Here is a 56,901-nt window from a genome sequence, read left to right on the forward strand (position 1 = left end):
GGCGCCCGCCGCCCACACGCCGGCGCGCTGCCAGAAGCCGTCGCCCGTGTACCAGTACAGCAGGTCGCAGCCGAGCGTGGCGAACACCAGCGCGATCGGAAAGTGCACCAGCATGGTGTGCAGCGGGTGGCCGATGATGGCGACGGTGGAGCTGGTGTCCAGCGCCAGCACGTCCCGGATGATGCGCGGGTGGCGGCTGGCGGCGGATTCGGACGAGGTTTCGAGGCGGGCCATGGCGTAGCGTGCGGTGGTCGGAGGCGGTGGACCATGGTAGCGCCTGGCGCCGTGCTGGGAGGTCTGGTCGGATGCCAGGGCCACCTGTCGGCGCTGGCGCCCGCCGCCGCGCCGGCGCAGGCGGTGTCGGGCCTGTGGTGGGCCATGCTGGCCGGCAGCGGCGTGCTGTTCGCGCTGGTGCTGGCCCTGTTCGTGTGGGCGGCGCGGCCCAGCGAGCGCCCGCGCAGTGCCCACGGGCGGCGCTGGATCTTCTGGGGCGCGGTGGTGCTGCCGGCGCTGGTGCTGCCGCCGCTGGTGGCCTGGGGCCTGTGGGTGGGCGAGCAGCGCGCCACGCCGCGCGCCGACGCGCTGGTGGTGCGCGTGACGGCGCGCCAGTGGCACTGGGAATTCGCCTACCCGCAGCTGCAGCCGGGCCGCGCGCACCGCGTGCTGCACCTGCCGGCCGGGCGCCCGGTGCGGCTGGAAATCACGAGCGCCGACGTGATCCATTCCTTCTGGGTGCCGCGGCTGGCGGGCAAGCTCGATGCGCTGCCCGGCCACGTGAACGTGATGCACCTCGACCGGCTGCCCGCCGGCCGCTTCAGCGGCCAGTGCGCAGAGTTCTGCGGCACCGACCACACCACCATGCGCTTCGACACCGTGGTGCATGCGCCGGCCGCGTTCGAGGCCGCGCTGGCGGCGGAGGTCGCGCCATGAACCCGCGCCACGACGCGCTGCCCTACGACGACGATGCCCGCGCCGTCAGCCCGCTGCGGCGCCACGCGGCGCTGTCGCGCGTGTGGGCCACCGGGCGCGGCTGGCGCACGCTGGCCTCGGTCAACCACAACCAGCTCGGCATCCGCTTCCTGGTGGCGTCGTTCGTGTTCTTCGCCATCGGCGGGCTGCTGGCGATGCTGATCCGCGCGCAACTGGCCACGCCGGGCGCGGCCTTCCTGGGGCCGGACATCTACAACCAGGTGTTCACCATGCACGGCACGGTGATGATGTTCCTGTTCTCCATTCCGGTGCTGGAGGGGCTGGCCATCTACCTGCTGCCCAAGCTGCTGGGCGCGCGCGACATGGCGTTTCCGCGCCTGACGGCGTTCGGCTTCTGGTGCTACATCCTGGGCGGCACCATCATCGTCGGCTCGATGCTGTTCGCCGCCGCGCCGGACAGCGGCTGGTTCATGTACACGCCGCTGTCGTCCAACGCGCATTCGCCCGGCATCCACTCCGACGTGTGGCTGCTCGGCGTGACCTTCGTCGAGATCTCGGCCGTGAGCTTCGCGGTGGAGACGCTGACCTCGATCCTCAAGCTGCGCGCGCCCGGCATGTCGCTGGAGCGCATGCCGATCCTGGCCTGGTACATCCTGGGCGCGGCGGCGATGATGCTGGTGGGCTTTCCGCCGCTGATCCTGGGCTCGATCCTGCTGGAGCTGGAGCGCGCCGCCGGCCTGCCCTTCTTCGATCCGGCGCGCGGCGGCGACGCGCTGCTGTGGCAGCACCTGTTCTGGCTGTTCGGCCACCCCGAGGTCTACATCATCCTGCTGCCGGCGGCGGGCTGCCTGTCGACCATCATCCCGGTGTTCGCGCGGCGGCCGCTGGTGGGCTACGTGGCGGTGATCGTGGCCATCGTCGGCATGGTGTTCCTCAGCATGGGCATCTGGGTGCACCACATGTTCACGGTGGGCATTCCGCACCTGGCGCTGGCGTTCTTCTCGCTGGCCAGCGTGGCGGTGGCGGTGCCCACGGCGGTGCAGGTGTTCGCCTGGCTGGGCACGCTGGCCAGCGGCACGCCGCGCTGGCGGCTGCCGATGCTGTTCGTCAGCGGCTTCTTCATCGTCTTCGTGTGTGGCGGCCTCACCGGCGTGATGCTGGCCATCGTGCCCTTCAACACGCAGGCGCACGACAGCTACTTCGTGGTGGCACACCTGCACTACGTGCTGACGGGCGGGCTGATCTTTCCGCTGCTGGCCGGCATCTACTACTGGCTGCCGCACCGCACCGGGCGCCTGCCGGGCCAGGGGCTGGCGGTGGCCGGGTTCTGGACGCTGGTGACGGGTTTCACCGCCACCTTCTTCCTCATGCACCTCACCGGGCTGCTGGGCATGCCGAGGCGCATCTACACCTACCGCGACGGCGACGGCTGGACGGCGCTGAACCTGCTGTCGTCGGTGGGCGGCTTCGTGCTCACCATCGGCTTCGCCATCATCGCCATCGACATCATCCTGCAGCTGCGCGGCGGCCGCCGCTACCGGCGCGACCCATGGGACGCCGGCACGCTGGAATGGGCCACGCCCACGCCGCCGCCGCTGTACACCTTCGGTTCTCTGCCGCAGGTGGACCGCCGCGCCGACCAGCTTCAGCCCGCCACGCTGGGGCCGCAACTGGCGGCCGGCCAGGGCTACCTGGGCGGCACGCGCCACGGCTGGCAGGAAACGCTGGGCGTGGAGATGGCGTCCGGCCGCATCGACCAGTTCATCGTGCTGCCGCGCAGCACCTGGGTGCCGCTGTGGCAGGCGCTGCTGGTGTGCGCGGTGGTGCTGTGCCTGCTGTTCAAGCTGTATGCGGCGGCCGGTGTCCTGGCCCTGGCGGCGGCGGCCGGCTTCGTGTGGGGCGCGCGCGACGCCGGCCTGCCGCACGACCACGGCGCGCTGCCCATCGGCCGCGGGCAGCACGCGCTGCCGCACACCGAGGCCGCGCAGCCGCCGCCGCAACGCCGCCGCCGACCAGTACGGCGGCGACCGCACGGCGGCCGAGGACGCCTTCACCTCGGCCGTGGTGGCGCTCGACATGCACACCGGCAACACGCGCTGGCACGTCAACACCGTGCACCACGACCTGTGGGACTACGACCTGGGCGCGCAGCCCTGGTGACCGACATCGACGTCGACGGCACGCCACGCCGCGTGGTGGTGCAGGGCACCAAGACCGGCTCGGTGTTCGTGCTGGACGCGCGCACCGGCGAGGCCGTCAAGCCGGTGCAGGAGCGCCCGGTGCCCGCCGGCACGCTGCCGGGCGAGCGCTACGCGCCGACGCAGCCGCAATCGGTCGGCATGCCCAACTTCGCCGGCATGCCCGGCCCCGAGCCCGAGGTGCTGACCGAGGCCAACAGCTTCGGCCTGACGCCCATCGACGCCGCGCTGTGCCGCATCGCCTTCCGCCAGATGGAGTACGAGGGCATGTACACGCCGCCGAGCGAGAACCCGGGCGGCATCCTGCTGTTTCCCGGCATCGTGGGCGGCATGAACTGGGGCGGGCTGGCGGTCGATCCCCAGGCGCAGCTGCTCATCACCAACCACAGCCGCCTGCCGAACCGCATCACGCTGACGCCGCGCGCGGGTGGAGGACCGGGCGCTGGGCGACGGCGGCGCGCGCGCCGACCAGCGCATTGCGCCGCAGGCCGGCACGCCCTATGGCGTGGCGCGGCCCAACTGGATGTCGCCGCTGCAGGTGCCCTGCATCGACCGGCCCTGGGGCTTTCTGTCGGCCACCGACGTGCGCAGCGGCCGGCTGCTGTGGTCGCGCCCCTGGGCACCGGCTTCGACACCGGGCCGCTGGGCATCCCGACGCGGCTGAAGATCAGCATCGGCACGCCCAACCTCGGCGGCGCGGTGGTGACGCGCTCGGGCCTCACCTTCATCGCCGCCGCGCAGGACAACTACCTGCGCGCCTTCGACACCCGAAGCGGCGAGCTGCTGTGGGAAGGGCGCCTGCCCGCCGGCGCCCAGGCATCGGCCATGACCTACATGCACCAGGGGCGGCAGTACGTGGCCATTGCCGCCGGCGGCCACGCGCGCTTTGAAACCAAGCTGGGCGACAGCCTGGTGGTGTTCGCCCTGCCCCAAGGCGGCCGCTGACGCCTACCGCTACAGCTGGCCCAGCGCCGCCTTCACGTCGGCCACGCTGAGGATTTCGCTCAGCACGATGGGCGGCTTGCCGGGCGCCTGCAGCACGTACACCGGCACGCCGCTGCGGCCGAGCTTGTTCAGTTCGGCGGTGATGGTGGCGTCGCGCCGCGTCCAGTCGGCGCGGAAGGTCTGCACCTTGGCAGCGTCGAACGCGTTCAGCACCTCGTCGTTGGCCAGCGTGGTCTTCTTGTTGTACTGGCAGGTCACGCACCAGGCGGCGGTGAAGTCGACGAACACCGGCTGGCCGGTGCCCAGCACGGCCTGCACGCGCTCGCGCGACCAGGGTTGCCAGCGCTCGCCCGCCGCCGCTGCGGCCTGCGCTGCGGGCAGCGCCGTGTGGATGACGTTCGGGCCGATGGTGGCCAGCAGGAAAGCGCCGAACGCTACCGAAAGCGAAGCAATCAGCAGGCGCGTGCGGCCCTGCAGGCCGAACGCCCACAGCACCAGCGCCAGCGTCACCAGCAGCGCCAGCAGCGCGCCCGCGCCGTCGATGCCGGTCTGCTGGCCCAGCACCCACAGCAGCCACACCGCGGTGCCGAACATCGGGAAGGCCATGAACTTCTTGAACGTGTCCATCCACGCGCCGGGCCGCGGCAGCAGGCGCGCCACCGCCGGCCACCAGCTGGCCGCCAGGTAAGGCAAGGCCATGCCGAAACCGAGCGCGGCGAACACCGCCAGCGCCTGCCACGCCGGCAGCGCCACCGCCAGCCCCAGCGAGGCGCCCATGAACGGCGCCGTACAGGGCGAGGCCACGGCCACCGCCAGCACGCCGGAAAGCAGCGAATCGGCCACCGGGTGCCGCGCCTGCAGCGAGGCCACGCTGCTGGGCAGGAAGTGGCCGAACTCGAACACGCCCGCCAGGTTCAGCCCGATCACGGTGAACAGCACGGTGAGGCCCGCCACCACGCCCGGCGACTGCAACTGGAAGCCCCAGCCCAGCTGCTGCCCGGCCGCGCGCAGCGCCAGCATCAGCGCCCCCAGCGCCAGGAACGACAGCACCACGCCCGCCGTGTAGGCCAGCCCGCTGATGCGGTGGGCACGCCGGTCGTCGGCATGGCGGGTGAAGCCAAGCACCTTGATCGCCAGCACCGGGAACACGCAGGGCATCAGGTTCAGCACCATGCCGCCGATGACGGCGCCCAGGAGCGCGAGCAGGAAGGTGACCGTGGGCACCGACGTGTTGGCAGCAGACGCAGGCACCGCGGCTGTGCCCGCGGCGCTGGCATTGGCATTGGCATTGGCATTGGCCGCCAGCGCGGCCTCCAGCGCGGGCGACACCACCGCCACCGGCGCCACGGCGGGCCAGGCGCCCTTGACCGGCGCGTCGGCGCGCCAGCCCTGCGCCTGGTCGGCCGTCACCAGCACCAGCGGCATGGTCTCGGGCGCATCGGCGCGGTCGGGCGATACCGGAATGTCGGCCGTCCACACCGCGCCGTCCCAGTGCTGGCTCCACGTCCTGGGGCCGACCGGCTCGCCCGGCCTGGCGGGCGTGGCGGCCGTGACCACGATGTTGGGCGTCTCCGGGAAGAACTCCAGCGTCTGCCCCTGCACGCTGGCGGGCAGGCCGGCCACGCGCACCGCCAGGCGCTGGCCGCCGTCGGTCAGCTCGATCTGGTGCTCACCGGTCACGCTGGTCGGCTGGGCCTTCAGCGCCGCGTCGAATGCCGCGCCGTGCAGCGCGGTGGAACTGCGCAGCGGCAGCTGCAGCGCGAATTCGCCGTCCTGCGGAATGCACTCCTGCCGGCACACCAGCCAGCTGGCCTTCAGCTTGACTTCCAGCGCGTCGGCCAGCGGCGAGGGCTTGTATTCGGGCGTGATGATCAGCGGCACCGGCAGCAGCACCGTGCCGTCGTAGCCGTAGTTGGCCAGGTGGCCGATGGGGAACTTGGCCGGCAGCGGCCAGGCCACATCGCCCGCCATCACGCCGGGCGGCAGCGTCCAGTGCAGCTCGGTCGGCATGCCGGAATCGCCGGCGTTCTTCCAGTAGGTGTGCCAGTCCTTGGCGTGCGTCAGCTGCAGGCCCACCCACACCGGCTGGCCGGCGGCCGCCTCGGGCGTCTGGCCGATGGGCACGCCCTGCGGCGCATGGGCCAGCAGCGTGGCCACCACCTGGTCGGTGCGCACCTCGGATTTGGGAAGATTCTGGGCCTGAGCCGGCGCCCACAGGGCGCCAACAGCTATCAATAAGGAAGCATAGAAGCGGGAGACCAGAGCGCGCATCGAATTCATCAGGGCAAACACAGGCAACAGGTTGGGAGCCGCCACGGGGCCGGAAGTTCCGCCGTCCGACAACCGGAGCGGGCGATGTCCTACAGGCCCGGGGCAGCGCGAACGCCGCCGATGTGGTATTTTGCGGTTTCACCGAAGTTCTGGTTCGACCATCACGGCAGCCCGCAGGCGGTGCTGCCGCACCGCCTGGAAGGAGACGCCAGCGATGCGATTGTCCACCACACCCCTGGACGCCGCCCTGTCCCCCTGGGCCGAGCGCCTGCGCCAGCGCCTGAACCTGCCGCTGCTGGTGCGCTGGAGCGGCGGCAGCGGCTTGCGCCTGGGCGATTTCGAGCAGCCGCGTGTCGTCGTGGACGTGCGCGACGCGGCCGGCGCGGCGGCGCTGCTCACCCCTCGCTCGACCACCTGGGCCGCGCCTACGTCGAAGGCCACATCGACGTGAGCGGCACCGCGCACGACATCATGGACATGGCGCACCGCTTGGCCGTGGCTGGCAGCAGTGCCGACGGCCAGCCCGGCTGGGTGCAGCGCATTGCCCACCGCGTGGCCGACGCCGTGAGCCACACGCGCGCCGAAGACCGCGCCGCCATCCAGTACCACTACGACGTCTCCAACGCCTTCTACGCCGAGTGGCTGGACCCGGCGATGGTGTATTCCTGCGCCTACTTCGAGCGGGGCGACGAGACGCTGGCCGCCGCGCAGCAGCAGAAGATCGACCACATCCTGACCAAGCTGCGCCTGCAGCCGGGCCAGACGCTGCTGGACATCGGCTGCGGCTGGGGTGCGCTGGTGCTGCGGGCGGCTCAAGCGTTCGGCGCGCGCTGCGTCGGCATCACGCTGTCGCAGAACCAGTTCGAGCTGGCCACCGAGCGCGTGCGCGCCGCCGGACTGGGCGACCGCATCGACATCCGCCTGCAGGACTACCGCGACGTGCGCGGCCCGTTCGACCGCATCAGCAGCGTCGGCATGTTCGAGCACGTGGGGCTGAAGAACCTGGCCAGCTACTTCCGCATCGTCCGCAACCTGCTGGCACCCGACGGCTGGGCGCTGAACCACGGCATCACCTCCAGCGACGCGCACAACGGCGAGACCCGCTACGGCGGTGGCCAGTTCATCGGCCGCTACGTGTTCCCGCAGGGCGAGCTGCCGCACATCGGCACCGTGATGACGGCGCTGCAGGAAGGCGGGCTGGAGCCGTTCGACGCCGAAAGCCTGCGCCGCCACTACGCGCGCACCCTGCAGTGCTGGAGCGAGGCCTTCGAAGCGAAAACCGAGCGCCTGAAAGCCCTGGTGCCCGAGAAGACCTGGCGCATCTGGCGCATGTACCTGGTGGGCTGCCAGTGGGCTTTCGAACACGACGAGCTGTCGCTGTTCCAGGTGCTGTGCCGGCGCGCCGGTCAGCCGGCGGCCACGCTGCCCTGGTCGCGGCGCTGGGTGTACGGCGGCGCGCGCTGACCGCCCCACCAACGACAAGGCGGCCCGCGGGCCGCCTTGTCGCCGAGCGCATCGATCGACTCAATCCAGCGTGATCTTCAGGTCCTTGATCAGCTTGTGCCAGCGCGTGACTTCGGACTTCAGCAGCGCGCCATATTCGGCCGGCGTGCTGCCCACGGGCTCGACGCCGAACTCGATCAGCTTCTGCTTCACGGCCGGCTGGTCGATGGCCGCCTTGACCTGCTTCTGCAGCGCACTCACCACGTCGGCCGGCACGCCCGCGGGCGCCACCAGGCCGACCAGCGCGGCGGCCTCAACGCCCTTGAAGCCCAGCTCGGCAAACGTCGGCACGTCGGGCAGCTGCGGCAGGCGCTTGTCGTTGGCCACGGCCAGCGCGCGCACCTTGCCGGACTTGATGAAGCCCGCACCGGCAGCCAGGTCGACCATCATGGCCGGGATCTGCCCGCCCGCCAGATCGCCCAGCGCCGGCGCGGCGCCGCGGTAGGGGATGTGCACCATGTGCAGCCCGGCCTGCGTCTTGAGCAGTTCCATGGCCAGGTGGTGCGGGCTGCCGGCGCCGGCCGAGCCGTAGCTGAGCTTGCCGGGCGCCGCCTTGGCCTTGGCGATGAAGTCCTTGGCGTCCCTGGCGTCCGAGTTGGGGCCGACCACCAGGATCATCGGAAAGCGGCCCATCAGCGTGACGGGGGTCAGGTCCTTGTCGGGGTTGTAGGTGAGCTTGCTGTACAGCGCCGAGTTGAACACCATGGTGCCGTTGTCGGCCGACAGCACGGTGTAGCCGTCGGGCGCCGCGCGCGCCACGTCGGACGCGGCGATGGCCGTGTTGCCGCCCGGCTTGTTCTCGATGGTGACGGGCTGGCCGATGTGGGTGGACAGCTGCTGGCCGATGGTGCGGGCCAGGAAGTCGGAGCCGCCGCCGGCCGGATACGGCACCAGCCAGCGGATGGGCTTGGACGGATAGGTCTGCGCGGCAGCGGTGGTGGCACCCAGTGCCAGGGGCAGCGCGACGAGGGCGGCGGAGAGCAAAGACTTCATGGTGAAAGGTTGATGCGGATCAAAACGCGTAATACTACTTCCCATTGCGCAATCGCTTCTCCGGATTTCTACCGATACGCTCCACCCCATGACGACCGCCCGAAAACGCCCCGCCCCGCCCCCGCCGAACCGCGCCGCCGCCGCGTGCAGTCTGCCGAGATGGGCATGAGCATCCTGAAGGCGCTGGCCCGGCTGGGCGGCGCGGCCAGCCTGACGGCCGTGGCGCAGGCGGTGGATGAAAGCACGGCCAAGGTGCACCGCTACATGGCCAGCCTGGTGGAGGAAGGCCTGGTGGCGCAGGACGCGGCCACGCAGCGCTACTTTCTGGGCCAGGAGGCCATCCACATCGGCCTGGCCGCGCTGCGCCAGTGCGACCCGGTGCGTGCCGGCGAGCCGGCGCTGGCGCGCCTGCGCGACGAGCTGGGCGTGACCTGCTTCATCGCCGTGATGGGCAACCAGGGCCCGACCATCCTGCGCATCGAGGAGCCGGCCCTGCCGGTGGTGGTGAACGTGCGCGCCGGCTCGGTGCTGCCGCTGCTGTGGTCGGCCACGGGGCAGGCGTTTCTGGCGTGGTCGGAGGGCGCGCAGATCGACACGCAGGCGCGGCGCGACTGGGACGGCGCCACGCCGGTGCAGCGCGCGCAGCTCAAGGGCAAGGACCCGGTCGCGGGCCTGCGGGCGCGGGTGCGCGCGCAGGGCCTGTCGTCGGTCGAGGGCCTGCTGTCGCCCGGCATCAGCGCCGTGGCGGCACCGATCCGGCTGCACACCGGGCAGGTGGCGGCGGTGCTGACGGCGCTGGGCGCCGCAGGCGGCTTCGACGCCGCGCCGGAAGGCCGCATCGCCACGCGCGTGCGGCAGGAGGCGGATGCGATCAGCGCGGCGCTGGGGTTTGACGGGGAGCGGGGCTGATACCGTTTTGCATTCGAAACAATGACAAATGACCGCGGCTGGCGCCGCATGACCAATGACGAATGCGCCATTGGTCATTGAAGCGCAGCGAAGTCATTGGTCATTCGTCATTCTTGAAAGCGATTTCGTAGGAGGCGCTTTCAGGTCGACAGCGCTGTGGGAGCGGGCTGGCCCGCGATGGGGCGTGATGGTGAGATAAGGCGCTGCATCGCGGGCAAGCCGCTCCCACCAACGGCGTAACCCGAAAAACATGGGAGTATATGCCTGCAGCACCCGTCAGACGGGCGCTGCAGACGACCTATAGGGGAGTATAGGCCGCGCAGCACCCCACCCCACCGCCTGCAACGCCTACAGCTCCAGCACCAGCTTGTCGCCCGCCGCGCGCGAGCAGCACACCATCATGCGGTCCTGCGCGTCGCGCTCGCCGCGCGTCAGCACCACGTCGCGGTGGTCCACGGCGCCGCTCAGCACGCGCGTCTCGCACGAGCCGCACAGGCCTTCGCAGCAGTCGCTCTGCACGTCGATGTTGGCGCCCTTCAGCGCCGACAGGATGGTCTGGTCGGCGCGCACCTGCAGGGTGATGCCGGAGTCCTTCAGCTCGATCTCGAAGGCATGCTCCTTGCTCGGATCGAGCGTGGGCGGCTCGGTCTGGAAGTGCTCGATGCGCAGTGCGTCGTCGGGCCAGTGCGCGGTGCAGGCTTCGAGCGCGCTCAGCATGCGCTCGGGGCCACAGGCGTAGATGCGCACGCCGTCGTGCGGTGTTGCCAGCAGCGCCGTGAGGTCGGCACGCTGGCCTTCGTCCTTGGCGTAGACGTGCAGGCGCTCGCCGTGCTCGGCGACCAGCGCCTCCAGCAATGGCATCAACGCGCGGCCGCGGCCGCTGTAGTGGATCTCGTAGTCCATGCCCAGCAGCCGCGCGCGGCGCGCCATGGCGGCGATGGGCGTGATGCCGATGCCGCCGGCGATGAAGATGGCACGCTTCGCCGTCTCGTCGAAGCGGAAATGGTTGCGCGGGCCGCGGATGCGCACGGTGTCGCCGGCCTTCAACTGGTCGTGCACCCAGGTCGAGCCGCCGCGGCTTTCGGGGTCGCGCAGCACGGCGATCTCGTAGGCGCTCAGGTCGGCCGGATCGCTGCACAGCGAGTACTGGCGCGACAGCTCCGTGTCGCCGCATTCGATGTCGATGTGCGCGCCGGGCTGCCACTTCGGCAGCGGCTGGCCGTTGGCCGCCACCAGGCGCAGCAGCACCGTGTCGTCGGTGATGCGCGTCACGCGCTCCACCACCATGGGCCGCGTCACCGTCTGCTTCGACGGCTCGCCCAGGCGCACCGGCAGTTGCTGCTGCAGGATGGCGGGGTTGGCGCGCTCGGGGTTGTGCGCCGGGTCCCATTCCACCCACAGGTGCTTGGGGCCGCGAAACGACGTGTTGGGCACGTAGTCGAAGCGCTGCTCGGCCAGGCGCATGTGCGGCAGGCGCTTGGTGAACTCTTCCAGGAACACCTGCAGCTCCAGCCGCGCCAGGTTCTTGCCCATGCACTGGTGCGAGCCGTAGCCGAAGGTCAGGTGGTCGCTGGCGTTGTCGCGGCGGATGTCCAGCCGGTCGGCATCGGCGAAGTGGCGTTCGTCGTGGTTGCCCGAGGCCATCACGATCAGCAGTTTGCTGCCAGCCGGAATGTGCACGCCGCCCACCGTGGCGTCGCGCATGGCGATGCGGCGCCACGCCGCCACCGAGCCGTTGTGGCGAATGCACTCCTCCACCGCGCTGGGGATCAGGCTCGGGTCGTCACACAGCTCCTGCCACACCGCCGGGTGCTGCAACAGCAGCTTGAGCGCATTGGCGATGCCGTTGGACGTGGTTTCGTGCGAGGCCACGATGCCGGCCATCATCATCGAGTGCAGGTAGGAGTCGGTGACGACCTCGGGGTACTCCTTCTGCTTGCGGATGCCGTACTGCATCCAGCCCGGCTCGTCGGGGTTCTGGCGCATCTTCTCCAGAATCTTGCCCGAGAGCTGCCAGAAGTTGCCCACCGCGTGCGCCACCGCCACCTGCTCTTCCGGCTTGGGCCGGCCCCAGGTGTTGACGGTGTGCGCGATCGAATACTGGCGCAACTGGGCCATGTCCTCCTCGGGCACGCCGAGGAAGTGCAGGCCGATGGTGAGCGGCGCCTCCCACAGCATCTGGTCGACCAGATCCGCCTTGCCGTCGTTGATGAAGCGGTCCACATACTCGCGCGCCACGCGGCGCACCATGGGTTCGTGCTCCACCAGCGCCTCGGGCGTGAAGGGCTGGATCAGCACGCGGCGGCGCGCCATGTGGGCCGGCTCTTCCTCGTTCACCAGCGTGCGGTTCATGGCGTAGTCGTAGCTGGCCAGCACGGCGTTGGCCTCGTCGCCCGTCGGCGTGATCTTCTCCAGCGCGATCGAAGCGCTGAAGGTTTCGTGGTCGCGGAACACGGCCTTGATGTCGTCGTAGCGCGTGACCACCCAGTAGCCCAGTTGGGGCGAGAAGAACACCGGCTCCTGCTCGCGCGACCAGCGCACGTAGTCGGGCGGGCTTTGCTGGTAGCCGTCGGCGAAGGGGTCGAACTCGGCCGCGCCGGCGCTGATGGGGCAGCCGGTGGGGCCGGTCTGGCCCGTCAGGGCGGCGTGGTCGATGGGGCAGCGGGCGGTGGTGGATGCGAGGGACATGGCGCGGCAGCCTGATGAAAGATCAAACGCGTAATTTAACTACGCAAAGCGAAATTTCGCAAGCCGGCGGCGCTGGCGCACAGCGCTTGATACCGTTCTGCATTCAAAACCGATGACAAATGACCGCGGCTGGCGCCGCATGACCAATGACGAATGCGCCATTGGTCATTGAAGCGCAGCGAAGTCATTTGTCATTCGTCATTCGTCATTTCTTGAAGCGACGAATTTGTATCAGGCACTGCCGCTGGGGTACGGCCCGTCACCGGTGTGGGAGTGGGCTTGCCCGCGATTCGGCGCTGCACGCAACGATGCGCTGCATCGCGGGCAAGCCCGCTCCCACACAGCGGATGAGCTTCGTGCAGCCGCCCTTTACTTCTGAATTGATAGCTGAAAGCACCCTATGGACGGGCGCTGAAGGCCGATTCGGCTCTTAATCTGACTGCCGTGGATCGGCGTTCGGCGAGCGCTGCAGTTGGGGTGCGCTGGAGGTGTCGGGCCGGCCCTTGACGGCGTCGTCGTAGGCCGTGCGCGCCTCCTGGGTCTTGTCCTGGCCGGCGGCGGGGGCCTGGCTGCCGGGGTTTGCTCGCGTTCGGTGGGCAGCAACTGGGCGTCGGTCGGCGCGGCCTCGGTCAGGTCGACGGTCTCGCGCGTGCCGGTGGCGGGCTGCAGCGGCGTGGTGGTCTCGATGGGCTCGGTGGGTGGGGTGGGTTGGCTCTGGCTCATGGGCACAGTCTGGCCCGCGCGGCGGCCGGCGCTTGTGGGACGAGGCCCCCTGTGCGCTTCAGCCGGCGCGCCCCGTGGGCGCGGGGCCAGGCCCGCGCCGCGTCACGTCAGGGCATGCGGGTGTAGACCGGCACGCCGCCCTCGCGCAGGGCGGCGGCCGTCACGCTGCCCAGCAGCGCCGACTGCACCGCGCTGCGGCCGCGCGTGGTCATGGCCAGCATGGCGTTGGGCAGGCTGCGCACGAACTGCGGAATGGCCTCCTGCGGATCGCCGTGCAGCACCTCCCAGCCCACGTGCATGCCGTGGTCGCGCTGGATGTTGCTGGCCTGGCGGTGCACGTAGGCGGATTCCATCACGTCGCTGCCGGCCACGATGCCGGCCGAGCGCGTGGCCTCGGGGTCGATCACCGACACCACCACCAGCCGCGCCTTCAGCCACTTGGCCAGTTGCACGGCCTCGGGGATGATGGATTCGGACAGCGGGCTGCCGTCCAGCGGCATCACGATGTGCTGGATGGCGGCCGCCGCGCCGGTCGCGGGGTGGCGCTCGTCGGGGCGGTACACCAGGATCGGCTTGCCGCCGGCGCGCAGCACGTTCAGCGCCGTGCTGCCCAGCACCGCGCGCATCACGCCCGAGCGGCCATGCGAGGTGATGGCCACCAGCGTGCCGGGCACGCGGTCGGCCTCCTGGCGGATCGCGTCGGCCACGTCGCCGTGCACCTCGGCAGCCACGGCCTGCGCGCCGTGCTGGCCGGCCACGGCCTGCAGCTCACGTTCGACGTCGGCCAGCTTGTCGCTTTTCTCGACCGCGCGGTACAGCGCCAGCTGCGCCCCGTGGTCTGGGCGATGGCGCCGACCAGCGGCAGCATCTGGTTCGAGAAGGAAGAGCCATCGACCGGGACAAGGATTCGGGTGTACATGCGAGAAGAGCTCCTTCAGGGTTGGACGGTAGGAACGGCCAGGCTTGGCCGGGCACCAGCGCGCCGCGCGGCACCTGCCAAGTGTGTCAGGAAAATACCGCGCGCCGTGCTGGCCTGCGCCATGCGGTGGCTCAGGCGTGGCGCCTGAACACGCGCGTGCTGCCATCGCGCAGCACCAGCAGCGTGTCGTAGGCGTCGCGCCGGCCGCCGTACACCGGGCCGTCCATGCCGGGCGAGCCGATGGGCATGCCGGGCACCGCCAGCCCCAGCGCCGCCGGCTTGTCGCGCAGCAGGCGGTGCACTTCGTCGGCGTGCACATGGCCTTCGACCAGGTAGCCGCCCACCAGCGCGGTGTGGCACGAGCCCAGCCTGGCCGGCAACCCCAGCCGCGCGCGCACGGCGTTGTTGCCGGTGTCGTGCGTGGTCACCTTGAAGCCGTTCTGCTCCATGTGCGCGATCCAGTCGCCACAGCAGCCGCAGCTGGCGTCCTTCCACACCTCCACGGCGATGGGTTCGGCGCGCTTCTGCGCCCAGGCCCACGGCGCGGCGCCGGCCAGGGCGCCCAGGGCCAGCGCCCGCAGTGCGTGGCGGCGACGTTGCTGTGACTTTTGCATGGTGAATCTCCTGGTTCAGGCGCCAATCATCCACCCCGCGCCGGGTTCCACCGGCGACACGGGCACACTGGCGCGCATGTGCACCATTGTCCTGCCGACTTGAAGACCCTGAACGACACGCGCCCACCGCCGTCGGCCACGCGCCTGGCGCTGTGGCTGACGGCCGCCTGCACGCTGGCGCTGGCGCTGCTGGCGGCGGTGAGCTGCTGGCGCTGAACCTGCATTTCGAATCGCGCGACCGCGAGCGCCTGCACGCGCACCTGGCCGAGGCGCGCGCCCTGCTGGCGCGGGTCGACCAGACCGCCGCGCTGACCAGCCTGCCGGCGCAGCTGCGCGCGCACTTCGGCGACGAAGCCGACCTGGCCGTGCGCGTGCAAGATCCCTTGGGCCAGCCGCTGTACCAGCAAGGCCCCGACACCGACCTGCCCGAGGCGCTGCTGGCCCGCCCCAGCGCCGCCGCGCAGCCCGCGCCGCTGGTCACCTGGCGCCAGGACGGCCACGCCTGGCGCGGCAGCGCCATGCTGATCCGCATGCCGCTCGACGGCGCCGCGCCGCTGACGGTGGCCATGGCGCTGGACATCGCGCCGCAGGCCACCTTCCTCACCAGCTTCGGCTGGGTGCTGGCCGGCTACGTGCTGCTGGCCGCGCTGGGCCTGGCGCTGCTGGCGCGCTGGCTGGTGGGGCGCGCGCTGGGGCCGCCCGATAATTCCTGATTTGATAGCTTCTTGCGCTTGTCTGGCGGGCGCTGGCGGCCAATTTGGCTTATGAAGCGCCGTCACCCCACCCCAGCACCACGCGCCGGCTGTGGGCGCTCTTCTTCTCGATCTTGGTCACCACCACGGGGCCGATCTCGGCCGTGCTGGCCACGTGCGTGCCGCCGCAGGGCTGCAGGTCGACCAGCGCATCGCCCGCGCCCGCGCCGCTGATGCGGATGGTGCGCACCACGCCGCTGCCGCGCGGGGCTGCACGCTCATGCTTTTCACCAGCTGCGGGTTGGCGTCCAGCTCGGCCTCGGTCACGCTGCCCACCGTCACCGGCAGCGCGGCGGCCACCAGCCGCGCCAGCTGCTCGGTCAGCGCGGCCTTGTCTAGCGGCTCGGTCATGTGGAAGTCGATGCGCGCGTAGTCCGGCGTGATCGAGCAGCCGTTGACCGGCTGCCCGACGATGTGGCACAGCAGGTGCGAGGCGGTGTGAAAGCGCATCAGGCGCTGGCGGCGCGGCGCGTCGATGCGCGCGGTGACGGCATCACCTTGCTTTATTTTCGATAGCTGCTCGCGCTGGTCCGGCGCCACCAGATGGCTGATACGGCCCGTGGGCAGGCCGTCCTCGCCGGTTTCCTTGCGCGTGTCCGCCACCGCCAGCTCGGTGCCGTCGGCCAGTCGCAGCCAACCCGTGTCGCCGGCTTGGCCGCCGCCCAGGGGTAGAACACGGTGCGGTCGAGCACCACAGCCTGCTCGCCCACGGCCACCACGGTGGCGGGGCATTCGGTCAGCGTCGCGTCGTGGCGGAAGAGTTCTTCGGTCATGGCCGCATGGTAGCGGCGTCATGCTTTGGTGTGCATGCTGGGAATAAGATCGCGCCATGAGCACCCGCCCGCCCCTGCCGCCCCGCACCCGCCAGTGGTCCGACCTGGTGACGACGGATTTCGCCTCGCTCGACCTCGGCCGCGCCATCGCGGTGCTGCCGCTGGGCGCCACCGAGCAGCACGGCCCGCACCTGCCGCTGTCGGTGGATGCCAACCTGGCGCACAGCATGGTGCAGGCCGCCACGCCGCACCTGCCGGCCGACCTGCCGGTGCTCTTCCTGCCGGTGCAGCGCATCGGCTACAGCCCGGAGCACGCGGCCTTCGCCGGCACCATCAGCCTGAAGGCCGACACCGTTATGCGCCTGTGGACCGACATCGCCGAAAGCGTGTCGGCCAGCGGCGTGAACAAGCTGGTGCTGTTCAACACCCACGGCGGCAACATGGGCCTGATGGACGTGGTGGGGCGCGAGCTGCGCACCCGGCTGGGCATGCTGGTGTACAGCGTGAGCTGGTTCAACCTGCCGCTGCACGGGCCCGACGGCGAGGACATCCTGGCGCGCTTCTCGCCCGAAGAGCGGCGCTTCGGTGTGCACGCGGGGCAGATGGAGACGGCCATGATGCTGGCGCTCAAGCCCCGGCTGGTGCGCCAGTCGAAGATGCAGGCGTTCGAATCCAGCTCGCAGGCGCGCGCGGCGGCGCACCGCATCCTGGGCAACGGCAAAGCGCCAAGCTGGCCTGGGCCGCGCAAGACCTGAACCACGAAGGCGCCGCCGGCAACGCCGCCGCCGCCAACGTGGACGACGGCATGGCCCTTCTGGACGCCGCCGGCCGCGCCCTGGCCGATCTGCTGAAGGAAATCGACCGCCTGCCGGCGGACACGCTGAAAGCCGGGTAGCCCGCTTCGCGCGCGACGCTCGCGCAGGCCGCGCAGAAGGCGCGGAAGAATCATTCCATTTCCAATTCAATGCGTGAATCACTGTCATCCCGGCGAAGGCCGGGATCCATGGCTCTCCGCACACGCCGTCTGGATTCCGGCCCCGTATCGCGGTACGGGGCAGGCTTTGCGCCGGAATGACGAGCTATGGCAGCTTTGATCTGGAACTGGAATCAGCCGTCTTCAGCCGCCGCTCCTCTGCGTTTTATTGCCAAGCCTCGGCGACTTCTGCGTTCAATCCTTCAAGTCAGCGGCAGGCCCCTCCCTAAAATCAGGCGCTTCGCAGTTCATCCGGGAGAGTCTTCATGACCAGTCGTCGCCGTTTCGCCGCCACCCTGCTCAGCGCCGCCGCCGTGGCCGCCGCGCCCTCAGCCTGGGCCGCCAACGACACGCCCATCCACATCCTGGTGGGCTTTCCGGCCGGCGGCGGCTCCGACGTCATCGCGCGCCTGCTGGCCGAGCGGCTTGAAAGGAACTGGGCCGCACCGTGCTGGTGGACAACCGCCCCGGCGCCGGCGGCCAGATCGCCGCGCAGCAGCTCAAGGCCGCGCGCGCCGACGGCACCACCGTGTTCCTCTCGCACGACCACAGCATCTCCATCCTGCCGCAGGTAGTGAAGAAGCCGGGCTACGCGCCGCAGCAGGACTTCACGCCGCTGGGCGGCTTCGCCACCTTCGTCAACGGCATCGCGGTGTCGCCCGGCACACCGGTCAAGACCGTGCCCGAGTACGTGGAATGGGTGAAGGCCCAGGGCGGCAAGAGCGCCGTCGGCATCCCGGCGCCGGCCTCGACGCCCGAGTTTCTGGTGCAGCTCATCGCCCAGCGCTGGGGCTCGACCTGGTGGCCGTGCCCTACAAGGGCAGCGCGCCCATGATGGCCGACATGCTGGGCAACCAGATCGCCGCCGGCGTCGGCTCGGTGCAGGACTTCATCGAATACCAGCGCGCCGGCAAGCTGCGCATGATCGGCGTGCTGGGCGGCCAGCGCCAGGCCGCCATGCCCGACGTGCCCACCTTCAGCGAACTGGGCGTGAAGGGCCTGGAAGATACGCCCTTCTACGGCATCTGGGCGCCCAAGGGCACGCCGCGCACCTTCGTCGACCGCTTCAGCCGCGCGCTGCAGCAGGTGGTGGCGCAACCCGACGTGCGCGCCAGGCTCGTCGACCTGGGCCTGACGGTGGAATACATGAGCCCGCGCCAGCTCGACCAGCGCGAGCGCGCCTACACCAAGGTGTGGTCGCGCATCATTGCGGAGAGCGGGTTCGAGCCGAGGTGAGCGGGTAGCGCGGGCAGGGATCGCCGAGGGCCGCCGAGGTTGGCGTCCGGCTAGGAACAGCCGCTCAACACCTTTCAGCCAGCTTGAGTTCTAGGCTGATTGAGGGCGATGAACAGAAGCGGGCAAAAGCCTGCTCCACCATCGAAAGCCGCCGCTGCAAAGGATCCGATGTCAGATTGATTGCGCCCAATCTCCGTCTGCTGAGAGCCGGTGGCGCTCAAATGAGACGAGCAGAAAATCCACCAATGCGCGCGTCTTGGCCGGTAAATGCGTTCGAGAAGGAAACACGGCATAGATGTCTGCGGGAGGCAAAGCCCATGCCGCGAGAACACGTCGAAGCTTCCCAGACTTCAGCAGTGGAGCCACCTCCCAAAGTGACCGCATCAGAATCCCGTGTTCTTCCAAACCCCACCTCAGAACACATTCGCCATCGTTGGAGGCCAACGGGCCTCTGACCTTCACGGTCTCGTTCTTGCTGCCATGACGCAAGTGCCAACTACCGAACGTCTCGTCGTTTTCTCGAATGAACAGGCAGGCGTGATGAGTGAGATCGCGTGGCGACGCAGGCCAGCCCGCCCGCTTCAAATAGCTTGGCGAGGCGCACAATACCGTCTGGTTGTGTGCGAGCAGGCGGGCAGTCAACCTGGAGTCTGGCAACTCGCCAAGGCACTCCTGTGCCGGTTGTCTCAAAGCTCAACGAGTTGCTCAAGATGAGCCTGAAAGATCCGGAGTTCCAGAAGCGTCAGGCTGACCTGGGTGCGGTCGTTGTCACCGATGAGCGCACCGGCCGAGAGGCCCATCGAAGATTCATGACACAGGAGATGCAGCGCTGGAAGCCGGTCTTGGCTGCGGCGGGCGAAACCTTGGACTGATGGCTACCCGATGCACGCGCGGCAAACGAGCACTCGGAGGAGAGTTCTACGGCTTTTCTTGTCCATTCCAAGTAGGACTTATCGATCAATAGCAGGGTTTGTGCCCGTCAGAACGATGGAAGGGCTGGTAGCAGTCACTTGAATCTGTATGGCGAATGACCGCAATTGTTCAAAGAGTTGCCGGTCCCACAACGCATTTGAACGAATGCAATCGCTGCAGACCCGCCATACGCGCATCAGCGTCGTATGTCCGCTTCGGGTCGATTCCGGCCAAAGCCCGCCCGACGGCTGTCGACAACCAGCCCCCGGCACAACTCCGCCGCCGCAAGCCTGCGCCACGCAGCTTCAGGCGTAGGTCACCCAGTCCCTGAAAGCCGCCGCGTCCAGGTGCGGCAGGGTGTTGTAGGTCACCAGATGGTGCCGCTTGGGGTTGAAGGCGAATTCGGTGACTGCCGTGTTGCGGATGCGCAGGTTCAGCTCGATGCTGGTGGCGGCGGGCGCGTCCAGGATGTGGGCCACGGCGGTGGCGATGGGGCCGCCGCTGGAGACGATGAGCACGTTGCCCTCGTAGTGCTCGCGCACGTGGTCGAGCGCGCCGACCACGCCGGCGCGGAAGTCCACATAACTGGGCATGCCCACGGGCTGCAGGCGCCCGTCCATCCACGCGGCCAGGCCGTCGCGCAGCAGGCGGAAGTGCTGGCGGTACAGCTCGGGCGTGTCGGGCTTGGGCAGGGGCTGGGGGTGGATGGCGGCGATGACGGCGTGGCTGTCGTATTCGTTCAGGCCGGGCCACAGAATGTGCGCCCCCACGCTTCGCGCTGGCGTGTCGGCGCTGCCCCCGAGGAGCGCTCGCCGCCTGGGGCGGCCCGGCGCGGCGCGGTGCTGGCGCCTCGATGCCGCCGCCTTCGGCGATGCCCTGCCAGGTGCCAAGCTGGCGCCGCAGGGTGCCGGTGAGCACGGCGTCGAAGTGCAGGGCATCACCAAGGCGCTCGCGCAGGTACTGGCCCAGGCGCACGCTCTGGCGCTGGCCCAGCTCGCTCAATTGGTCGTAGTCGTCGGCGCCGAAGCTGGCCTGGCCGTGGCGCACGAGGTAGAGGGTTCCCATGCGCGGATTGTGGCGGCGCGGGCGGCCGTGTGATGCGCTGGCCGGTCGTGCACGTGACAGGCGCGGCCCATTCCTGTGTTTTGCACTTTTTGTGTGGACGGCCTTGGCCGCGATGGGGTGGTGATGGCGTGGGTGCGCTGCCATCGCGGGCAAGCCCGCTCGCACAAGGCGCTGATACTTTTTCGCGTTCAAAAAGACAGCTGTTCGCGCGCGATGCGATGACGAAAATGACCTCGCTGCGCTTCGATGACGGCGGCTGCGCCGCCATGACGCCAGCCAAGTGCGAGGCATTTTGCGCAGCACGGACGTCATTTCGTCATCACGCGCGCAGCGGCGAAGTCATGGCGTCATCCGTCAAAAAGCCGACGTCTGGAACGCGAAACGGCATGACAAGCAATTGCCCTGCCCCACGGAGTGCGGGCGGCGTGGGTGACGGGCTATGCCTGCTGCAGCACGCGGGCCAGCACGGCCGCGTCCACGTTGGCGCCGGTCAGGCTCACGCCGACGCATTGGCCGCGCAGGCGGTCGCGCTGCTGCAGCGCGGCGGCGAAGGCGGCGGCGCCGGCGCCTTCGGCGACGTTGTGGGTGTCGTTGTAGAGGGCGCGCATGGCGTGGGCCGCCTCGTCGTCGCTGACCTGCACCACGTGGTCGAGGTGCGCCTGCAGCAGCGCCCAGCGGTACTGCGGCGTGGGCGCGAAGGCGCGGTACACCACCTGCGCGGCGGCTTCAATCTCGGCCAGCGTGGGCAGCGTGGGCATGCGGGAGTTTCCTCTCACCCAAAATGTGGGGAGTATATGCTTTTGCGCCCTCCCATCGGGCGCCGGGAGATATATATAAGGGAGTATCACGCCGCATCGGCCCCGAAGGATGAGGGGACTCAGGGGCGGGGCTGACCGATGGACGACAGCGTGACCACGCCGCGCGGCGTGGCCAGCACGGCTTCGATGGCCGGCTGCGGTGCGGGCTCGATGGCGGTGTCGCCCAGGCCAGCCGCCTTGCAGGCTTCGGCCAGCGCGGCGGCGCGCGGGTGCTTCAGCCTCAGGGCGTGCAAGGTCACGCCGCTGGGCGGCAGGCGCGCGGCCGGGTGCGTGGCACCCCACTCGATTAGCGTGGGCAGGCAGCCGTCGAACAGGCGGCGGCCGTCGGGGCGCACGGTGATCTGCCATTGCAGCAGGCCGGCCGGCGTGTCGCGGCTGGCGTGCAGCAGCTCGCCGCGGTCAATCTCCAGCATGGCCAGGCGCGCGGCGGCCTCCTGCAGGTCGGGCACACGCGCCACCCAGTGGATGAGGCGCGGGCCGTGCGCGCGCACCTGCTCGCGCAGGGCCGCGTCGTCCATGTCGAACCAGCGCTTCAGGCCTGCAGCGCCCGTCTGGCGGTCGCCAGTTGCTTCTGGATTGATAGCGATGATCTCCAGGTATGCCAGCGGAAACGCCGGCGATTCGATGGTCAGCAGGCGGTTGTGGGTGCCGAACAGCGGGTGCTCGCCGCCCGGCGCGGCCGCCACGCCCAGCGTGGCTTCGCACCACGCGGCGCCTTGCGCCAGCGTGTCGGCCATCACCACCAGATGGTCGAGGCGCGGGCGGTCGTGCAGCGGCGCGGTCACAGCAGCACCTCGCCCTGGACCATGCGCACGCAGTCGCCGCCCACCCACACCTGGCCGTCCGCGTCGCGCTCGACATGCACGCGGCCGGCACGGCCCAGCGCCGTGCCCTGCGCGGCGATGTAGCTGGCGGGCAGTTCGCCCGCCGCGATCAGCCACTGCGCCAGGCTGGCGTTCAGGCTGCCGGTGACCGGGTCTTCGGTCACGCCGATGGGCGCGGCGAATGCGCGCACCTCGATCAGCGGCGCCGCCTCGCGCCCGGCCGCGGCGGTGAAGGCACGCGCCTCGCGGCTCGACCGCGCTATCAAGGGCAGAGCACCCTGCGCTTGGTGGATGCCGACCACGCCCACTTTTTGCCCCAGCCTGGCCAGTTGCGCTTGGTCGGGCTCGAGCGCCAGCACGGTATCGGCGTTGTCGAGCTGCAGCGTCAGCCAGGCGGGGCCGTTGTCGAGCAGCTGCGCGCGCTGCACCTGCGCCGCGGGCACGCCCAGCGCCTGCGCCACCTGGGCCAGCACCACCGGCGACGGATCGCTGCGCGTGCTGGGCGGCGCGGCAAAGGCCAGGTGCTCGCGCCCATCCACGGCCTGGCGCCGGATCGGCACCAGCCCCTTGGCGCACTGCTGCACGATCACGTCGCCGCGCTGCGGCTGCCCGCCCGCCGCCAGCCAGGCAAAGCACGAGCCCAGCGTGGGGTGGCCGGCGAAGGGCAGCTCGCCGCCGGGCGTGAAGATGCGCAGGGCGTAGTCCGCCGCGGGCTCGGTGGGCGGCAGGACGAAGGTCGTTTCCGACAGGTTGGTCCAGCGCGCGAAGCGCTGCATGGCGGCGTCGTCAAGGCCACTGCCATCCAGCACCACGGCCACCGGGTTGCCGTAGCCGGGGGTGTCGGTGAAGACGTCGATCTGGGCGAAGGGGCGAGGGGTCATGGTGTGATAGCTATAGAATCAGGAGCTGCTTGCGCTTTCTGGTCAAGGTCTGGAGGCCGATTTCACCTTGAAAGCGCCTGCCGCACCACCTGCCCCAGCGCGGCCATGCCGCGGTCGATCTCGGCCGGCGTGGAGGTGACGAAGGACAGGCGCAGCGTGCGCGTGTCGGGCTGCTGGGCGTAGAACGGCGCGCCGGGCACGAAAGCCATGCCGGCGTCGACGGCGGCGGGCAGCAGCGTCTGGGCGTTCAGGCCCTCGGGCAATTTCACCCACACGAACATGCCGCCGGCGGGGCGCGTCCACTTGGCGCCGGTGGGGCCCAGTTCGCACTCCAGCGCGGCCAGCATGGCGTCGCGCTGCGCGTGGTAGCGCGCGCGGATGGTGGGCACGTGGCGGTCGAGAAAACCATCGCGAATCACCTCGGCCACCACGCGCTGGTTGAAGCCGGGCGTGTGCAAATCGGCCGCCTGCTTGGCCTGCAGCAGCTTGGGATACAGCGCGGGCGGCGCGATGAGGTAGCCCAGGCGCAGGCCGGGCGCCAGGATTTTGCTGAACGAGCCCAGGTACACCACGCCCTCGGGCCAGCGCGCCAGCAGGGCGCAGGCGGCGTCTGCTCGAACCACAGCTCGCCATAGGGGTTGTCCTCGACGATGGGCAGGCCGAACTCGCGGCAGACGGCGATCACCTGCTGGCGGCGCGTTTCGTCCATGGTGCGGCCGGTGGGGTTCTGGAAGTTGGGCAGCAGGTAGATGAAGCGCGGGCGCTCGCCTTTTGAAGCGCCTCGCGCAATGCCTGCGGCGACACGCCGCCATCGTCGCTGGCCACGTTCTCGGGCACCGGCTGCATGGGCGTGAAGGCCTGCAGCGCGCCCAGGTAGGTGGGCGACTCGACCAGCAGGCGGCAGCACTTGTCGAGCAGCACCTTGGCGATCAGGTCCAGCCCCTGCTGGCTGCCGGTGGTGATGAGCACCTGCTCGGGCGACACGGTGGCGCCGTGCTTGCCCATTTCATCGGCCACCCACTGGCGCAGCTCGGGCAGGCCTTCGCTCGACGCGTATTGCAGCGACGGCTTGGCGATGGCGCTGTCCTTGCCCAGCACGGTGGCGCAGGCATCGCGCATGGCGTCGACGGGAAAGGTCTCGGGCGACGGCAGGCCGCCGGCGAAGTTGAGGATGCCGGGGCGCTCGGTCACCTTCAGGATTTCGCGGATGGCGGAGGGTTCATGGCCTCGGCGCGCTCGGCCAGGTGCCAGGGGTGGTGGGTTGCAGGTCGTTGGGGTTCATGGGGTTTCTCCTGTTGTTCGGGTCAGGGCATCAATTCGGGGTGGTGCGCACGCAGCCAGTCGCGCACGTGTTGCTGCAGCATCCGGGCCGACTGCAGGCAGGCTGCCGCCGCGGATTCGGGCACGGTGTCGCCGGAATAGTCGGCCAGATGGCGCTGTTTGCGCAGTGCGTCCAACGGCCACACCGCTTCGGGGCCAGCCCCACGCTGAGGGGCAGGGTTTGCAGGGCTGTCTGGTGGTGGCCCGGCTTGCTGGTCAGCGTGCGGTAGCCGTTGGCATGCAGGCCCGCCATGGCCAGTTGCATGACGGCCTTGTAGGCGGCGTCAAAGCGGTTTTCGCAACTCAGGCCCGCCAGTTGGGCGTCGGCGATGTTGCGGCGGGCCGCGGCCAGCAGGTGGGCCACCTGCGCCTTGTCGGGCGTGATGACATCAAGGCTGACGCCGACCAAGTTCTTCAAGCTCACGCTCGTCTCCCAGCAGGAATATCTTGGGCTTGCCCAGCACGTCGCGCAGGAAAGGCCCGTCGGCGGCGCTGGCAAACTCTGCCGCGCTGAACACCTTGGGGTTGATCTCGCGGCCCAGTTGCGCTTGCGCCGGATGCAGCAACTGCACCGCGCGCGCGAAGTCGAGCTCGCCGATCAGCATCAGGTCGATGTCGCTGCCCGCCGTCTCCTCGCCCCGCGCCACCGAGCCGAAGACGAAGGCCGCGCGCAGCTGGTCCGCCACCGGCGCCAGTGCGTCGATCAGCACGTCGGCCAGGCCCGAGGTCTTGCGCAGGATGCTGGCCAGTTCGGCAAAGATGGGGTGGGCCTTGTTGGCGCTGTAGATCTGCTGGTTGCCACGCCGCTCGCGTTGCAGCAGGCCGGCGTCGGCCAGCTTGACCAACTCGCGCGTGACGGTGCCCGCCGGCAGGCCCGCCCGCCGGGCGATCTCGCGGCCGTGCAGTGCGTCGTCGGGGTGCAGCAACAGCAGGCCCAGCACGCGTCGGCGGTATTCGGGCAGCAGGACGGAGATGGCAGAGGGTTGCATTTTTGGCGTCAATTGTCGCCTTATTTGCATCAATTGGCCACCGGCCGCGCCAGTCGGCGGCTGAGGAACACGGTGGCCACCACGGCCAGGGCGAAGCCGATGGACATCGCGTCCAGCCGCTCGCCCAGCAGCGGCACGGCGAACAGCATCGACAAAAGGGCTGCAGCAGCTGCACCTGGCTGACGCGCAGGGCGCCGCCCCAGTCCAGCCCGCGGTACCAGGCGAAGAAACCGGCCCACATCGAGAACACGCCGACGTAGACGAAGCCGGCCCAGGCAGCGGGGCGGATGGCGCCGACATCGGCCGGCCACAGCCACCACGCCGCCGGCAGGCTGAGCGGCAGTGCCAGCGCGCAGATCCAGCAAATCGTCTGCTCGGCCCCCAGCACCGGGCTGACCTGCGCGCCCGCCACGTAGCCGACGGACGCGGCGATGACGGCGCCAATCAACAGCGCATCGGCCCAGGCCAGCCCGAAGCCGCCCGCGCCCTGCGCGCGCAGCCAGGCGAACAGCATCACCAGCGCACTGCCGGCCACCGCACAGGCCCAGAAGGCGGGCGCGCGCGCTGCCCCATCATCAGCGCCACGGCCACCGCGGTGGCCAGCGGCCCCAGCGCCATGATGACCGCCGCGTGCGTGGCGGTGACGCTGCGCAGCGCCAGCGCCAGCAGCACCGGAAAGCCGATCACGTTGCCCGCCACCGCCAGCCCCAGCAGGCGCCAGTGCGCGCGCTGCGGCCAGGCCGCGCGCGTGAGCAGCAGGAACGCGGCCGACAGCAGCCCCGCCAGCGCCGCGCGCCCGGCGGTGACGAAGGCGGGCGAGAGCTGCGGCGCCGCGTCGGTGCCGGTGGCCAGACGCGTGGCGGGCAGCGTGATGGCGAAGATCAGCACGCCCAGCACACCCAGCCAGAAGCCGGCCAGCAGCCGCGCATCGCCCTGCAGGGTGTTCATGCCGATCAGCCTTGCGCGTCGATCGGGCGGGCGCCGGCCGCTGCGTTTTCAGGAGCAGTCGAGGGCGCGGCCAGCGCGCTCCACACCATCCACGCCGACGTGGCCACCAGCGCCGCGGCCATCACGCGGTTGAACCACAGCAGCCGCTGCCCCTGCGCCAGCCAGCCGCGCAGCAGCGAGCCGATGAGCGCGTAGGTGAAGTTGCTGGCAAAGCCGAAGAACAGCATCACCGGCAGCACCATCAGCAGGCGCGCCACCCAGTCGGGCCGGCCGGCCACCCAGCCGGCGACGATGGACAGCGCCAGCATCCACGCCTTGATGTTGAGGAACTGCAGGCCCACGCCTTCGGCAAAGCTGACCTGCAAGCGCCGCTCGTCGGCCTGCGACAGGGTGCGGCTGCCGGCCAGCCGCCAGGCCAGCCACAGCATGTAGCCCACGCCCACCGCCAGAATGCCCCAGCGCAGCACCGGCACCGCCATCACCAGCGCGCCCACGCCCAGCGCGCACAGCACGAACAGGCCCGCCCAGCCGGTGGGCACCGCGCAGACGAAGCGCATGGCGCCGCGCAGGCCGCGGTTGGCCGCGATGGCGGTGGACAGCGTGGTGTTGGGGCCGGGGTGAAGCTGCTGGCGGTGGCCAGCACCAGCAGGGCACTGAATTCAGCGGCGGTCATGCACTGCAATGTAGCGCGGCGCAGCCGTACAGATTCAATACAGTTGACGAGGTCAGTGGCTGAACTGTATGGTTTGCGGCGACGCTACAGCGGTGCCAGCGGATCGGCGGCCATTTACAAGAACACTTGGTTGGCAGCCAGTTGCAGACTGCGTTGTGGGAGCGGGCTTGCCCGCGATCAAGCGTTGGCTGCGACGAGGCGCCTCATCGCGGGCAAGCCCGCTCCCACACCGCGGAGGTGATCCGCGCGGCATCAGAGACTTCTTGACAATCAATCAAAAACAATAGCTTCTCGCGCCCGTCATTGCTTTGTTTCAGATGTTTTCTCTTGAAATCCAATCAGGACAAGCGCAAGCCACTATCAAAAGTGACTTCCCGATGTTCACGCTGAACGCCCAGCGCCCAACGCTCCACCTCTGCACATGCTGCTGCGCACCCCCACCCAGTCACTGACCGACCAGCTGGCCGAGCGCTTTGCCGAGCGCATCCGCGACAAGCTGCTGGCGCCCGGCTCGCGCCTGCCCAGCGTGCGGCAGTGCGCGGCGCTGCACCGGGTCAGCCCGTCCACCGTGGTGGCCGCCTACGACCAGCTGCTGGCGCAGGGCCTGGTGGAGGCGCGGCCGCAGCGCGGCTTCTTCGTGCGCCACCCGGTGGCGCGGCCGGCCGCAGCGCCCCAGCGCAAGGCGCGCGCAGCCATCGAATCCGAAGCATTCAGCGACCCGGCCGACGCCCGCCGCCTGAACGCGCCGATCAGCGCCGCCACGCTGATGCGCGGCATGTTCCACGCCGCCGACGCGCGCCCGCAGCCCGGCATGGGCGTGCTGCCGCCCGACTGGCTGGGCGCCGACTTCATGGCCGCCGCCGTGCGCAAGGTCAGCACGCCGGCGCAGCTGCTCGACGCCACCGTGCGCTATGGCGAGCCGCAGGGCGACGCCGGCCTGCGCCGCGTGCTGGCCGCGCGGCTGGCCAGCCAGGGCATCGACGCCGACGCGGCGCAGATCGTCACCACCGTGGGTGCCACGCAGGCGCTGGACATCGTCAGCCGCACCCTGCTGCGCCCCGGCGACACGGTGCTGGTGGAGGAGCCCGGCTGGTCGGTCGAGTTCGCGCGGCTGGCCTCGCTGGGCATGCGCATGCTGCCGGTGCCGCGCGGCCCCGACGGGCCCGACCTGGCGGTGATGGCGCGCTACTGCGAGGCACACGCCGGCACGCCGCAGGCGCCGCGCCTGTTCGTCAGCGTGAGCGTGCTGCACAACCCCACGGGCTACTGCCTGTCGCCCGCCAGCGCGCACCGCGTGCTGCAACTGGCGCAGCAGCACGACTTCCACATCGTCGAGGACGACACCTACCACCATCTGGCCCCCGAGCACGCCACGCGGCTGGCGCAGCTGGACGGCCTGCGCCGCACCATCTACGTCAGCGGTTTCGCCAAGGTGCTGGCGCCGGCCTGGCGCGTGGGCTTTCTGGCCGCGCCGCCCGAGCTGGTGGAGCGCCTGCTCGACACCGCTGCTGGCCACGCTGACCACGCCCAGCCTGCTGGAGCGCGCGCTGGCCCACTGCATCGAGCACGGCCAGCTGCGCCGCCACGCCGAGCGCCTGCGCATCAGGCTGGATGCCGCACGCAGCCGCAGCGCGCGGCTGGCGCTGCAGCACGGCTGCACGTTCGCGGCCGAGCCGGCCGGCCTGTTCGGCTGGGTCGACACCGATGTGGACACCGACCAGCTGGCGCTGCGCATGCTCGACCAGGGCTACCTGCTGGCGCCCGGCGCGCTGTTCCACGCCAGCCGGCAGCCCAGCCCGCTGATGCGCATCAACTTCGCCACCACGCAGGACGCCGCGTTCTGGAAGACCTTCGAGCGCGTGCGCAGCGCGTTGATGGCGCGGGCCTGATACCGTTTCGCGTTCAAACAAATGACAAATGACTTCGCCGCTGCGCGGCTTCGATGACGAAATGACGAAATGACATCAGTGATGCGCGGAATGCCTCGCACCTGGCTGGCGTCATGGCGGCGCAGCCGCCGTCATCGAAGCGCAGCGAGGTCATGTCGTCATCATCGCGCGCGCAAGCAGCTGTCTTGGTGAACGCGAAACAGCATGCGTCGGCACGCGCCACGCCCAGGGGCCACCTGCGCGAAGTTTTTCGCATGGGTTTGGCGCTTTCCACGGTTAAGCTCGCCACGGCCATCGGGGCTGTGCTGCCCTGAGGTGCCTGCTGTCGATGTCGCTCCGTTTTTCTTCATCCTTCTTCAGCCCCTTCGTCCTGCACCTGTCGGCCTACGCGCTGGCGGGGCTGATGGGCAGCGTCGCGCTGTACGCACGCCAGGCGCCGGGTTGGCAGTGGGGGCTGATGCTGTCGTTCGCGCTGTGGCCGGTCATCCTGCGCGCCATGGCCCCGCGCCTGCGCGATGCCGCGCGCATCGAGCGCCATGCCGTTCAGGGCGATGCCGCGCTGGCCGGCGCCATGCTGCCGCTGATGGCCTTCCACCTGCTGCCCTGCGCCGCGGTGCTGACCGTCACGCTGATGGACAAGATCACCCCGCGCCGGCGCGCACTGCTGGCGCATGCGCTGCCGTTCCTCGCGGGCGGCGCGCTGCTGGGCTACGCCGTGGTGCAGCCGCGCCTGCAGTTCGACACGCCGCTGCTGGTGGAGCTGGCGACGGTACCCTTCCTGGCGCTGCACTTCCTGGCCGCGATCCGCGCCAACTGGCGCCAGCGCGAAATGGTGAGCGAGCAGTCGCGCCGGCTGGAGCAGGCCGCGCAGGAAGATCCCACCACCGGCCTGCTGGCACGCGACAGCCTGATCGCGCGCGCGGCCACGGCGCTGGCGTTTTCGCATTCGCGCGACATGCCCTCGAGCCTGGCGCTGATCGACCTGGACGGCTTTCGCCGCGTCAACCAGGTCTTCGGCCACCAGGCGGCGGACGAGTACCTGCGCGCGGTCGGGCTGCGCCTGCGCCAGTCGGTGCGGCAGGGCACGCTGGTGGGGCGCTACGGCGCCGACCAGTTCGCCGTGCTGCTGCCGGCCACGCCGCTGGCCGATGCCGAACACGCCGCGCGCCGCCTGCTCGCCGCCATCGGCACGCTGCGCCTGGCCGACTGGCCGGGGCTGCAGGCCACCTGCAGCGTGTCGCTGGTGGCCACCAGCCCGGCCTATCCGGGCATCCGCGAATGGCTGACGGCGGCCGAGCGCGCCCTGCAGCAGGCCAAGGCGGCCGGCGGCAACCGCATCGAAGCCGTGCGCTGAGGCGCCTGCGGCAGCGCCTTCAGGGCACGACCGCGGTCACTTCGATCTCGACCTTGGCGCGCGACTCCATCAGCGCCGCCACGGCCACGCAGGTCATGGCCGGAAAGTGCTTGCCGATCACCTCGCGGTACACCGCGCCCAGCTCCTTCAGGCGGGCGTTGTATTCGTCGCGGTCGATCACGTACCAGGTCATGCGCACCATGTGCTCGGGGCCGGCGCCGGCCTCCTTCAGCACCGCCATCACGTTCTGCAGCGTCTGCCGCGTCTGCGCGATGAAGTCGTCGGTCTCGAACTGCTGCTGGGCATTCCAGCCGATCTGGCCGCCCACGAAGACCTGCGTGCCGCGCGCGGCGATGCCGTTGGCGTAGCCCTTGGCGGGCACCCAGCCGGCGGGGTGAAGAACCTGGTGTGTCATGTGTTCTGCCTCAGTCGAAAGCGCTGCAGCTTGCCCGTCTCGGTGCGCGGCAGCGCGGTCATGAACTCGATCTCGCGCGGGTACTTGTACGGCGCGATGGTCTGCTTGACGTGCTCCTGCAGCGCTTTCACCATGGCGGCGTCGCCCGCGTGGCCGGGCTTGAGCACGACGAAGGCCTTGATGAGCATGCCGCGCGCCTCGTCGGGCTTGCCGATGACGCCGCATTCGGCCACTGCGGGATGGGTGAGCAGGCAGTCCTCGACCTCCGGGCCGCCGACGTTGTAGCCGGCGGTGATGATCATGTCGTCGTCGCGCGCCTGGTAGTGGAAGTAGTCGTCGGCGTCCTGCACGAAGGCATCGCCAGGGCGGTTCCAGCCATCGGGCACGTAGCGCGCCTGGCGTTCGTCGTCCATGTAGCGGCAGCCGGTGGGCCCGATCACGGCCAGCTGGCCCATGGTGCCGCGCGGCACCTCGTGGCCTTCGCCGTCCACCACCTTGGCCTGGTAGCCGGGCACCACCTTGCCGATGGCGCCCGCGCGCACGGCGGCCCCGGCCGAGGAGATGAAGATGTGGAACATCTCGGTGGCGCCGATGCCGTCGAGCATCTCGATGCCGGTGGCCTGCTTCCACAGCTGGCGCGTGGCGTCGGGCAGTGCCTCGCCGGCGCTGACGCAGGTGCGCAGGCTGGGGATGCCGATGGCCTGCGCGTGCGGCGCCATCTGGCGGTAGAAGGTGGGCGCGGTGTAGCAGGTGGTGACGCCGTGCGCGCGCATCTGGCGCACCATGCTCTCGGGGTTGTAGGGTCCGTCGGGGTAGAAGATGCTGGCACCCGCCCACATGGGGAACAGCAGCAGCCCGCCCAGCCCGAAGGTGAAGGCCAGCGGCGGCGAGCCGGTCACCACATCATCGGGCGTGGGCTTGAGCACGTGGCGCGGCCAGCATTCGCAGGCCGCCAGCACGTCGCGGTGCGTGTGCACCACGGCCTTGGGCGCGCCCGTGGTGCCGCTGGTGAAGGCCAGCAGGGCGATGTCGTCGGCGGCGGTGGGGCAGGCGGTGAAGCGGGGCGGCTGGCGCGCGGCCAGCGCGCCCAGGTCCTGCGGGTCGTCGGGCGCGTTGAAGCGCAGCACGTGCTGCAGCACGTCCGGGTGCGCGCGCTGCGCCTGCTCCAGTTCGGGCAGCAGCCTGGCGTCGCAGATGGCGGCCACGGGCTGCGCCTTGTCGATCACCTTGCTCAGCTCGGCGGCGCGGAACAGCGGCATGGTCGCCACCGCGATCAGGCCGGCCTTGACCACCGCCAGCCACGACAGCGCCATGCCGATCGAATTGCCGCCGCGCAGCAGCACGCGGTTGCCGGGCTCCAGTTTCAGACCGTGCATCAGGTGATTGGCGATGCGGTCGACGCGTTCGCGCACTTCGGCATAGGTGAACGTCACTTGGGGCGAGCGCAGCAGCGGGCGATCAGCCCAGCCCTTGGCGGCGGCGCCATCAAGCAGGCGCTCGACCAAATTGACCTGGTCGGGAAACTGCAGCTCGGGCAAGTCGTGGCGCAGCTCGGGCGCGCGCGGCGGCAGGCGGTCGTGGACGAAGCGGTCGGTCTGGGCGCTGCGGGTCATGACGTCACTCCTGTCTTGCACCCTCGCCCCGCTGGGGAGAGGGTTGGGGTGAGGGCGGCAGCGCTGGCTGCTGGAGGGGCGCGGCCCCCACCCCAACCCTCCCCCAGCGGGGAGGGAGTGACATGCCGGCGCTGCCGTCATGCCAGCACCGCCTTGCCGATGATGAGTTGCTGCACTTCCGTCGCGCCTTCGTAGATGCGCAGGCTGCGGATGTCGCGGTACAGCGATTCGACCTTGGTGCCCACCTTCACGCCCAGGCCGCCATGCATCTGCAGGGCCATGTCGATCACGCGCTGGGCGTTTTCGGTGGCGGTCATCTTGGCCATGGCGGCGGCAACGCTGCGCTCCTTCATCGAGCCTTGCTGTGTGTCGCGCATCCAGGCGGCGCGGTAGGTGAGCAGCGCGCCGGCGTCGATCAGCGCCGCCATCTCGCCCAGCTTGGCCTGTGTCAGCTGGAAGTCGGCCAGCGTCTGGCCGAACATCCGGCGGCGCCGTGCGTGGTCGATGGCCTCGGCCAGTGCGCGCCGCGCCATGCCCAGTGCGGCACCGGCCACGCTGGCGCGAAAGATGTCGAGGGTCTGCATGGCGAGCTTGAAGCCACCATTGCGTTCGCCCAGTTGCTGGTCGGCCTCGACGCGGCAGCGCGTGAACACCAGCTCAGCCAGCGGGTGCGGTGCCATCACGTGGATGTGGGCCGAATCATCCAGCCCCGGCGTGCCGCGGTCGACGATGAAGGCGGTGATGCCGCGGCTGCCGGCCTGCGGGTCGGTCTTGGCGAACACGCAGTAGAAGTCGGCCATGCCGCCGTTGCTGATCCAGGTCTTGCGGCCATCCAGCATGAGGGCGCCGTCGGGCTCATCGGCCACGCAGTCAGCGCGCGCCGGCGTGGCCTGCAGTTGCATGGCGGCCACGTCGGAGCCTGCGTCGGGCTCCGACAGCGCGAAGGCCGCGATCTTGTCGCCGCGCGCCACCGCCGGCAGGTAGGCCGCCCGCTGCGCCGGCGTGCCGCCGAGCGAGATCGCACCGCTGCCCAGGCCCTGCATGGCGAAGGCGAAGTCGGCCAGCGGCGAGTGGAAGGCCAGCGTTTCGCGCAGCACCACCAGCGCGCGCGAATCGAGCGCGGGCAATGCGCCACCGTGCTCGGCGGCGACGCAGTAGCGCAGCCAGCCCGCATCGCCCAGCCGCCGTACCCAGTCGCGGCAGGCGGCGCGGTCGTCACGCTCGTCCACGTCCTGCGCGGCGGCCCACTCGGGCAGGCGCGCGGCGATGTCGCGGTGGGCGGCGTCGAAGAACGGCAGGGCGAGGTGGTCGGTGGAGGGGTCATGGTTCAGGTGGCGCTTTCATGAATACCGGACGCAGAGGACGCAAAGGTTTCGCAGAGGTCGCAAAAGAGTCAGAAAACATTCTTCTTGGCTTCTTCTGCGTCCTCTGCGTGATCTTTGCGTCCTCTGCGTACTGGCTGTTGGCTTCAGTCGCCCCCAAACACCGGCTTTTGCTTCGCCGCGAAGGCCTCGTAGGCGCGACGGAAGTCCTGCGTCTGCATGCAGATGGCCTGCGCCTGCGCCTCGGCCTCGATGGCCTGCTCGATGGTCATGGCCCATTCCTGGCTCAGCATGGTCTTGGTCATGCCGTGCGCAAACGTCGGGCCGGCGGCCAGCTCGCGCGCCATGGCCTGCGCCTTGTCCAGCAACTCGCCACTGTCGTGCAGCGCGTTGAAGAAGCCCCAGGCGAAGCCCTCTTGCGCCGTCATGGCGCGGCCCGTGAACAGCAACTCGCTGGCGCGCCCCTGCCCGATCACGCGCGGCAGCAGCGCGCACGCGCCCATGTCGGCGCCGGCCAGGCCCACGCGGGTGAACAGGAACGCCGTCTTGGTCTTCTCGGTGCCGTAGCGCAAATCGCAGGCCAAGGCCATCATGGCGCCGGCGCCGGCGCACACGCCGTCGATGGCGCCGATGACGGGCTGCGGGCAGCCGCGCATGGCCTTCACCAGATCGCCCGTCATGCGGGTGAACTCCAGCAGTTCGGGCATGGTCATCTTCGTCAGCGGGCCGATGATGTCGTGCACATCGCCGCCCGAGCAGAAGTTGCCGCCCTCGCCCGTCACCACGACCACCTTCACGTCGGTGGCATAGCGCAGGCCGTTGAACAAATCGCGCAGTTCGGCGTAGCTGTCGAAGGTGAGCGGGTTCTTGCGCTCGGGCCGGTTCAGCGTGACGGTGCCCACGCCGTCGGCATCGCACTGCCAGCTGAAGTGCCGCGCCTGGTAGGCCGCGCGGGCGTCGAACTGCGGGCGCATGGGATTGCCCGCGCCGATGTAGTGCTTCATGCCGTCTCCTGAAAATGTTGCTTGACCTTGCCAAGCAGCGCGTGCAGCGTCTGGATGTCGCGCGGGCTCAAGCCCGCGAAGGCATCGACGATCCAGGCCTCGTGCGCCTGCGCCATGGCGTTGAACTGCTTGCGCCCCTTGGGCGTGAGCCGCACCAGGTAGGCGCGGCGGTCACCCTCAACCTCGGCGCGCTCGACCAGGCCCTCGGCCTCCAGCTGGTCGGTGATGCCGGTGACGTTGCCGCCGGTCACCATCAGCCGGCGCGACAGCTCGTTCATGCGCAGGCCATCGGGCGCGCGCTCCAATTGCGCCATCAAATCGAAGCGCGGCAGCGTGGTATCGAAATGCTCGCGCAAGTCAGTGCGGATCTGCTTTTCGATCAGCTGCGTGCAGGCCAGCAGGCGCAGCCACAGGCGCAGCTCCTCGGGGTGTTCGGCGTGGGCGCGGGCTTCCAGGTCCATGCTCAGGCACGCTGCCCGTTAGCTTCACTATCCATAGCTGCCAGCGCCTGCCCCGCCTGCGCTTGCATCGCTTTTTGCTTTTCCATCTCGCGGTACAGCTGGTCGCGTCCGCTCAGGTATTGGTTCGGCCAGGTTACGGCGCGGCTTTGCAGTCTGGCGGCCTCGTGCAGCGTCCACGCCGGGTCGGCCAGGTGCGGACGGCCGACGGCGCACAGGTCGGCGCGGCCGGCGGCGATGATGCTGTTGGCGTGGTCGGCCTCTTGAATAGCGCCCACGGCCATGGTGGCGATGCCCGATTCGTTGCGGATGCGGTCGGCGAACGGCGTCTGGTACATGCGGCCATACACCGGCCTGGCCTGGCGCGTAGTCTGGCCGCTGGACACGTCGATCACATCGCAACCCGCGGCCTTGAACAGCGCGCCGATGCGCACGGCGTCGTCCGGTGTCAGGCCACCCGGCGCCCAGTCGTGCGCGGAAATGCGCACGCTCATCGGCTTGTCGGCCGGCCACGCTGCGCGCATGGCACTGAACACTTCCAGCGGGTAGCGGCAACGGTTCTCCAACGAGCCGCCGTACTCGTCGCTGCGCCGGTTGGTCAGCGGGCTGATGAAGGACGACAGCAGGTAGCCGTGCGCGCAGTGCAGCTCGAGCCAGTCGAAGCCGATGGCGGTGGCGCGGCGGGTGGATTCAACGAAGGCAGCCTTCAGCGCCGCCATCTCGGCGGGCGTGATCTCGCCCGGCGTCTGGTTCTGCTCGCCATAGGGCACGCCGCTGGCGGCCAGCAGCGGCCAGTTGCCATCCTTCAGCGGCTCGTCGATCTGCTCCCAACCGAGCTGGGTCGAACCCTTGGGGCCGCTGTGGCCCAGCTGCAGGCCGATGGCGGCGTCGCTCTGCTGGTGGAAGAAGTCGACGATGCGCTGGAAGGCCGCCTGCTGCGCGTCGTTGTACAGCCCCGGGCAGCCGGGGTGATGCGGCCTTCGGGCGTGGGGCTGGTCATCTCGACCATGGTCATCGCCGCACCGCCCACGGCGCGCGCGCCCAGGTGCATCAGGTGCCAGTCGCCCAGCACGCCATCGCGCGCGCTGTACTGCGCCATGGGTGAGACGACGATGCGGTTCTTCAGCGTCAGACCGCGCACCGTGAAGGGCGTGAGCATGGGCGGCACGATTGCTTCACTTTGAATAGCTGCTTGCGCAGACGGAGCGGGCGCCAGAGGCCGATTTGGCTCAAGACCCCGGGGCGCCGGCCGGGTGTGCGCGAACCAGCGCTCGTAGCCCTCTAGCCAGGCCGCATCGCGCAGGCGCAGGTTCTCGTGGCTGATGCGCTGGCTGCGCGTGAGCAGCGAATAGGCGAACTGCTCGATCTCCATGCCCGTGTAGCGGTCGACGTTCTCGAACCACTCGGTGGAGTTGCGCGCGGCGTTCTGGATCTTCAGCACTTCCACGCTGCGCGTGTCCTCGTAGCGCTGCAGCACGGTGTCGATGTCGGCGCCGGTGGCGAATTCCTCGCCGCTCGCGGCGAACTGATTCGCCATGTCGATGGCATCCTCCAGCGCCAGTTTGGTGCCGCTGCCGATGGAAAAGTGCGCCGTGTGCGCCGCGTCGCCCATCAGCACGATGGGCACCGTCTTGCCGCCGATGCGCTCGCGGTGCACCCAGGTCTTGCAGATCACGCGCGGAAAGCGGATCCAGATGGCCGAGCCGCGCAAGTGGGTCGCGTTGCTGATCAGCGGATGGCCATCGAGGTATTGGCCGAACAGCTTCTCGCAGAAGGCGATGCCCTCCTGCTGGCTCATCTGATCCAGTCCGTGCGCTTTCCACACCGCCTCGGGCGTCTCGACGATGAAGGTCGAGGTGCTGTCGTCGAACTTGTAGGCGTGGGCCTGAAACCAGCCGTGCTCGGTCTGCTCGAAGGCGAAGGTGAAGGCGTCGAAGGTCTTCCGGGTGCCGAGCCAGACAAAGCGGCACAGGCGCGTGTCGATGTCTGGCTGGAACACGCTTCGGTAGCGCGTGCGGATGCGGCTGTTGAGGCCATCGCTGGCGATCACCAGGTCGGCACCGTATTGCGCGGCGATGGCCTGGTCGTCGGTCACGTCGGTCTCGAACACGAGTTCGACACCCAGCGCCTGGCAACGGTCCTGCAGGATGTTGAGCAGGTGCTTGCGCCCGATGCCGCAGAAGCCGTGTCCGGTGGAGCGCACGCTGCGGCCCTTGAAGAAGACCTCGATGTCGTCCCAGTGGTTGAAGGCGTCGCCGATCAGGCGCGCGCTTTCGGCGTCGGCCACCAGCATGTTCTGCAGCGTCTGGTCGGACAGCACCACGCCCCAGCCGAAGGTGTCGTAGGGGCGGTTGCGCTCGACCACCACCACGCGGCAGTCGGGGCGCTGCTGCTTCATCAGCAGGCCGAAGTACAGCCCCGCCGGGCCGCCGCCGATGCACACGATGCAGGACATTTGATTCATGTCTACATTGTTTAGACATGAACAATCGACTGTCAAGAGGGCTTCTCAGGATTCGGTGATGCAGCTGTCATGCAGGGTCGCGGCTCGCGGCACAATGGATGGGCATCTGCGGGCGATGGGTCGCGCGCACGAATCAACCACCGAGGAGAGAAGCCATGCTCTACAAGTTCAAATCCCAGGAAGCCGCCGACGTCATCATGCTCAAGCTGAACGCCGAGGAGGTGCTTCAGATCATCGGCAAGCCGGCCAGCCCCACGGGCATCATCACCGTGGAGCAGGTGCCCGCCGCCGTGGCCGCGCTGAAGGCCGAGGTGCAGCGGCGCGAGGCGATGGGCCAGCCGCAGGCCGCCAGCGACGAGCGTTCGCCGCAGGACGAGGTCGACGAGGCCAAGGCGAGGACCGACCTGGTGACTCTGCGCCAGCGCGTGACGCCCTTCATCGAACTGCTGGAGCGCAGCGCCGCCGCCGGCAAGGACGTGGTGTGGGGCGTGTGACGGCGCGCGCTTCATATACTCCCCACCCGCCAAGCTGCTAGCGCCCGAGGGACGGGCGCTGGATGCATATACTCCCCTAGATCAGCGAATCCGCCGCGGCCTTCAGCAGCGTGCCTGCAGCGCCTCGACCAACGCCTGGCAGCGCTGCCCCGGCGCCACGCCCAGCGCCCGCGCGGCGGCGTTGCAGTGGCTGACGAGGCCATCGGCCAGCGTGCTGTGCGCCTCGCCGATGCGCGCGCTGGTGTGCGCCACGGTGCAGGCGGCGATGGCGTGGCCCTGCAGGAAGGGCAGCGCCGCCAGGCCCGCTTCGTCCTTGCCCACGCCGGCATCGTTGAACACGGCGATCAGCGGCCGCGCCGCCAGCGCGTACTGCGCCGAGCTGATGCCGCCGTGCGAGCCGCTCACGGCCAGGCAGCCGGCGTCCAGGCCGGGCTTCAGCTCGGTGATCGAATCGACGATGCGCAGCGGTGGCGGGTTCATGGGATGCCCCGGAAAGAAGAAGCCGCGTGAGGGACGAACCCTCGCGCGGCTTCAGGTTATCACCCGGTCGGTCGGGTGATCAGGCCATCAGTCGGCGTACTGGCCGGCGGCCTTGATGACGGCGCCCCACTTGGCGACTTCGGCGGCGACGAACTTCTTGTGCTCGGCCGGGTTGGCACGCGCGTCGTTCACCACCACGGCGCCCAGGCCTTCCTGCTTCTTGATGAACTCGGGGTCCTTCAGCGCGGCCTTCAGGGCATCGTTCAGCGTCTTCAGCACGGCGGCGGGCGTGCCCTTGGGCGCGTACAGGCCGTGCCAGATCGACACGTCGAAGCCCTTCAGGCCGGCCTCGTCCAGCGTCGGCAGGTCCTTGTAGACGGCGGGCGTGGTCAGGCGCTTGGCGGTGCTGACGGCGTAGGCCTTGATCTTGCCGGCCTCGACCTGGCTGGTGGTGTTGGTGGTCTGGTCGCACATGATGTCGACCTGGCCGCCCAGCAGGTCGGTCATGGCGGGCGCGGTGCCCTTGTAGGGGACGGTGGTCAGCTCGGTCTTGAGCGCGTTCTGCAGCATCAGCCCGCACAGGTGCGAGGCGGCGCCCAGGCCGGCGTTGGCCAGGTTGACCTTGTTCTTGTTGGTGGTGATCCAGCTGCTCAGCTCGGCCCAGTTCTTGGCGGCCAGGCCGGGCTTGCCGACGACGACCATGGGCACTTCGTTGATCAGGCCGAGGTATTCGAACTCGTCGTACTTGAAGCCGGGGTTGCGGTACAGCGTGGCCGTGGTGGCCATGCCGATGTGCGCCACCAGCAGCGTGTAGCCGTCGGCCGGCGCGCGGAAGGCCTTGGCGGTGCCGATGGTGCTGCCCGCGCCGGCCGCGTTGTCGACCACCACGGTGGCGCCGCCCAGGGCTTGCGCAGGGCTTCGGCCAGGTCGCGCGCCACCTTGTCGGTGGCCGCCAGCGGCAAAGGGCACGATCAGCGTGATCGGCTTGGCGGGAAAGCCCTGCGCTTGCACGCCCAGGGCCATGACGGCTGCGCCGGCGGCGAGCGAGAGTTTGAACAGAGGGGACATCGACAGGACTCCTTGCGAATGGTCAAAAAACGGCGAATGGTAACGATTGATAACGCCGCTGGCTATCCGGGCGTTTACCGATGTTTGACGATCCGCAAACAAGATGCCGGCTTCGGCGTCATCTTGCCGCCAACTCACTTGTAACTGCGCGCATCTTCGATGACCTTGCCGTCGTTGGGCAGGCTGCCAGGCGCCACCACCTCGACCTCGCCGCGCAGCTTGGTGACGTCGCGCACGGCCTCGGCCACGCGCTCGCCCAGGCCCTGCGCGCCGGCGGATTCGATGAGCAGCTTCATGCGGTCGTCGGCCATTTCGCCGCTGACGACCAGGCGCGCGCGCGTCACTTCAGGAAAGCGCCGGACGATCTCGGCCACCTGGCCGGGGTGCACGAACATGCCCTTGATCTTGGTGGTCTGGTCGGCGCGGCCCAGCCAGCCCTTGATGCGCGCATTGGTGCGGCCGGTGGGGCAGGTGCCCGGCAGCACGGCCGACAGGTCGCCGGTGCCGAAGCGCACCAGCGGGTAGTCGGGGTTGAACACGGTGACGACGACCTCGCCCACCTCGCCTTCGGCCACCGGGTCGCCGGTGCCGGGGCGCACGATCTCGACGATGCAGTGCTCGTCCAGCACCAGGCCCTGGCGCGACGCGGTTTCGTAGGCGATCAGGCCAACGTCGGCGGTGGCGTAGCTCTGGTAGACGGCCAGGCCGCGCTCGCTGAACCAGTCGCGCAGGCTGGGCGGAAAGGCTTCGCCGCCGACCAGGCCCTTCTTCAGGCTGGCGATGTCGCTGCCGCTCTCGGCCGCCTTCTCGACCAGGATGCGCAGAAAGCTGGGCGTGCCCAGGTAGGCCTGCGGCTTCAGGTCGGCGATGGCCTGCAGCTGCTGCTCGGTCTGCCCGGTGCCGGCAGGGAAAACGGTGCAGCCCACGGCGTGCGCGCCGCTTTCCATGATGAAGGCGCCGGGCGTCATGTGGTAGCTGAAGGCGTTGTGCACCAGGTCGCCGGCGCGAAAGCCGGCCGCGACCATGGCGCGGGCGGCGCGCCAGTAATCGCGCGCCGTGCCCTCTGGCTCGTAGATGGGGCCGGGGCTGGCGTACAGGCGCGGCATGGCGGGGCCGTAGCGCACGGCGGCAAAGCCGCCGAAGGCGTCGCGCCCCGCCGCACGGCTGGCCTGCTGGCGCGCCAGCAGCTCGCTCTTGCGCGTGACCGGCAGGCGCGCCAGCGCGGCGCGCGAGGTGACGGCCGCCGCATCGACACCAGCCAGGATCTCGCCCAGCGCCGCGCTGTGCGCCTGCGCGTGCGCGATCTGCCGCGGCAGCGCGGCCATCAGCGCGGCCTCGCGTTCGGCAGGGTCGCGGGTTTCCAGGGCGTCGAAGAATTCGCTCATGGCGTCATCCTTGGTTGGCGATTGCTTTTGTTTTGATAGCTTCCGGCGCTGAAGGGAAAAGCGCTGGCAGCTGTTTTCATCCACATATCTCGATGGAGCCGGAATGGCCCTCACCCCCGCCCTCTCCCAGCGGGAGAGGGGTTTCATGGGGCGCAAGCGCCGCGCCTGCACACAAGCCATTCGCACTGCAAAGAACCCATTTCTTGGCTGCTTCTTCTGCGTCTTCTGCGAAACCTTGGCGTCCTCTGCGTCCGGCTGTTCGGCTGTCCGGCTGCTTCAAGCCAGCCACCGCTTGCGCCGCTTGTAGCTCTTGACGTCCTTGAAGCTCTTGCGCTCGCCACCGCCCACGCCCAGGTAGAACTCCTTGACGTCCTCGTTGCTGGCCAGGTCGCTGGCCTTGCCGTCCATCACCACGCGGCCGCTTTCCATGATGTAGCCGTAGTCGGCGTACTTCAGCGCCATGTTGGTGTTCTGCTCGGCCAGCAGGAAGGTGGTCTTTTCCTTGCTGTTCAGGTCCTTGACGATGTTGAACACCTCTTCCACGATCTGCGGCGCCAGGCCCATGCTGGGTTCGTCCAGCAGCACCATGTCGGGATTGCACATCAGCGCGCGGCCGATGGCGCACATCTGCTGCTCGCCGCCCGAGGTGTAGGCCGCCTGGCTGGTGCGGCGCGTCTTCAGGCGCGGGAAGTAGGCGTAGACCTTTTCCAGGTTGCGTGCGATCTCGGCCTTGTCGGTGCGGGTGTAGGCGCCGGTGAGCAGGTTTTCCTCGATCGTCAGGTGGGCGAAGCAGTGGCGCCCCTCCATCACCTGCACCACGCCGCGCTTGACCAGATCGGCCGGCGTGAGCGCCTCGATGCGCTCGCCCTTGTACTCGATGCTGCCCTTGGTGACCTCGCCGCGCTCGCCCTTGAGCAGGTTGGAGATGGCGCGCAGTGTGGTCGTCTTGCCCGCGCCGTTGCCGCCCAGGATGGCGACGATGCCGCTCTTGGGCACCGTGAGCGAGACGCCCTTGAGCACCAGGATCACGTGGTTGTAGATGACCTCGATGCCGTTGACAACGAGCAACGGCGCCCCCGCGCCGGCAGGCGCGGCCGCCGTGGCGGGGGCTTCGGTGACAAGCTGGCTCATGCAGGCTCCAGAACAGATTCAGTACCGGCGGCGCCCGCCGAAACGGGCGCCGCCCTCGGCCCCTTACTTGCAGTCACGCATCTTGATGTTCTTTTCCTTGGCATACCGCTCGCCGTACTCCTTGACCAGCGGCTCGACCAGCGACTTGTCGGCCTGGTACCAGTCGGACACCACCTTCCAACCGCTGCCGTCCCACTGCGCGATGCGCGCCCAGTCGGTGCCCAGGTGGTTGGTGCAGCTGGTCTGGATGGGACGCAGGATCTTGCCAAAGCCCAGCTCGTTCAGGCGCTCCTGCGTCAGGTTCAGGTTCTCGTAGCCCCAGCGCACCTGCTCGGACGTCATCACCTTGCCCTTGCCGAACTTCTCTTGCGCGGCACGGATGGCCTCCACCTGCAGCATCGAGATGACCATGCCACGCGTGTGGGCCATGGCGCCCAGTTCCTTCGGGTCCTTGGCAGTGCCCTGGCCCTTGTCATAGAGCATGGCCTTGACGTCGTCATGCACCTTGTCGCGCTCGGCCGTGTTGTGGATGGTGGCGGCGTTGTAGCCCTTGGCACCGGCGCCGATGTCCTTCACGTCGTGGTCGGAGCCGGCCCACCAGATGGCGTAGATCTTCTCGCGCGGGAAGTTGGTCGCCTGTGCCTCGCGGATGGCGGCGGGCGTCATCACGCCGGCCGACCACAGCAGCACGTAGTCGGGGCGCTGCTGACGAATCTGCAGCCAGGTGGACTTCTGCTCGACGCCGGGCGCGGTGACGGGCAGCATCAGCAGCTGAAAACCCTCCTTTTCGGCGCGCTTTTGCAGCAGCGGGATCGGCTCCTTGCCGTAGGGCGAGTCGTGGTAGACCAGTGCGATCTTCTTGCCCTTCAGGCTGCCCTTCTCCTTCTTCAGGATGTCCTGGATCATGGCGTCGGCCGCCGTCCAGTAGCTGCCCATGAAGGGAAAGTTCCACTCGAACACGCGGCCGTCGGCCGACTGCGACAGGCCGTAGCCCATGGTGATGATGGGCATCTTGTCGCCCGCCGCCTTGTCGGTGAGGGCGAAGGTGATGCCGGTGGATTGCGTGTCAAAGCCGGCCGCGCCCCGCCGCGGTTCTTCAGGCGCTCGTAGCACTCCACGCCCTTGGCGGTGTCGTAGGCGGTCTCGCACTCTTCATAGGCGATCTTCACGCCGTTGATGCCGCCGCGCGCGTTGACCAGCTTCAGATAGTCCTGCTTGCCGTCGGCCCATGGAATGCCCAGCGGGGCGAACTGGCCGGTGCGGTACACCAGCAGCGGGATGAATTGCTCCTGTGCGAACGCAGCGCCGGAGCTGAGCGTCGAGGCCGCGACCACGGCGGCGGCGATCAAGGTCTTGGAAAGCTTCATGGATGTCTCCTTCGGTGTTGATTGAAGCAACGGAAAAACGACTCAGCGAAACGACCGGATGTCAGGGTGAACCAGAGCAGGGATCAAGCACCCCCACCACCGATGGCCGCGGAGCAGGCCAGGCCAGCGAACGCCGTGGCCGGACCTGTGCCGGCCACTGGCGTTGCCCCTCCTCCGACAGGAGAGGAGGGAAGGCGCGAAGCGACTCAGGGAGGTGCATATTTAGTGAGGGAACGGCCACACGCGCAGCTTCTGGCGCGCCGTGGACCAAAGGCGTGCCAGGCCGTGCGGCTCGACGATCAGGAAGAACACGATCAGTGCGCCGAAGATCATGTGCTCCAGGTAGGTGGCCGTGGCGGTGGACAGGGGCAGGCCCAGCCAGTGCGGCACGTAGTTCAGAAACAGCGGCAGCAGCACGAAGAACGCGGCGCCGAACAGGCTGCCGACGATGGAGCCCAGCCCGCCGATGATGATCATGAACAGCAACTGGAACGAGCGGTCGATGCTGAACGCCGCCGGCTCCCACGCGCCCAGATGCACGAAGGCCCACAGCGCCCCCGCCACGCCGACGATGAAACTGCTGACGCCGAAGGCGCTGAGCTTGGCGTACATCGGGCGGATGCCGATCACGGCGGCGGCCACGTCCATGTCGCGGATGGCCATCCACTCGCGCCCGATGGCGCTGCGCACCAGGTTCTTGGCGGCCAGGGCAATCAGGCACAGGATGGCCAGGCACAGCAGGTACTTTTCCATCGGCGTGTCGATCTGCCAGCCGGCGATCGACAGTTGACCGGCGCTCACCGAGCCGGACGAGGAGTGGTTGGTGACCCACGCCGCGCGGCTGGTGAGCCAGTCCATGAAGAACTGCGCCGCCAGCGTGGCCACCGCCAGGTACAACCCGCGGATGCGCAGGCTGGGCAGGCCGAACACCATGCCGAACACCATGGCGATGAGCCCGCCCCCAGCAGCGCCAGCAGCAGCGGCATGCCGTCGAAGCGCGCCTGCAGGTTGAAGGCGGCATACGCCCCACAGCCATGAAGGCGCCGGTACCCAGCGAGATCTGGCCGCAGTAGCCGACCAGGATATTCAGCCCAAGCGCGCCCAGCGCCATGATGACGAAGGGGATCAGCATCGCCTGGAACACGTAGTCGGTGGCCAGCATCGGGACCACGACGAAGGCCAGCACCAGCACCGCGAAGATGGCCACGCGGTCCTGCGCGATGGGAAATATCTGCTGGTCCGCGCGGTAGCTCGTCTTGAACTGGCCGTTTTCTCGGTAGAACATGGCTTGTCTCTCTTCTCGCCGCCGCTCAGACGCGATCGATGATTTTTGGCTCCGACCCGCTTCGCTTAACCCTGCTGACGCAAAGTGAGTCTTCGCCGAAAAATTCTTTCTTCGCGGCAAGCCGCGAAGCCCCTTCGGTGCTGTCATCGCGAATTTCATACGCGATCAATAATTTTTCGCCGAACAGGCCTTGCGGGCGCACCAGCAGCACACACAGCGCCAGGCCGTAGGCGAACCAGGTCTCGATACCCCCGCCGATCATCGGGCCGAGGTACACCTCCGACAGCTTCTCGCCCACGCCGATGATCAGCCCACCGATGATGGCGCCGGGCAGCGAGGTGAGGCCGCCCAGGATCACCACCGGCAGTGCCTTCAGTGCCACCAGAGAGAGCGAGAACTGCACCCCCAGCTTGCTGCCCCAGATGATGCCCACCACCAGCGCCACCACACCGGCCACCGACCACACGATGACCCACATGCGCCCGAGCGGAATGCCGATGGACTGCGCGGCCTGGTGGTCGTCGGCCACCGCACGCAGAGCGCGGCCGGTCTTGGTCTTCTGGAAGAACAGCGTCAGCGCCGCCACCAGCACCGCCGCGATGATGGCCGAGTACAGGTCCTCCTTGCTGACCAGCACACCACCGTCGAACAGGCCCTCGAGGATGAACACCGGCTCCTTGGGCATGCCCACGTTGATGCTGTAGACGGCGCTGCCGAAGATCATCGGCCCCAGGCCGTCGAGCAGGTAGGCGATGCCCAGCGTGGCCATCAGCAGCGTGATCGGCTCCTGGTTGACCAGGTGCCGCAGCGCCAGTCGCTCTACTGCGTAGGCCACGCCGATCATGATGACGATGCTGACCACGATGGACAGCAGCACGCTGATCACCCCTGCTCCATGCCGAGCCAGCGCGGAATCCACTCCGAGAAGCGCGCCATCGCCAGCGCCGCGAACAGCACCATCGCACCCTGCGCGAAGTTGAACACGCCACTGGCCTTGAAGATCAGCACGAAGCCCAGCGCGACCAGCGCGTACAGCATGCCGGTCATCAGGCCGCCGAGCAGGGTTTCGAGAAAGAATCCCATTTGTCTTGTCTCCGCGCGATCAGTGGCTGGTACCCAGGTAGGCCCGGATCACGTCTTCGTTGTTGCGCACTTCATCCGGCGTGCCGTCGCCGATCTTCCTGCCGTAGTCGAGCACCACCACGCGGTCGCTGATGTCCATCACAACGCCCATGTCGTGCTCGATCAGCACGACGGTGGTGCCGAACTGCTCGTTGACGTCGAGAATGAAGCGGCTCATGTCCTGCTTCTCCTCCACGTTCATGCCGGCCATCGGCTCGTCCAGCAGCAGCACCTGCGGCTCCATGGCCAGCGCTCTTCCTAAGTCGACGCGTTTTTGCAGGCCGTAGGGCAACTGGCCCACCGCCGTCTTGCGGTGCGCCTGGATCTCGAGGAAGTCGATGATCTGCTCGACGAATTCGCGATGCCGGATCTCCTCCCGCTCGGCCGGGCCGATGCGCAGCGCCTGCAGCAGGATGTTGCTCTTGATCTTGAGGTTGCGACCCGACATGATGTTGTCGAGGACGCTCATGCCCTTGAACAAGGCCAGGTTCTGAAATGTGCGCGCCACACCCATCTCGGCCACCTGGCGCGAGTTCATGTGGCTGAAGGTCTTGCCGCGGAAGGTGATCGAACCTTCCTGCGGCGTGTAGACACCGTTGATGCAGTTGAGCATCGACGACTTGCCGGCGCCGTTGGGGCCGATGATGGCGCGGATCTCGTGCTCCTTGACGTTGAACGAGATGTCGGTGAGCGCCTTCACGCCGCCGAAGCGCAGGCTGATGTTCTGGATGTCCAGAATCACGTCGCCGATATTTTTGAGCCCAATTGGCCTTCAGCGCTTGCGGGACGGGCGCTGGTAGCTACCATTTCAGGAGCATTCACATCACTCATGCCGCGCTCCTCACAGGGGCGAAAGTCTTGGCATCGAGGATCTGCAGATTGGCCGACACCTTGCCGGTGCGCCCGTCCTCGAACTTCACCGCGGTCTCGATGAACTGCTCGGCCTTGCCCGAATACAGCGCGTCGATCAGCACGCCGTACTTCTCGGCGATGAAGCCGCGGCGCACCTTGCGCGTGCGGGTCAGCTCGTCGTCGTCCGGGTCCAGTTCCTTGTGCAGCACCAGGAAGCGCTGGACCTGCGTGTCGGCCATGCCTGGCTCGCTGGCCAGGTCGGCGTTCACCTTCTCGACGCAGTCCTTCATCATCGTCAGCACCTCGGGCTTGCCGGCCAGGTCGACGTAGCCCGCATAGGGCAGGCCCTGGCGCTCGGCCCAGTTGCCCACGGCCTCGAAGTCGATGTTGATGAAGGCGCAGACCTTGTCGCGCTCATGGCCGAAACACACGGCTTCCTTGATCTGCGGGAAGAACTTGAGTTTGTTCTCGATGTAGTTGGGCGCGAACATGGCGCCGCCGGCCATCTTGCCCACGTCCTTGGCGCGGTCGATGATGATGAGATGGCCATCCGGGTCGAGCACGCCCGCGTCGCCGGTCTTGAAGTAGCCGTTCTCGTCGATCACCTCGGCCGTGGCGTCGGGGCGCTTGTAGTACTCCTTGAGCACCGAGACACCCTTGACCAGCACCTCGCCGTTGTCGGCAATCTTGAGTTCGATGCCCGGCGCGGCCTGGCCCACGCTGTTCAGCTTCACCTGGCCGTTCTTCTGGATGCAGACGTAGGCGCAGGTCTCGGTCTGGCCATACAGCTGTTTGAGGTTCACGCCGATGGAGCGGAAGAACTTGAACAGCTCGGGCCCGATGGCCGCACCGGCCGTGTAGGCCACGCGGATGCGCGACAGGCCCATGGCGTTCTTCAGCGGGCCGTACACCAGGAAGTTGCCCAGCGCGTACATCAGGCGGTCGGCGCCGCCCACCGGCTTGCCGTCCAGGATGTCGGAACCCACGCGACCGGCCACGGCCATGAACCTGCGGTGCATCCACTGTTTGAACTTGGCCGCGTCCTCCATGCGGATCGACACCGAGGTCAGCATGCCCTCGAACACGCGTGGCGGCGCGAAGTAATACGTCGGGCCGATCTCGCGCATGTCGATGCTCACCGTCTCGCTCGACTCGGGGCAGTTGATGGTGAAGCCCGCCACCAGCCACTGCGCCAGCGAGAACAGGAAGTCGCCCACCCAGGCCGGCGGCAGGTACGACAGCACGTTGTCCTTGCCCGTCAGCCCGTCGGTCAGCACGCCGCCCTCGGCCGAGCCGATGAAGCTGGCGTGCGTCTGGCACACGCCCTTGGGGCGCCCGGTGGTGCCCGAGGTGTAGAGGATCACCGCCACATCATCGGACTGCACCTGCGCCACCGAGTCGTCGAACAGCTGCGGATGCGCCTGGTCGTGCTGGCTGCCCAGTGCCATCAGCTCGTCCACGCTGATCAGACCCGGTTGGCTGTAGTTGCGCATGCCGCGCGGGTCGTCGTAGATGATGTGCGTGAGGCCGGACACCGACTCGCGCAGTTCCAGCATCTTGTCGACCTGCTCCTGGTTCTCGGCGAAGGCGAAGTGCACCTCGGCGTCTTCCAGCACGAAGGCCATCTCGGCCGCCACCGCGTCCTGGTACATCGGCACCGGCACGCCGCGCAGTGCCTGCACGGCAATGAACATCAGGTACAGGTGCGGGCGGTTGTCGCCCACGATGGCCAGGTTCTGCCCCGGCGTGAAGCCGAGCGCCGCCAGGCCCGAGGCCAGGGCGCGCACGTCGCCCAGCGCGCGCTGCCAGCTCCAGGTCTGCCAGATGCCGTATTCCTTCTCACGCAGCGCCGGATCCTGCGGGCGCTCGCTGGCGTGCTTTTGCAGCAGGCGGGGAATGTGGTCGCCATGAGGGCGTTGTCTCCTTACGCTGTGCGACCCGGTACTTCGCCGGGCCGCTGAATGAGTTCGATGGTACGGCGGCACTTTGACGCCATGTTGTCGTTTGGACGACAATTGATAGCCGTTTTGATCCGGTCTTACCTAACCGCCGCCGCGTGCCCCAGGGCTGCGCGACGATGCCCAACCCCTAGAATCCCGAGCTCCCGGCGCGTCGGGTCATTGGCTTCGATGTCGCCTCCACCCTGAACCATGAACACGGTCGCGTCTTTGCTTCTTCTGTTGGGCGGATCGTTGCTGGCGCTGGCTTCCATCGCTCAGGCGGGCATCCTCACCGTGTGCGAATCGATCGACGCGCACCCACCGTCTGCCGCAGCGCCTGTGCAGCAACGCTTTCTTGAAGCGGACGGACGGCAAATCACGCTGCGGCTGTCAGATGTTCCCCTGCCGGAAAACGCGCGCGCCTGCAGCGCGACTGCCTTGCCCATCGGCGGCGCCGACGTGGCCTGGAGCACCCTGGTTTCCCGCCAGGACGCTCTCCGGCTGAAAGCAGGCATTGGCCTTCAAGGTGTGGTCCAAGGCCAGAAGCTGGAGGTCAGCGATCTCATCGCCATCGCTGCACCAGACAGCGATCCCACGGCTTCGCCAGAAACGGTCTTGGCGCCACCACGCCCCGTCTGGCGCGCCTTCGGCAGCGAGGAACGGGCGCGCGTCGACGGCGAACTGCTGATCTGCGCGGCGGGGCTGGCGCCCGCCGGGTTCGTCTGGATGCCCGAAGACGGCTGGCCCGGTGATCGCCCGCACCATCTGCTGTTGCAGGCCAACGGACACGGCCAGGTGACCTGGGCCATCGCCGATGCACCGCGCCAGCAGCGCGAGGTGCCCCTTGTGCTCGGCACCTCGGCCCTGGGGAATGCGTTGCGCACTTCAAGCTTCGAGGTTCCCGCCAGCAGCCAGCCCTGGCGCGCGCTCTCGGTGATCTGCCCGCCGGAGGGCGCGCGCATCAACATCGCCGCGCTTGCGCTGCGGCCGACCTTGCCGCAACGCGCGGGCTGGGTATGGTCACCGGCCATGTGGAGCGACACGCCGGAGCGCATCTGGACCTTGCAGGAGCGGCATCGCCTGACCACGGTGTTCATCACCGTGCCGACCGAAGGCGCCCAGGTGCGCAACGAACCATTGCTGCGCGACTTTCTGGCACGCGCGTCCGAGCGCGGCCTGCGCGTGTGGGCGGTGATTGGCGACCCGGCCGACGTGCTGCCAGCGCAGCAAGCAGCGCTCGTGCAGCGCCTGCAGGCGTACCGCGCCTACAACCGCGATGCACCACCGGACGCGGCGCTGGCAGGCGTGCAACTGGACATCGAGCCCTACCTGCTGCCCGGCTACCGGCTCGATCCCGCTGCCTGGCGCGACCGCTATCTGCAACTCGCCGCCCTGGCGCGCCAGACGCTGGGTGACGGCTGGCCACTGGATCTGGTGGTGCCCGTCTGGTGGGGCAGCGACCCGCACTGGGGCCCCAGCGCGCTCGACCGGCTCGCCCCACTGGGCGTGAGCCTGACGATCATGAACTATCGCACCGACCTGCAGGCGGTGCGCAGGGGGCGCAACCTTTCCTGGCCTGGGGCCCGCCAGGGCCGCAAGGTCACCATGGCGCTCGAATACGGCCCCATACCGGATGAAGTACGACGCCACTACCAGCCCAGCGCGGACGGCGGCGAATTGTGGCTGCTGCCCGTGGGGCCGCACTTCGCGCTCGTGCTGCTGAATGACGCGCGTGCCGGCTTGCCTGGCCAGTCCTTCCGCTTCACGCACCAGCGCGCCTTTGCCGGCGACAACATCAGCTTTGCCGGTCGCCCCGAGGCCCTGGCCGCCGCCGTGGAAGCGCTGTCGCCCGACTGGTGGCCCTGGCCCAGTTTCGCCGGCGTGGCCCTGCATGGGCTCGACGGCACCCCTGACCAATGACGCCCGAGCAAGCATCCGCCCCGCACGGCAGCCCGCCGGCCGCATCCGCCGACCGAGGACTTCAGGTGCTGATGGTGGAAGACGATGGCCTGGCCGCCGACATGCTGCGCTTCATCCTCGAGCGCGAAGGCTATGTCGTGACGCATGCAGCGGATGGGCGTCTGGCACGGCAGGCCATCGAGCAGTCGGCACCGCCAGCACTGGCGGTGCTGGACATCGACCTTCCCTACCACGACGGCTTTGAGCTGATCGAAACCATTCGGGCCGACGCGCGCTGGCGCGACGTGCCGATCCTGATGCTCTCGTCCAAGGGGACCGAGCTGGACATCGCCCGCGCGCTCGATGCCGGCGCCGACGACTTCATCGTCAAGCCCTTCCAGCTGGAAGAGCTCAAGGCCCGGGTGCGGCGACGCATCCGCGTGGCGCGGCCATGACGATGACACGCGCGCTCCTGGCGGGCCTGCTGGGCTGGGCGCTGCTGGCCTGCAGCGGCACGGCCATGGCCGCCCCGTCGGGCGAGCAGCTCGAGAGCGACGCGCGCCAGCGCCTGTCGGTCCATCCGGACGACGAAGCCGCCCGCTTCGATCTCGCGCGCGCACTGAGTTGGCAGCAGCGCTGGGATGAAGCCCAGCCGATCTACGACGAGCTGCTGGCACGCGCGCCCGACAACACGGACTACCTGCTCGGCATGGCCCAGGTCTGGCGCGGCCGCGGCCAGCCGCGCGCAGCCTTGCCCCTGCTGGGCCGCGCCCGCGCCCTGGCACCGGCGTACCAGGATGTCTGGCGCGCCGAAATCAGCGCCCTGCTCGAAACCGGCGACCCGGCGTTGCGCGACCAGGCGCGCACGCTGCGCGAACGCGCGCGCCACGCCTTTGCTCAAAGCGGGTGGCTGTTCCCGGCGCTGGACAAGCCCGCGGCCGAAGTGGCGCTGGGCCGCCTTGCACGCGCGGGCTTAACCGGCGCCCGGCGCACCGTGGTCGAGCTGAGCGGCTCGCACGACGCGCTGAACGGCGGCCGCGGGGACTGGCAGGTGGTGCAGCTCGCGCTGGAGCAGCACCTGGGCGAGCGGCGCCTCGTCTATGGCAGCGTCGAGCACGGGCGCCGCTTCGGGCTGCGCGACGATTTCGCGCAACTCGGTGGCCTCGTTCCGCTGGCACCGCTGACCACGCTGCAGATCGAAGGCGCGTTCAGCCCGACCCACCGGGTGCGGCCGTCCAACCGCCTGCTCGTGCAGCTGCAGCACGCGCTACCGCGCGGCTGGGAGATCGGCGCTGGCGCACGCATCGCGCGCTATGATTCTGGGAGCTCCTACCAGGCCAACATGGGGTCGAACACTATCGGGGCCAGCAACGGCTTGGCTACACGCTGTTCATGGGAGCGCCCGAGGGCGCGCGTGCGGCCCTCGCGCACCGCTTGCAATGGGCCTACCACCGCACCGACCGCGACTGGGTGGGCCTGACCGTGGGCTGGGGACGCGAGACCGAACACGACGGCAACCGTCTGCAAACGCGGCCCTTCCGGGCGTTGGGGCTTTCGGGTCGGCATGAACTCTCAACTCAATGGGCGTTGATCTGGGATGTGGGATGGAATCGCTACCGTCAAGGCTACGCTCGAACGGGTGTCCGCCTGGGAGTACGGCGGACTTTCTGAGCCTTCGGTCGACGCGCTGCTGACCGCATCCGCGCTGACCTTCGGGCTGTCGGCCCTGCTGCTGCTGGCGACGGCCGGCGTGCACGTGCTGGCGCGCCGGCAGCAGCGTGCGCTGCAGCAGGTGCGCGCCCGCTGGAAGCCGCTGTTCTTTCACGCCATGTCGGGCGCACCGCAGCCGCTGCCACCATGGTCGCAGGGCGATGCAGGGGTGGTGCTGCACCTGTGGCTGGAGATCACGGAGCTGGTGCAAGGCGCCGCACGCGAACGCCTGGCAGCCCTGGCGCAGGAGCTGCGGTTCGAGAAATCGGCGCTGACCTGGCTCGGGCACCGGGCGCTGCACCGGCGCATGCTGGCCGTCAGCGTGCTCGGGCGCATGCGCGCGCGCGAGGCGCTGCAGCCGCTGGAGCGCATCACGCATGAGCCCGACCCGGTGCTGTCGCTGATGGCCGTGCGCAGCCTGCTGCAGATCGATGCGGCGGGCTTCCTGCCCCACTTCCTGCCGCAGATCGCGCTGCGGCCCGACTGGCCGCTGGTGCGCATCGCGGCCATGCTGGCAGAAGTCCCGACCGAGGTGCTGCACCCCTGTTCCGCCAGGCGCTGCAGGACCACCATAGCGGCAGCGCGGCGCGCCTGCTGCGCCTGCTGCGCACGGCCCGCATCGACGGCGACGCGCCCACGCTGGTGCGCTTTCTGCACCTGGTGCAACCGGCGGACGTGCTCGAGGCGGCGCTGATGCTCACCCGTTCGCCGCAGCTGGCGGGCGCCGTGCGCGCGCTGCGCGGCCACCCCGACGCACGCGTGCGCGTGCAGGCCGCGGCCGCCCTGGGCCGCGTCGGCACACAGGATGACGCCCTCGGGTTGTCGATCATGGTGAACGATGTCGAGGGCGAGGTGCGCTATCAGGCAGCGCGCGCGCTGGCGCAGCTGCCCGGCCTGCCGGCTACGCACCTCGCCGCGCTGCATGCCGCCGTGCCCGCCGGCCCGGGCCATGCCGTGCTGACGCAAGCGCGCGCCGAACACGCGCTGCGCGCAGCGGGCAAGGAGGCCTGATGGAATGGCTGAGCGCCCTGACCGGCGCCATCGACGCACTCGTCGGCCCGGTGTTCCTGGCGCTGCAGTGGGTGCTGCTGGCCTACGTGCTGGTCCTGCAATTCGCCACCGTGGGCCTGTGCTGGTTTGCCTTCAGGGCGCTGCGGCGCTATCGCGACCGGCGCCGCTTCAACCTGCTGCCGCTGTCGCATGGCGAGTTCAACCTGCCTATCAGCCTGCTGGTGCCGGCCTACAACGAGGCGGCGGGCATCGTGGCATCGGTGCGCTCGATGCTGCAGATCGACTACCCGCGCTACGAGATCGTCGTCATCAACGATGGCTCGAAGGACGGCACGCTGCAGGAGCTGATCCGGCACTTCGGACTGCAGGTGTTTCCCGAAGCCATCGACCAGCCGCTGCCCTGCGCCGAGATACGCGCCATCTACCGCTCGCGCCGCTACCCCAACCTGCGCGTGGTGGACAAGGCCAACGGCGGCAAGTCGGATGCGCTCAACGCCGGCATCAACTGCGCCCGCCACGGGCTGGTGTGCGTGGTGGATGCGGATTCCATTCTGCGGCGCGATGCGCTGTCGCGCGTGGTCAAGCCCTTTGTCGACGATTCGCGCGTGATCGCCTCGGGCGCCACCATCGCCATCGCCAACGGCTGCCGCATCAGCGGCGGCCAGCTCGAACGCATCGACCTCGGGCGCGGCTTTCTGGCGCGCATGCAGGTGCTCGAATACATCCGCGCCTTCCTCATCGGCCGGCTGGGCTGGACGCTGCCGAACACGGTGCTCATCATCTCCGGCGCCTTCGGCCTGTTCGGCCGGCGGGTGATCATCGAATCGGGCGGCTACCGCACCAACACCATCGGTGAGGACATGGAACTGATCGTGCGCCTGCACGAGCGCTACCGCCTGCGTGGCGCGCCCTACCGCATCGCCAGCGTGCCCGAGCCGCTGTGCTGGACCGAGGCGCCCGAATCCCTTTCGGTGCTGCGCAGCCAGCGCACCCGCTGGCAACGCGGCCTGGCCGAAAGCCTGATGCTGCACCGCCGGCTGCTGCTGCACCGCGCAGCGGGCAACTGGGGTGGATCGCCATGCCATTCTTCGTCGCCTTCGAGCTGCTCGGCCCGGTGATCGAGCTGTTCGGCTATGTGGCGCTGCTGGTGGGTGCGGTGCTGGGCTGGGTGCAGTGGACGGGCTTTCTGGCCATGCTGCTGCTGGCGCTGTCGCTGGGTTTCATGATCTCCGCGCTGGCCCTGCTGCTGGAGGCGCTGGCCTCCGGCCTGTACCCGCGGCCGCGCCAGATCGCGGTGCTGGCCGCCATGGCGCTGGCCGAGAATCTGGGCTACCGCCAGATGGTCAGCCTGTGGCGCCTGCAGGGCCTGTGGCGCTGGATGCGCGGCAAGCAGCAGGTCTGGGGCACCATGACCCGCACAGCCGCGCTGGGCGAGGCTGCCGGCCCGCCCGCGCCCGCCCCTGATGCCATCCGCCTCGACGCACCGCCCGAATGCCCTCCACCCTGCACGAACGCCGCCGCCTGCTCAGTGACGAAGAACTGGCCGGCGTGCCCTGGCTGTCGCACCTGAAGCCGGCCGAGCACGAGCGCGTGGTGGCCGAGCTGCGCATCAGCGAGGCCGCGGCGGGCGACGTGATCTGCCGCATGGGCCGGCGCGCCACCTACTGGTTCGGCGTGGTCGACGGGTTGCTGAAGATGAGCACCGAGACGGCCGATGGCCACAGCATCACCTTTTCGGGCCTCACGCCCGGCGGCTGGTTCGGCGAGGGCACGGTGATGAAGCGCGAGGCCTACCGCTACAACATCCAGGCGCTGCGCAAGAGCCACGTGGCGGGCCTGCCGGTGGACACCTTCCACTGGCTGCTCGACCACTCCATCGGCTTCAACCGCTTCGTGATGAACCAGCTGAACGAGCGGCTGGCGCACTTCATCCTTGCCATCGAGGCCGACCGCACGCCCAGCCCCGAACAGCGCGTGGCGCGCAACCTGGCGGCGCTGGTCAACCCGGTGCTGTTTCCCGGCGTGGGCGGCGTGCTGCGCATCACGCAGCAGGAGCTGGCCTACCTGGTCGGCCTGTCGCGCCAGCGCGTGAACGAGGCGCTGAAGGCGCTGGCGGCGCAGGGCCTGCTGCAGATCGAATACGGCGGGCTGCGCATCCTCGACTTGCCGGCGCTGCGGCACCAGACGTTCTAGGGCATCATCAAAAACACCTGACCATCAAGCAAAAACAATAGCTGCTCGCGCCTGATATACATACATTTCAGCATCATTTGGCTTGAAATCCATACTGGACAAGCGCGAGCCACTATTAAGATTGAACTGACTCTTTCATCGCCACCATGACCCAGCCCCCACCTTCCGCCGCGCGCCGCGCCCTGAAGCCGCGCCGTCGGCACCCGCCGGCGACGGCACGGTGCGCCTGAACAAGCGCCTGGCCGACATGGGCCTGTGCTCGCGCCGCGAGGCGGATGAGTGGATCGAGCGCGGCTGGGTGCGCGTGAACGGCGCCGTGGCCGCCATGGGCACCAAGGTGGCGCCGCAAGACCGCGTGACGGTGCAGCGCGAGGCCGAGGCCGCGCAGGCGCAGCGCGTCACCATCCTGCTGCACAAGCCGGTGGGCTACGTCAGCGGCCAGGCCGAGGATGGGCACCAGCCGGCGGTCACGCTGGTCAACGCGCGCAGCCACTGGCGCGGCGATGCGTCACGCACGCGCTTTTCGCCCGCGCAGCTCAGGGGCTGGCGCCGGCGGGCCGGCTCGACATCGACTCGGTCGGCCTGCTGGTGCTGACGCAGGACGGCCGCGTGGCGCGCGCTGATCGGCGAGGACTCGGACATCGACAAGGAATACCTGGTGCGCGTGGCCTACGGCGACATCACCACCGATGTGCAGGCCGCCTTTCCGCGCGAGCAGCTGGCGCGCCTGCGCCACGGCCTGAGCCTGGACGGCCAGCCGCTGAAACCGGCGCAGGTGGATTGGCAGAACCCCGAGCAGCTGCGCTTCGTGCTGCGCGAGGGCAAGAAGCGCCAGATTCGCCGCATGTGCGAGCAGGTGGGGCTGAAGGTGACGGGCCTGAAGCGCATCCGCATCGGCCGCGTGCTGCTGGGCCAATTGCCGCAGGGGCAGTGGCGCTATCTGGGCGAGCACGAGCGGTTCTGACGCCATGACGCGCCTGGCGGCGCATGACATCGGCCTGCGGCCATCGATGACGAAATGACGAAACGCCGCGGCGCCCGTCATGGCGGGCAGTGCCATCATCGAACGCGCGGCCGAGGTCATTTCTTCATCAAAACAGTCCCCAGCGCCCGACTTTCAAACGCCGACAGCTATCCTTAAGGTAGCGTCATCAGCCCTTGATAATCGCCCTGAGCGCCCGCACCTGAGGCACCGGCCCCCTGCGGGCGACCGCTTTGTTTTTCCCTTTTCTTCCCAAGCAAATGAGCAAGCAAACCCATTCCTTCCAGGCCGAGGTGGCGCAACTGCTGCACTTGGTCACACACTCGCTGTATTCCAACAAGGAGATCTTCCTGCGCGAGTTGATCTCCAACGCCTCCGACGCCTGCGACAAGCTGCGCTTCGAGGCGCTGGCCGATCCGTCGCTGTACGGCGACCAGCCCGAGCTGGAAGTGCGCATCAGCTTCGACAAGACCGCCAAGACGCTGACGGTGACCGACACCGGCATCGGCATGAGCGAGGCCGAGGCCATTGAGCATCTGGGCACCATTGCCAAGAGCGGCACCAAGGATTTCATGAACCGCCTGACCGGCGACCAGAAGGCCGACG

Annotated in this window: 42 protein-coding genes and 17 pseudogenes (2 of these 59 only partly in view); 25 read left to right on the forward strand and 34 right to left on the reverse strand. The window is 69.1% G+C overall.

Translation table 11 applies throughout. The features are described 5' to 3' along the window. A protein-coding gene (locus tag H0I39_RS06845) for a DUF2231 domain-containing protein (RefSeq protein WP_180550015.1) crosses the window boundary here: on the reverse strand, positions 1–234 show its beginning. 336 nt of this gene lie to the left of the window's left edge; 234 of the gene's 570 nt are visible here — the first part of the coding sequence; the start codon lies at positions 232–234; its stop codon lies beyond the left edge, outside the window. Positions 235–267: 33 nt separating this feature from the next. Between H0I39_RS06845 and coxB the strand changes: the two genes are divergently transcribed. The 3 genes and pseudogenes from coxB to H0I39_RS24595 all read left to right on the forward strand — a co-directional run bounded on the left by coxB (position 268) and on the right by H0I39_RS24595 (position 4,073). Then, positions 268–930: a cytochrome c oxidase subunit II gene (gene coxB / locus H0I39_RS06850; RefSeq protein WP_180550016.1), complete on the forward strand. Its 663-nt coding sequence runs from the start codon at positions 268–270 to the stop codon at positions 928–930. Then, positions 927–2,543 (forward strand): annotated as a pseudogene (gene ctaD / locus H0I39_RS23990) (cytochrome c oxidase subunit I); the annotation flags it as partial. The gene coxB and the pseudogene ctaD, both read left to right, overlap by 4 nt. Positions 2,544–2,778: 235 nt before the next feature. Further along, positions 2,779–4,073: pseudogene (locus tag H0I39_RS24595) on the forward strand (PQQ-binding-like beta-propeller repeat protein). Positions 4,074–4,082: 9 nt separating this feature from the next. Here the strand turns inward: H0I39_RS24595 and H0I39_RS06865 are convergent. After that, entirely contained in the window at positions 4,083–6,344 is a 2,262-nt protein-coding gene (locus H0I39_RS06865; RefSeq protein ID WP_180550017.1) for a protein-disulfide reductase DsbD family protein, read from the reverse strand. Between the two features lie 214 nt (positions 6,345–6,558). Between H0I39_RS06865 and H0I39_RS06870 the strand changes: the two are divergent. After that, positions 6,559–7,808 (forward strand): annotated as a pseudogene (locus H0I39_RS06870) (class I SAM-dependent methyltransferase). Positions 7,809–7,868: 60 nt separating this feature from the next. Here the strand turns inward: H0I39_RS06870 and H0I39_RS06875 are convergent. Continuing rightward, a complete protein-coding gene (locus H0I39_RS06875; protein ID WP_180550018.1) occupies positions 7,869–8,840 on the reverse strand; it encodes a Bug family tripartite tricarboxylate transporter substrate binding protein in 972 nt (323 codons plus the stop codon). Between the two features lie 159 nt (positions 8,841–8,999). Between H0I39_RS06875 and H0I39_RS06880 the strand changes: the two genes are divergently transcribed. After that, positions 9,000–9,749: an IclR family transcriptional regulator gene (locus H0I39_RS06880; RefSeq protein ID WP_373368334.1), complete on the forward strand. Its 750-nt coding sequence runs from the start codon at positions 9,000–9,002 to the stop codon at positions 9,747–9,749. A gap of 348 nt (positions 9,750–10,097) precedes the next feature. Here the strand turns inward: H0I39_RS06880 and H0I39_RS06885 are convergent, their stop codons facing one another. From H0I39_RS06885 to H0I39_RS06895, 3 genes are all read right to left on the reverse strand, one after another. Continuing rightward, positions 10,098–12,437, reverse strand: a complete 2,340-nt coding sequence (locus tag H0I39_RS06885; protein WP_180550020.1) for a cytochrome P450/oxidoreductase — start codon at positions 12,435–12,437, stop codon at positions 10,098–10,100. A 369-nt stretch (positions 12,438–12,806) separates the two neighbouring features. Then, positions 12,807–13,160 (reverse strand): hypothetical protein, encoded by a 354-nt coding sequence (locus H0I39_RS06890; protein ID WP_180550021.1) that lies wholly within the window; start codon positions 13,158–13,160, stop codon positions 12,807–12,809. 107 nt (positions 13,161–13,267) lie between these two features. Beyond that, positions 13,268–13,918, reverse strand: a complete 651-nt coding sequence (locus H0I39_RS06895) for a universal stress protein (RefSeq protein WP_308645793.1) — start codon at positions 13,916–13,918, stop codon at positions 13,268–13,270. Between H0I39_RS06895 and H0I39_RS21815 the strand changes: the two genes are divergently transcribed. Beyond that, complete coding sequence (locus tag H0I39_RS21815; RefSeq protein WP_257646270.1) at positions 13,904–14,227, forward strand: hypothetical protein; 324 nt, start codon at positions 13,904–13,906, stop codon at positions 14,225–14,227. The genes H0I39_RS06895 and H0I39_RS21815 overlap by 15 nt on opposite strands. Here the strand turns inward: H0I39_RS21815 and H0I39_RS06900 are convergent. Then, a complete protein-coding gene (locus tag H0I39_RS06900; RefSeq protein WP_180550023.1) occupies positions 14,211–14,693 on the reverse strand; it encodes a DUF411 domain-containing protein in 483 nt (160 codons plus the stop codon). The two genes, H0I39_RS21815 and H0I39_RS06900, sit on opposite strands and share 17 nt — an antisense overlap. Before the next feature lie 260 nt (positions 14,694–14,953). Here H0I39_RS06900 and H0I39_RS06905 point away from each other — a divergent pair, with 260 nt between their 5' ends. Then, positions 14,954–15,406, forward strand: coding sequence for a hypothetical protein (locus tag H0I39_RS06905; RefSeq protein ID WP_373368335.1), 453 nt, complete (start codon positions 14,954–14,956; stop codon positions 15,404–15,406). Positions 15,407–15,455: 49 nt separating this feature from the next. Here H0I39_RS06905 and H0I39_RS06910 read toward each other — a convergent pair. Further along, a pseudogene (locus tag H0I39_RS06910) lies at positions 15,456–16,218 on the reverse strand (alanyl-tRNA editing protein). Positions 16,219–16,274: 56 nt separating this feature from the next. On the opposite strand from H0I39_RS06910, the pseudogene H0I39_RS06915 reads away from it, so the two are divergent. The 3 genes and pseudogenes from H0I39_RS06915 (at position 16,275) to H0I39_RS06920 (ending at position 18,427) form a co-directional block, all read left to right on the forward strand. Further along, positions 16,275–17,113: pseudogene (locus tag H0I39_RS06915) on the forward strand (creatininase family protein). A 344-nt stretch (positions 17,114–17,457) separates the two neighbouring features. After that, positions 17,458–17,766, forward strand: a complete 309-nt coding sequence (locus H0I39_RS23715) for a hypothetical protein (RefSeq protein ID WP_308645794.1) — start codon at positions 17,458–17,460, stop codon at positions 17,764–17,766. Then, positions 17,676–18,427 (forward strand): annotated as a pseudogene (locus tag H0I39_RS06920) (tripartite tricarboxylate transporter substrate-binding protein). Before H0I39_RS23715 ends, H0I39_RS06920 begins: the two are co-directional and overlap by 91 nt. 171 nt (positions 18,428–18,598) lie before the next feature. On the opposite strand, the gene H0I39_RS06925 reads toward H0I39_RS06920, so the two are convergent. Then, positions 18,599–19,117, reverse strand: coding sequence for a LysR substrate-binding domain-containing protein (locus H0I39_RS06925; RefSeq protein WP_180550025.1), 519 nt, complete (start codon positions 19,115–19,117; stop codon positions 18,599–18,601). 11 nt (positions 19,118–19,128) lie between these two features. Between H0I39_RS06925 and H0I39_RS06930 the strand changes: the two genes are divergently transcribed. Then, complete coding sequence (locus tag H0I39_RS06930; protein WP_180550026.1) at positions 19,129–19,299, forward strand: hypothetical protein; 171 nt, start codon at positions 19,129–19,131, stop codon at positions 19,297–19,299. 345 nt (positions 19,300–19,644) lie between these two features. Here H0I39_RS06930 and H0I39_RS06935 read toward each other — a convergent pair. The 9 genes and pseudogenes from H0I39_RS06935 to H0I39_RS06975 all read right to left on the reverse strand — a co-directional run bounded on the left by H0I39_RS06935 (position 19,645) and on the right by H0I39_RS06975 (position 26,857). Then, positions 19,645–20,404: pseudogene (locus tag H0I39_RS06935) on the reverse strand (histidine phosphatase family protein). A gap of 437 nt (positions 20,405–20,841) precedes the next feature. Next, positions 20,842–21,162 (reverse strand): pyridoxal-phosphate dependent enzyme, encoded by a 321-nt coding sequence (locus H0I39_RS06940; RefSeq protein ID WP_180550027.1) that lies wholly within the window; start codon positions 21,160–21,162, stop codon positions 20,842–20,844. 119 nt (positions 21,163–21,281) lie between these two features. Further along, a complete protein-coding gene (locus H0I39_RS06945) occupies positions 21,282–22,007 on the reverse strand; it encodes a VOC family protein (RefSeq protein WP_308645795.1) in 726 nt (241 codons plus the stop codon). Then, complete coding sequence (locus H0I39_RS06950; protein ID WP_180550028.1) at positions 22,004–22,927, reverse strand: PhzF family phenazine biosynthesis protein; 924 nt, start codon at positions 22,925–22,927, stop codon at positions 22,004–22,006. The genes H0I39_RS06945 and H0I39_RS06950 overlap by 4 nt, the downstream gene beginning before the upstream one ends. A 62-nt stretch (positions 22,928–22,989) precedes the next feature. Then, a pseudogene (locus tag H0I39_RS06955) lies at positions 22,990–24,150 on the reverse strand (aminotransferase-like domain-containing protein). Between the two features lie 89 nt (positions 24,151–24,239). Next, positions 24,240–24,671, reverse strand: a complete 432-nt coding sequence (locus tag H0I39_RS06960; protein ID WP_257645663.1) for a hypothetical protein — start codon at positions 24,669–24,671, stop codon at positions 24,240–24,242. Beyond that, positions 24,637–25,236 (reverse strand): MarR family transcriptional regulator, encoded by a 600-nt coding sequence (locus H0I39_RS06965; RefSeq protein ID WP_180550029.1) that lies wholly within the window; start codon positions 25,234–25,236, stop codon positions 24,637–24,639. The genes H0I39_RS06960 and H0I39_RS06965 overlap by 35 nt, the downstream gene beginning before the upstream one ends. A 29-nt stretch (positions 25,237–25,265) precedes the next feature. Further along, positions 25,266–26,184 (reverse strand): annotated as a pseudogene (locus tag H0I39_RS06970) (DMT family transporter). A gap of 5 nt (positions 26,185–26,189) precedes the next feature. Next, positions 26,190–26,857: pseudogene (locus H0I39_RS06975) on the reverse strand (LysE family translocator). Between the two features lie 421 nt (positions 26,858–27,278). Here H0I39_RS06975 and H0I39_RS06980 point away from each other — a divergent pair. Further along, positions 27,279–28,778, forward strand: a complete 1,500-nt coding sequence (locus H0I39_RS06980) for an aminotransferase-like domain-containing protein (RefSeq protein WP_373368266.1) — start codon at positions 27,279–27,281, stop codon at positions 28,776–28,778. Here the strand turns inward: H0I39_RS06980 and H0I39_RS06985 are convergent. After that, positions 28,760–29,041, reverse strand: coding sequence for a hypothetical protein (locus H0I39_RS06985; protein ID WP_180550030.1), 282 nt, complete (start codon positions 29,039–29,041; stop codon positions 28,760–28,762). The two genes, H0I39_RS06980 and H0I39_RS06985, sit on opposite strands and share 19 nt — an antisense overlap. A 33-nt stretch (positions 29,042–29,074) precedes the next feature. Here H0I39_RS06985 and H0I39_RS06990 point away from each other — a divergent pair, with 33 nt between their 5' ends. Next, positions 29,075–30,100, forward strand: coding sequence for a sensor domain-containing diguanylate cyclase (locus tag H0I39_RS06990; RefSeq protein WP_180550031.1), 1,026 nt, complete (start codon positions 29,075–29,077; stop codon positions 30,098–30,100). A 19-nt stretch (positions 30,101–30,119) separates the two neighbouring features. Here the strand turns inward: H0I39_RS06990 and H0I39_RS06995 are convergent, their stop codons facing one another. The 6 genes and pseudogenes from H0I39_RS06995 to H0I39_RS07020 form a co-directional block, all read right to left on the reverse strand. Continuing rightward, positions 30,120–30,515 (reverse strand): RidA family protein, encoded by a 396-nt coding sequence (locus tag H0I39_RS06995; protein WP_180550032.1) that lies wholly within the window; start codon positions 30,513–30,515, stop codon positions 30,120–30,122. Next, positions 30,512–32,128, reverse strand: coding sequence for an AMP-binding protein (locus tag H0I39_RS07000; RefSeq protein ID WP_180550033.1), 1,617 nt, complete (start codon positions 32,126–32,128; stop codon positions 30,512–30,514). Before H0I39_RS07000 ends, H0I39_RS06995 begins: the two co-directional genes overlap by 4 nt. Positions 32,129–32,265: 137 nt before the next feature. Further along, positions 32,266–33,459 (reverse strand): acyl-CoA dehydrogenase family protein, encoded by a 1,194-nt coding sequence (locus H0I39_RS07005; RefSeq protein WP_180551719.1) that lies wholly within the window; start codon positions 33,457–33,459, stop codon positions 32,266–32,268. A gap of 137 nt (positions 33,460–33,596) precedes the next feature. Continuing rightward, entirely contained in the window at positions 33,597–34,454 is an 858-nt protein-coding gene (locus H0I39_RS07010) for an enoyl-CoA hydratase family protein (protein ID WP_180550034.1), read from the reverse strand. After that, the gene (locus H0I39_RS07015; protein ID WP_180550035.1) at positions 34,451–34,915 is read right to left on the reverse strand and encodes a MarR family winged helix-turn-helix transcriptional regulator; all 465 of its coding nucleotides are present in this window, start codon (positions 34,913–34,915) and stop codon (positions 34,451–34,453) included. The genes H0I39_RS07010 and H0I39_RS07015 overlap by 4 nt, the downstream gene beginning before the upstream one ends. Before the next feature lie 2 nt (positions 34,916–34,917). After that, positions 34,918–37,367 (reverse strand): annotated as a pseudogene (locus H0I39_RS07020) (bifunctional salicylyl-CoA 5-hydroxylase/oxidoreductase). A 164-nt stretch (positions 37,368–37,531) separates the two neighbouring features. Here H0I39_RS07020 and H0I39_RS07025 point away from each other — a divergent pair. After that, entirely contained in the window at positions 37,532–37,870 is a 339-nt protein-coding gene (locus H0I39_RS07025) for a DUF1840 domain-containing protein (protein ID WP_180550036.1), read from the forward strand. A 102-nt stretch (positions 37,871–37,972) separates the two neighbouring features. Here H0I39_RS07025 and H0I39_RS07030 read toward each other — a convergent pair whose 3' ends face one another. From H0I39_RS07030 to H0I39_RS07070, 9 genes and pseudogenes are all read right to left on the reverse strand, one after another. Continuing rightward, positions 37,973–38,350 (reverse strand): hypothetical protein, encoded by a 378-nt coding sequence (locus H0I39_RS07030; protein ID WP_180550037.1) that lies wholly within the window; start codon positions 38,348–38,350, stop codon positions 37,973–37,975. Positions 38,351–38,437: 87 nt separating this feature from the next. Next, positions 38,438–39,418, reverse strand: a pseudogene (locus H0I39_RS07035) (tripartite tricarboxylate transporter substrate-binding protein). 134 nt (positions 39,419–39,552) lie between these two features. Continuing rightward, positions 39,553–40,803: a phenylacetate--CoA ligase family protein gene (locus H0I39_RS07040; protein ID WP_180550038.1), complete on the reverse strand. Its 1,251-nt coding sequence runs from the start codon at positions 40,801–40,803 to the stop codon at positions 39,553–39,555. Positions 40,804–41,079: 276 nt separating this feature from the next. After that, positions 41,080–41,934 (reverse strand): ABC transporter ATP-binding protein, encoded by an 855-nt coding sequence (locus H0I39_RS07045; protein WP_180550039.1) that lies wholly within the window; start codon positions 41,932–41,934, stop codon positions 41,080–41,082. A 63-nt stretch (positions 41,935–41,997) separates the two neighbouring features. Beyond that, positions 41,998–43,301 (reverse strand): annotated as a pseudogene (locus H0I39_RS07050) (ABC transporter substrate-binding protein). Between the two features lie 222 nt (positions 43,302–43,523). Further along, positions 43,524–44,586, reverse strand: a pseudogene (locus H0I39_RS07055) (branched-chain amino acid ABC transporter permease). 166 nt (positions 44,587–44,752) lie between these two features. Further along, positions 44,753–45,669: pseudogene (locus H0I39_RS07060) on the reverse strand (branched-chain amino acid ABC transporter permease); the annotation flags it as partial. Positions 45,670–45,688: 19 nt separating this feature from the next. After that, positions 45,689–46,474: an ABC transporter ATP-binding protein gene (locus H0I39_RS07065; RefSeq protein ID WP_180551720.1), complete on the reverse strand. Its 786-nt coding sequence runs from the start codon at positions 46,472–46,474 to the stop codon at positions 45,689–45,691. 61 nt (positions 46,475–46,535) lie between these two features. Beyond that, a pseudogene (locus H0I39_RS07070) lies at positions 46,536–48,469 on the reverse strand (AMP-dependent synthetase/ligase). A gap of 469 nt (positions 48,470–48,938) precedes the next feature. Here H0I39_RS07070 and H0I39_RS07075 point away from each other — a divergent pair. From H0I39_RS07075 to htpG, 11 genes and pseudogenes are all read left to right on the forward strand, one after another. Then, positions 48,939–50,420: a hypothetical protein gene (locus tag H0I39_RS07075; RefSeq protein WP_180550040.1), complete on the forward strand. Its 1,482-nt coding sequence runs from the start codon at positions 48,939–48,941 to the stop codon at positions 50,418–50,420. Next, entirely contained in the window at positions 50,417–50,854 is a 438-nt protein-coding gene (locus H0I39_RS07080) for a response regulator transcription factor (RefSeq protein WP_180550041.1), read from the forward strand. Before H0I39_RS07075 ends, H0I39_RS07080 begins: the two co-directional genes overlap by 4 nt. A gap of 2 nt (positions 50,855–50,856) precedes the next feature. Continuing rightward, entirely contained in the window at positions 50,857–51,879 is a 1,023-nt protein-coding gene (locus tag H0I39_RS07085) for a YaiO family outer membrane beta-barrel protein (protein WP_180550042.1), read from the forward strand. After that, entirely contained in the window at positions 51,792–52,070 is a 279-nt protein-coding gene (locus tag H0I39_RS24000) for a YaiO family outer membrane beta-barrel protein (RefSeq protein ID WP_373368267.1), read from the forward strand. The genes H0I39_RS07085 and H0I39_RS24000 overlap by 88 nt, the downstream gene beginning before the upstream one ends. Next, the gene (locus tag H0I39_RS07095) at positions 52,039–52,803 is read left to right on the forward strand and encodes a HEAT repeat domain-containing protein (RefSeq protein WP_180550043.1); all 765 of its coding nucleotides are present in this window, start codon (positions 52,039–52,041) and stop codon (positions 52,801–52,803) included. Before H0I39_RS24000 ends, H0I39_RS07095 begins: the two co-directional genes overlap by 32 nt. Beyond that, positions 52,752–53,120 carry a HEAT repeat domain-containing protein gene (locus H0I39_RS07100; protein ID WP_180550044.1) on the forward strand — a complete coding sequence of 123 codons (369 nt, stop codon included), beginning with the start codon at positions 52,752–52,754 and terminating at the stop codon, positions 53,118–53,120. The genes H0I39_RS07095 and H0I39_RS07100 overlap by 52 nt, the downstream gene beginning before the upstream one ends. Continuing rightward, a complete protein-coding gene (locus H0I39_RS07105) occupies positions 53,120–54,238 on the forward strand; it encodes a glycosyltransferase family 2 protein (RefSeq protein ID WP_180550045.1) in 1,119 nt (372 codons plus the stop codon). The genes H0I39_RS07100 and H0I39_RS07105 overlap by 1 nt, the downstream gene beginning before the upstream one ends. Then, the gene (locus H0I39_RS07110) at positions 54,199–54,690 is read left to right on the forward strand and encodes a hypothetical protein (RefSeq protein ID WP_180550046.1); all 492 of its coding nucleotides are present in this window, start codon (positions 54,199–54,201) and stop codon (positions 54,688–54,690) included. The genes H0I39_RS07105 and H0I39_RS07110 overlap by 40 nt, the downstream gene beginning before the upstream one ends. Next, complete coding sequence (locus tag H0I39_RS07115) at positions 54,612–55,313, forward strand: Crp/Fnr family transcriptional regulator (RefSeq protein WP_180550047.1); 702 nt, start codon at positions 54,612–54,614, stop codon at positions 55,311–55,313. The genes H0I39_RS07110 and H0I39_RS07115 overlap by 79 nt, the downstream gene beginning before the upstream one ends. A 247-nt stretch (positions 55,314–55,560) precedes the next feature. Next, positions 55,561–56,277: pseudogene (locus tag H0I39_RS07120) on the forward strand (pseudouridine synthase). Between the two features lie 278 nt (positions 56,278–56,555). Next, positions 56,556–56,901 carry the beginning of a molecular chaperone HtpG gene (gene htpG, locus H0I39_RS07125; RefSeq protein WP_180550048.1) on the forward strand. The gene runs 1,748 nt beyond the window's last position, so 346 of the gene's 2,094 nt are visible here — the first part of the coding sequence; it begins with the start codon at positions 56,556–56,558; its stop codon lies off the right edge, out of view.

It is taken from the genome of Ottowia beijingensis (genome assembly GCF_013423955.1).
Classification (GTDB): domain Bacteria; phylum Pseudomonadota; class Gammaproteobacteria; order Burkholderiales; family Burkholderiaceae_C; genus Ottowia; species Ottowia beijingensis.

What these genes read in the sequence shown, in the direction of transcription:
- H0I39_RS07080 (WP_180550041.1), top strand. Translation starts at nt 50,417, where the DNA reads ATGACGCCCGAGCAAGCATCCGCCCCGCACGGCAGCCCGCCGGCCGCA.
- H0I39_RS24000 (WP_373368267.1), top strand. Translation starts at nt 51,792, where the DNA reads ATGGGAGCGCCCGAGGGCGCGCGTGCGGCCCTCGCGCACCGCTTGCAA.
- H0I39_RS07105 (WP_180550045.1), top strand. Translation starts at nt 53,120, where the DNA reads ATGGAATGGCTGAGCGCCCTGACCGGCGCCATCGACGCACTCGTCGGC.
- coxB (WP_180550016.1), top strand. Translation starts at nt 268, where the DNA reads ATGGTAGCGCCTGGCGCCGTGCTGGGAGGTCTGGTCGGATGCCAGGGC.
- H0I39_RS07000 (WP_180550033.1), bottom strand. Translation starts at nt 32,128, where the DNA reads ATGACCCGCAGCGCCCAGACCGACCGCTTCGTCCACGACCGCCTGCCG.
- H0I39_RS07110 (WP_180550046.1), top strand. Translation starts at nt 54,199, where the DNA reads ATGCCATTCTTCGTCGCCTTCGAGCTGCTCGGCCCGGTGATCGAGCTG.
- H0I39_RS06940 (WP_180550027.1), bottom strand. Translation starts at nt 21,162, where the DNA reads ATGCCCACGCTGCCCACGCTGGCCGAGATTGAAGCCGCCGCGCAGGTG.
- H0I39_RS07025 (WP_180550036.1), top strand. Translation starts at nt 37,532, where the DNA reads ATGCTCTACAAGTTCAAATCCCAGGAAGCCGCCGACGTCATCATGCTC.
- H0I39_RS06865 (WP_180550017.1), bottom strand. Translation starts at nt 6,344, where the DNA reads ATGCGCGCTCTGGTCTCCCGCTTCTATGCTTCCTTATTGATAGCTGTT.
- H0I39_RS23715 (WP_308645794.1), top strand. Translation starts at nt 17,458, where the DNA reads ATGACCAGTCGTCGCCGTTTCGCCGCCACCCTGCTCAGCGCCGCCGCC.
- H0I39_RS06885 (WP_180550020.1), bottom strand. Translation starts at nt 12,437, where the DNA reads ATGTCCCTCGCATCCACCACCGCCCGCTGCCCCATCGACCACGCCGCC.
- H0I39_RS06985 (WP_180550030.1), bottom strand. Translation starts at nt 29,041, where the DNA reads ATGGCCGTGGCGAGCTTAACCGTGGAAAGCGCCAAACCCATGCGAAAA.
- H0I39_RS07040 (WP_180550038.1), bottom strand. Translation starts at nt 40,803, where the DNA reads ATGAGCGAATTCTTCGACGCCCTGGAAACCCGCGACCCTGCCGAACGC.
- H0I39_RS07010 (WP_180550034.1), bottom strand. Translation starts at nt 34,454, where the DNA reads ATGAAGCACTACATCGGCGCGGGCAATCCCATGCGCCCGCAGTTCGAC.
- H0I39_RS07030 (WP_180550037.1), bottom strand. Translation starts at nt 38,350, where the DNA reads ATGAACCCGCCACCGCTGCGCATCGTCGATTCGATCACCGAGCTGAAG.
- H0I39_RS06890 (WP_180550021.1), bottom strand. Translation starts at nt 13,160, where the DNA reads ATGAGCCAGAGCCAACCCACCCCACCCACCGAGCCCATCGAGACCACC.
- H0I39_RS07015 (WP_180550035.1), bottom strand. Translation starts at nt 34,915, where the DNA reads ATGGACCTGGAAGCCCGCGCCCACGCCGAACACCCCGAGGAGCTGCGC.
- H0I39_RS06980 (WP_373368266.1), top strand. Translation starts at nt 27,279, where the DNA reads ATGCTGCTGCGCACCCCCACCCAGTCACTGACCGACCAGCTGGCCGAG.
- H0I39_RS06990 (WP_180550031.1), top strand. Translation starts at nt 29,075, where the DNA reads ATGTCGCTCCGTTTTTCTTCATCCTTCTTCAGCCCCTTCGTCCTGCAC.
- H0I39_RS06900 (WP_180550023.1), bottom strand. Translation starts at nt 14,693, where the DNA reads ATGCAAAAGTCACAGCAACGTCGCCGCCACGCACTGCGGGCGCTGGCC.
- H0I39_RS06880 (WP_373368334.1), top strand. Translation starts at nt 9,000, where the DNA reads ATGGGCATGAGCATCCTGAAGGCGCTGGCCCGGCTGGGCGGCGCGGCC.
- H0I39_RS06995 (WP_180550032.1), bottom strand. Translation starts at nt 30,515, where the DNA reads ATGACACACCAGGTTCTTCACCCCGCCGGCTGGGTGCCCGCCAAGGGC.
- H0I39_RS07115 (WP_180550047.1), top strand. Translation starts at nt 54,612, where the DNA reads ATGCCCTCCACCCTGCACGAACGCCGCCGCCTGCTCAGTGACGAAGAA.
- H0I39_RS06965 (WP_180550029.1), bottom strand. Translation starts at nt 25,236, where the DNA reads ATGCAACCCTCTGCCATCTCCGTCCTGCTGCCCGAATACCGCCGACGC.
- H0I39_RS07085 (WP_180550042.1), top strand. Translation starts at nt 50,857, where the DNA reads ATGACACGCGCGCTCCTGGCGGGCCTGCTGGGCTGGGCGCTGCTGGCC.
- H0I39_RS07045 (WP_180550039.1), bottom strand. Translation starts at nt 41,934, where the DNA reads ATGAGCCAGCTTGTCACCGAAGCCCCCGCCACGGCGGCCGCGCCTGCC.
- H0I39_RS06950 (WP_180550028.1), bottom strand. Translation starts at nt 22,927, where the DNA reads ATGACCCCTCGCCCCTTCGCCCAGATCGACGTCTTCACCGACACCCCC.
- H0I39_RS06875 (WP_180550018.1), bottom strand. Translation starts at nt 8,840, where the DNA reads ATGAAGTCTTTGCTCTCCGCCGCCCTCGTCGCGCTGCCCCTGGCACTG.